This is a genomic window from Pseudomonas tumuqii, assembly GCF_013184545.1.
Classification (GTDB): domain Bacteria; phylum Pseudomonadota; class Gammaproteobacteria; order Pseudomonadales; family Pseudomonadaceae; genus Aquipseudomonas; species Aquipseudomonas tumuqii.
In genome coordinates, this window is sequence record NZ_JAAOJA010000018.1 from 1 (window position 1) to 53,931 (window position 53,931).

A 53,931-nucleotide genomic window follows, 5' to 3' on the forward strand; every position below is an offset into this window, starting at 1 on the left:
ACCTTCGGCAAGCCGATCATCGAGCACCAGGCAGTGGCCTTTCGTCTGGCCGACATGGCCACCCAGATCGCCGTGGCGCGGCAGATGGTTCATCACGCCGCCAGCCTGCGCGAAGCCGGTATGGCCTGCCTGACCGAGGCCTCGATGGCCAAGCTGTTCGCCTCGGAGATGGCCGAGCGGGTCTGTTCGGCGGCGCTGCAGACCCTGGGTGGCTACGGCTACCTCAAGGACTTTCCGCTGGAGCGGATCTACCGCGACGTGCGCGTGTGCCAGATCTACGAAGGCACCAGCGATGTGCAGCGGTTGGTGATTGCGCGCAGCATGTAAGTTGTATTCATTTCTCGAATGTACTTTCGTTCTTCCCGGCTAGGCGCAAGAGACCGTTATAAGCACGCATTTAAATTGCGTTCAGGGTCAAAATCCTTGCCTACGTTGGTGCTGACTGAAAGCTAACCCAGGGCGTATTGGCAGAAGTCGAAGATCGTTTCGCATCTGTTGGTGCGCCTCCAGCGGCCCAACACTGCGGGGTCCCGATCAAAGGAAACCTGCTCCCATGACACCTCTTTTTGGCCCACGCGTCAGCCCCGAGCTAAATGCCTAACTAAATAGTCTTAGTTGCCGCGCTGTGCATATCACACCGGCTCCAGCCCGGTAGGCATCCGACTAGGTGCATGTCAAAAATCCTCCTGATTAGCAATGATGCTCAGCCGTGCGAACCACCCGCAAGGGTTGTGGAGTGCAGGTAGTCGCGCATGCAACGTATTCAGGTCGAAGCGTCGGTTAAATCGGTACGCAAATGCGCCCAGATATCGGGCTGCATATTTACTGAAGTTGAATGCATGGTGACTCCCACTCAAGCTTGTTTTGAGGTTGCCGAGAACGGTATTGACCCACTTGAACTTGGGTCATTCTTTAGGTTTTCGTCCGGCGACCACGGTTCGGTGGGCTCGATGTATTGGCCAACAACGCGGGCGTGGGGACGTTCTGCGATGTTGAGCAGATGACGCTGGCGCAGTGGCACCACACGCTTGCCTGCAACCTGGACAGTGTATTCCTGGGCACACAGTTGGCCATCGAGCGGATGAAGGGCGAGGTCGCGTGCCCTCTTGCGATGTCCAACCGGCAACTCGCCCAGCAGGCGGAGGTGGCGCTGCGACACGTGCAGCAACGCTTGACCGAACTCGAGCAGATGAATGCGCTAGGTGTGTTCGAACAGCACCGCCTCGAAATGAGCAACGTCGGCTTGCAATCCCTTCACCGACTCGCGCAGGAACGCTTCGATCGGCTGGAGTCCTGCATCGATGAAGGCTTCTGGGAAATATCGATGTCTGAGGGTCATCTGCCGGATATGAATAGCGAACTGGTTCTCTCGTCCAGGTTGCGGGCCTTGTTCGGGCACTACGCGCCAGCCCGGTTGGACGGCTGGTTCGAGCGCCTGCATCCGGATGACCGGCAGACCCTGCGACAGGGAATGTTCGCCTATGTGAAGGGCGGCACGGGAACGGGTTGCTATCAGCTGGAGCATCGCCTGGAAGTGGCTTCCGGCGAGTATCGCTGGTTTTTGGCGCGCTACGGGATCACCCGTGATGGGCGTGGCAGGCCCAGTCATTTGCTGTGTGCACTGCGGGATATCGAGGTTGGCAGACAGCAGTCCGCCATGCTGGATACCAGCATGCTCCGTTTTCAGCTCACCCTCGAAACTATCCACGATGCGCTCTGGGATATGGAAGTCGTCGCCGGTGACCCGGTCCACCCACACAACAAGGTGTGGTGGTCTCCTCAATTTCTGCGCGTACTGGGCTTCGATGGCGGCGAGGACTTCCCGAGGGAGCTGAGCAGTTGGGCATCGCGTCTGCACCCCAGTGACCAGCCGCGTACTGTGAGCGCTTTCGCCGCCTATATGACCGATCACAAGGCTGATGCCCCCCTCGAACTGACCTACAGGTTCCAGCTCAAGAACGGGAATTACCACTGGTTTCGCGCTCGCGGGCTGGCGCAGCGGGACGCTGACGGCACGCCCTTGCGTGTGATGGGCTCGCTGGTCGACATAGAGGGCGAGCACGAGGAAAGCGAGTTGCGGCGAGCGCAGGTCCTTCAGCATGAGGCGCTGCAGGATAGCCTGAAGAAGCTCGGGGCGATCGTGACCTCGATTCAGGGGATCGCGACGCAGACCAACCTGCTTGCGCTCAACGCCGCCATCGAAGCCGCACGGGCGGAAGAACGGGGCCGGGGTTTCGCCGTAGTGGCGGACGAAGTGCGCACCCTGGCCATCCGCACCACCGAAGCGACCCGGCAGGCCAAGGAAATGATGAACGGAGGCGCATAGTCGAGGTCCCAGGGACTCCCCGCCTATTACCTGCCCTGGGGGGATGTTCAGGCGCCATCGGGGCGCCATGATGGCTACTACGTTCCCGATGCTTGGCCATCGGGCCTTGCCTGCCCAATCGCGCTGACCGTCTTGGTGAGAGGGCGGGTGTCGGAGGCGTCGATGCCAACACTTTGAAAGAGTATTGCTCTTAACCAATTCTGAGCCATTGCAACTCGCCATGAATTGAGACTCGTCATGTCGCACATTGGCCAATGCGTGACGCGATAGATGGTTGAGGTCAGCAAGAGTCAACAGAAACGTTAAGGAAGGAGACAACATTGAAGGTTGACGAGATCAATGTGCAGGGTGGCATCAACGGACGCAAGCTGCGCCTGGTCGCGGAAGGCAATGGCATTGTCAAGGCACACGCATGAAGGCGCCACAGCGCATGCTCGATGCTGCGTCCAGGCGCCACGTGACCGGTGGCGAGGTCATCGGCACGCGCGAGCCGGGTGACATCCACGCTTGGCGAGGTATTCCCTATGCCAGGGCGCCCATCGGAAACCTGCGTTGGCGTGCGCCGCGTCCTGCCATGCCGTGGAGTGGTGTATTCGAGGCCAGCACCCATGGGGCGCTGGCGCCGCAATATGCCGATCTGCTCGCTGGTGCGTCGGCGCGGGAACGAGGTCGGATCGTGGGTGACGAGAACTGCCTCACTCTCAACATTTTCTCGCCTGCGTTCGAGCCACGCGCTGTGCCGGGGGCCGGCCAGCGCCGCCCGGTAATGGTATGGGCCCACGGTGGCGGCAACAGCGTGGGCACGTCGGCCACCTACGACGCGGCGCGCAATTACGCGAGTCACGATGGCCTGATCGTCGTCACAGTCAACTACCGGCTCGGCGTGCTGGGCTGGTTCACCCACCCGGCCTTGCTTGAGGACGACGATGCTACACCCGAGGAACGCTCGGGGAACTTCGGCACCCTCGACCTGATTGCCGCATTGCGCTGGGTGCGAGACAACATCGCTGCTTTTGGTGGTGACCCCAACTGCGTGACGATTTTCGGAGAATCCGCTGGCGGGCAAAATGTGTTGACCCTGTTGGCGAGCCCGTTGGCCCAAGGCCTGTTCCATCGCGCGATCGCGCAGTCGCCGGTGACCGAGACCTTCAGCGTCGAGGAGGCGGTGAATTGGCGCGACGCCCCGCAACCCGGCCATCGCGACAGTGCCCTCGAAGTCACGGCGCGGCTGTGCGTCGCAGAGGGCTTGGCCAGCGATCGCGAAGCCGCGAAGAAGCATCTCGCCACTCTGTCAGCGGCAGACGTTGCGGCCTTTCTGCGCTCGCTCAGTCCGGCCCGGCTGCTGAGCGTCTTCACCCCCGGCAGTGTGGGTATCTACTTGGCACCGCGCCCAGTGCGTGACGGTGTGGTAATACCGCGCAAACCGCTGACCGAGGTCTTCGCCTCTGGCCACTGGAACCGCGTGCCGGTCATCCTGGGTAGCAACCGCGATGAGTACAAAGCTTTCATAGCTGACAAGCCTGAGCACTCGCGCATGCTGCTGGGCAAGCTGCCGATGCTGCGGGACCGGCGCGCCTACCTTGTCGAGGCGGAGTACATGTCAAATGCTTGGAGGGCGCTGCATATCGACGCCCCGGCCGACGCGATGCTGGCAGGCGGACACGTCGACGTATGGATCTACCGTTTCGATTGGGACGAAGCCCCTGCCATACCCTTTATTCGCCCTGACCTGCTGCTCGGCGCCGCGCACGGCATGGAGATGGCCTTCGTCTTCCGCGACACAGTGGGCGAGCTCGACATCTTCGGCGTCAATACGCCATTCAACCGGTCCGGCCGAGTCGCGTTGTCTCAGGCGATGGGAGATGCTTGGACATCCTTCGCACGCGACGGCGTACCGACGCTGCCAGGCCACGGGTGGTTGCGTCGTCGTCTCGAGTCGGAACAATCCGACTGTCTGCTTTTCGACACACCATGTCCCAGACCACTAATCGCGCGCCCAAGTGGCGTAGATGTCCATGAACAGCGAACGATCCTTGCCGGCCTGAGCCAGGTCGACCTGCGCACCGGAGCGACTGACACCATCGCGCAGGAAGCTCCATACGGCATCCTGTTCATCCACATCCACGCAACCATCAAACACCGAGAAAGTACGCGCCTTGTCGTCGTGATAGAGCTTCTCAAACCCAGCGGCGAGCACAATATCGTAGAGCCCGTGAGTCACCATGGTGCAAGCCTGCTGGAAGGCAGTGGAAGCCGTCGCGCAGGCGTTCTCCACGTTGACAACTGGAATTCGCCCGACACCCAGCCCACGCAGTACCGATTGCCCGGCGATACACACCTGACCGGTAATGACCGGTGCAGCACCAGTGCCCATCCAAGCGGCGTTAAGCTGTCCAGCCTCGATACCAGCATCGTCCAATGCCTGCTTGATCGCCTCGCGCGCCAGACTGTTCAGGCTGCGACCCAAGTGTTTGCCGAAGCGGGTCATACCTACACCAATTACATAGGCATTCTGTCGAGCGTTGCGGATCAATTGCTGATCCAGCTCCTCATTAATGTTCCCACTCATCACAACCACTCCGGGTTAATCAGGCTGTAGCCGCCTTTGATCGCAAGTACCTGGTTACAGCCGTCCTCAATCATCGAGGCACGGGCATCGCGGAAGATCTTCTCCACCGGGTACTCGCAGGTCAGGCCATTGCCGCCAAACATCTGGATAGCATCACTGGCGACCTCAAAGGCATGCTCGGTAGCAGTGACCTTGGCCATCATGGCCGCCTGCAACGCGGGCACCGGCTCGAACGCATTTCCGGCGCGTCCTTCAGATTGAAGGACGACCAGCCCCTGACATAACCGCCCAGACTGAAACCAAACTCGTCATTGCCATAGTCCATTGCCTGCCCCAGGGAAGGCAGTAGACCCAGCGGTAGCAAAGCAAAGGCCCAGGACGACTTGCAGGCCTGTCTTTTCGATTGCATCGTTAACACCTCTCATTGTTCTTATTGATGGCAGGTAAGATGTGCGCCTCATCGACAGCCAGGGTTTGAGCGCTGGCCAACTGCACAGCCAAGGCCGTGTCAGTTTGTTTTTTGTCCAAGTGGCTGAGTAGCCCATGGGATGCCACTTCCATGCTAAAGCCACAGTTGGCTCGCTCACGTTCCCAGCTGGGCGCAACCAAGGGCGGGCATACCAACAGCATTGAGCCTTTGTGTGAGCGCGCCGATGACCAATTGCGGTCATGTACCGCACGCAGCAGGTGAGCCCCCATACGGGTTTTACCTGAGCCAGTGGCATCAGCTACCAACACGCCACCAACGGTCTCCAACAAATACAGCGCCTGGCCAATACCTTTCTTTTGCGAGGGCCACAGGCTCACACCTTGATAGGCTTCCAAGCTCCGCAGATAGCTAGCCGCCCATTCGCCTTCCAACAACTCGGCGCAGGCCCGGGCTAGCGCCTCATCCCAATCGACAAACTTGAGCAGCTGCTCCAGCAAAGCCACAAGCTCGGCATTAGCGTCGACTCCGCTAGCCCAGAAGTGTTCAGCGACCGTCCAGACTTCACGAACGCGCGCTTTCTCGCCAACGTGAAAACGAGCATTTGCCTCATCCTGATAGTTCAAGCCGGGGTCAGTGAAATTGCTTGAGCCAAGCGTTACAGCCCCTTCGGTGCAATACATCTTGGCATGTACCCGGTGCCGGCCCGCGGGGTAGCGCACCTGTACGTAGCCACCACGAATTAACTCAGCACAGCGGATCAATTGGGCGCTGAGGCGCACCGAGATCCCGCGCGCCAGCCAATAGGAGCGGACCTCCGCATCGAAATTCTGTTGTTTCAGCAAGTAGCCTTGCTGCCGACTCTGACTGGGCTCCGAGCCGAGCAAGAGGCGCAACAGGCCTTTGTCCTCCCCGCGCTGGTTGATCAACTGGATGAGCTGATCAAGCCCGCTATACCCGGTGACTATCAAGGCGTCACCGGTTTCACAAAGGTCCTTGAACAGCATATTGCGGACTTTGCGCCCGGCAATATTGAGCGGCATGCGCGCTTCAACAGGTAGGTCGCCGGGCGTAGTGCTATGCATTGCCATCTGTTGTTCTCACGCGATAGCACTCCTGCTGGCCTCAAGGGCAGAAGTGCGGAATGAATAATTGGGTTGGCGACTCAGGGTTTTCTGCGCAAAGCCGAGCGCTAGCTAGGCACCGTCATAAGCGAGAATTCTGAGTTTTATTGCCTGCGGAAGTCGCATTCTGACTGACGCGAGTGTTTGGGAACGGATGGGAGGAGACCCGACAGATACAGGACGGATTTGTAGCGTCACTGTAGCTTTTTGATAGTGCGCAGATACCTGACGGATCTGTGCTTAGGTATCGCAAATAGCCCTGAGGCGTTTGCTAAACCCATTCGGCAAGGCAAATGGGTGAACGTAGAGTGCCTGTTCGGCGATCCCTTAGAATCCAATAAAATCCTATGAGATGAATTTTTTTACCAGACTTAGACCTAGCATTGCAACTGCTAAGTAAAAATTACCTTGAGCGGCTGGTCTCTGACGAAGCTTTGAATTTGAGTGAGTCTAGGTAGTTTGCCCAAACCTGCATCATTTCGCGTCGTTCCACCAAGTAGCTAGTTCGGTCGTATGCCCGGCCCAGCGGACTCTTTACGGTATGAGCCAGCTGATGTTCGAGTAGCTCGATGCGAAACCCCAGAATCTCGGCGCCAATGGTTCTTGCTGTTGCGCGAAAGCCGTGCCCGGTCATCTCGTCGCCGCTGATGTCCATTCGGCGTAAGGCGCTGAGGACGGCATTGTTGGACATCGGTCGGTCACCTCCTCGGGCCGATGGGAAGACATACCGGTGCCTGCCAGTCAGTGGTTTTAGATCGCGCAGAATGGCGACGGCTTGCCGGCTGAGCGGAACCAGGTGATCTGGCCGATCCTGTTTGGTGGTAGTAAGCCCTTTCATTTTGTGGCCAGGAATCAACCACTCGCCTGCATCAAGGTCGACCTCCAGCCACTCCATGTGTCGAAGATCTCCGGGCCTGCAGAACAGCAAAGGGGCCAGTTTCAACGCGCAACAAACAGGCAGGGTTCCGGTGTAGCTATCCAGTGCGTTCAACAGTGCGCCAAGTTTTTCAGGATCGGTCACGGCAGCAAAATGTTTCACCCGCTTGGCTGGGAGCGTGCGCGACAAATTCCCAATCTGGTTGGAAGGCGTAATGCCGGCAGCCTCGGCGAACTCGAAAATTTGCTTGTAGATCTGAGCAACACGACGCGCTGTCTCGCGGGCACCGCGCTTGATGATGCGTTGCAGATTTTCGACCAGCATGGGCGTGCTAATGCTGCTGATGGGTAGCTTTCCCAACCAGGGGTAGGCATTGAGCTCAAGGCGCTGGCGAACAGTTCGGGTGTACTCCGGGTCCCAGGAGGACTCGCGAATACTGAGCCATTGCGTGGCAACCGATTCAAAGGTGTGTTGGTGATCGAGCTGGCTGACCACTCTGGCCATGCGCCTTTGCAGCGAAGGGTCTTGGCCGCCCGCAAGCTGAGCACGAGCGTCATCACGTTTGCGGCGGGCTTCCTGCAAGCCGACTTCTGGGTAAACACCAAGAGCCAGGCGTTTTTCCTTTCCCAGAAAGCGGTACTTCAAACGCCAGTAACGGCCACCGCTGGACTGCACTTCCAGGTACAAACCCTGTTCGTCGTACAGGCGGTATGGCTTGTCTTGGGGCTTGGCGTTGCGGCAGTTGGTGTCTTTCAGGGGCATTGGGGGCACATCCTCTCCGAGCGAGCTGATGAGCGTTTTATGCCCCCATATATGCCCCCGTCAAGCGTGGGATGCCCTGGGATCAGGTGGGAAGACGTGGGCAATAAAAAAGCCGTAAAGCTTTGATTTCTCTAGGCTTTACGGCTTTCCTGGGTCTTCCTGGGAAGACTAAATGGTGGAGCCGGGGGGATCCGACCTAACTTGTCGAATCGAGCAGCGTCCATCAAGGGGTTCAAGCCGACACTAGGCGCAGGCCTCATGCTGTCTGGCTATCTCAGTGCTCAAACATAGACGCATTTTTTTGAGCGTCAAGAGCGTAACAAAAAAGATCGCTGTTTTTGAGGTAATCGTGTTGCGGTGGAGTGGGGCTATACACGCTTTGGTATCAGTTCAACTCCTGATAGGGGAGTTGAACTGGCTGGATAGGTCAAGGAGTAAGTGGCTCAGGTGCCTGGCCACAAGCCGCCTTCGTTGGCGAACATTCTTTGAGACGGAGGGCTCCGGTGATCGGGCGGTTGACGTATCCAAGCCGCGGCTACGCGATCAGCAAAACGCTTAAAGATATCGTCGTTTGCACCAAAAGGATTACGGAGGGGCTGGCCCCCAGTGGCTCATCACCTGCGGAACCTAGCCCCTATTAATCGTCGCTTTCGGTTCGTCTATGCAGAGCATTCAAGCGGGAGTCGCGCAGCAGGCGTGGCTGCCTGTTGGGGCAGTGGCGCTTTTGCCACTCAAGTGGAGTGATCTGAAACCAGCGGTTGAATGCTCGACAGAATCCACTCTGGTTTGAGTACCCCAGTAGCCCTGACATTTGCGTCATGCTGATGAACGGGTCTTCGAGGTAGCCGCAGGCCATGTCCTGGCGTGTTTCATCGAGCAGTTGCTGGAAGGAAGTGCCTTCCTGGGTCAGGCGGCGCTGCAAGGTGCGGGTATTAAGGGCCATGCAGTCAGCGACTTTCTCGACGGTAGCGCGGCCGCTGGGCAGCAGATGGCGGAGTAGTTGCCTGACGTAGCTGGGCAGGTCGTCAGCCGACAGGCGCTCCATTTTCTTCATGTGCTCGACGATCAGTTGGTGCAGCCTGATATCGGCGGCGCTGAGCGGCAACGAGAGTGCAGCGGTCGCAAATTGAAGGCCACTGCAGTGCGCCGAAAAGGTGGGCAGAAAACCGAGCGCTTGCCGATAGCTCGCCTCGTCCTGCAGAGCGGGGTGCCGTAGCAGGATAGCCCCGGGCTGCCAACCATCGCCCAGCAGGGCACGCAACAACTGCACACCGACACCGCAAGCCAGTTCCTCGGCCTGCGGCAGGCCGAGCATGTCGAGGTCGTTCACCCGGTAGCTGAGGGTGGTGGTGTCGCCGTCGATGTCGAAGCCTATGTCTGCCGCACCGTTGTACAGGGCGTAGTTGGCCCGAAGCTCGTCAAGGGCGTCGCCGACTGTTCGCGCATTTCGAATCAGATAGAGCAGTTCGCCGAAGGCATTGACGCCCTGAAAGAGCCCTAGCTGCAAGCCAAATAAGGCGTTGCCCGACTGTTGTTGGCAGATATCCAGCAGCGCGCAGTAGCGCCGGAAGGCAATGATGCCGTCAGGCCGCTTCAGGCTCTCCTGGGGCAGCGCTGCACGACGCAGCATGTCCGCCGGATTGAGCCCTTGCTGGATGGCGAACTCGGCAAAGCCGATGAGGCTGAGGGCGCGGACGAAAGGGTTGAAGGACATGGTTGGGTACTCGTCGAGGCGGCCTGGCACCGCTCAAGCGGATGGGCCGGCGGCTGGGCGTGCCGGCGAGCGCGGGGCGGTCGGTGCGGACAGCTGGTGGCGCTTCCACTGCTGTGGGCTGATGCCGTTCCAGCGCCTGAAGGCTCGGGAGAACGTGCTGAGATCGGCGTAGCCCAGGAGTCCGGCAAGCCGCGTCAGACTGAGGGACGAGTCGCGTAGGTAGCGCGCGGCCAGCGCCTGTCGCGTGTCGTCCAGCAACGTCTGAAAACTGGTGTTTTCCGCCCGGAGATAGCGTTGAAGGGAGCGGGGGCTGAGCTTCATGTGTTCGGCAACCTGCTCGATGGTCACCTGGCCACTGGGAAGCCAGGTGCGCAGCAGCTTCTGCACATAGCTGGGCAGCTCCTGCAGAGTGATCCTGGCCAGTTCTTCGAGATGGCTCTGAGCCAGTTGGCAGAGCCTCTTGTCCGCGGCACTAAGCGGGATATCCAGCAGCGTCTCGTCGAATACCCAGGCATTGACCGGGCTGTCGAAGCTGGGCGTGATTCCCAGCAGGCGGCGGTAGGTGCCGGGCTCTGCGCCGGGCGAATGCCTGAGCAGTAATCCACGCGGTTTCCAGGCGTGCTGCAGCAGACTTTGCATCAGATGGGCGCTTATCCCCATGGCCAGCTCCACGGTCTGACTGACCGAGTGGGCTTCCCCGTCCGTCACCTCGTAAAGGAGCCTTGCGTATCCGCCGTGACGCTCGAGCTGGAGCTGCGCGCCATTGCTGTGGACATGGAGGTACTGCATCAGGGCCTGCAGTGCTTCGCCCACCGAGCCGGCATTCTGGATCGCGTACCACAGGTTGCCCAAGGCCTGCGCGCCCTGTTGCAGGCCAAACTGCAGGCCAAACAGAGGGTTGGCCGAGCGCCGCGCGCACAGCTCCAGCAGGGCGTTGAATTGTACGCCGGAGATCACGCCATCCTGGGCGTCGCCGGGTAAGCCGATCTCGGCCAGGGTGGCGTGTGGATCCAGCCCTTGGGCGAGCGCGAAGTCTTCAAAGCCCAGCAGGGCGATTCCATGGACGAAGGACGCCATCGCGAATATCCTCACGATTGATAGGGTGAAGCACAGGGCCGCTGAACGCGCATTGTCGTGATCCTACAGCAAGGCCCTTGACCGGCTGCGCGGCATTGACATGATTTGAATATTTTATGGCGTGATCTGCAAAGCGCCAACCCTGGGGTCTGGTCAAAATTTCGCCATCTAACAATAAAAGACACTGCGTTTGGCTGCGGCCGAACGACGGAGGTTCGCCATGCGTCGAGTCTTCTTCGCCTGTCTGAGCGTGGCCCTGCTGGCGGGTGCCATCTACTCCTGTGAGTTCCCGGCCAGGATGAGCGCCGCCAAGCCCCAGCCGGCGTATCCGATTGCCAGCTTCGGCGACCTGTTCCGACATTTTTGACGACGCAGGTGCCGCCATGGTGTCCGGCTTGTTCGGCTCTCATGCCTTGAGCATGTGATCGACTGTTTTTTTGCCATGCAACCTGCCAGGCGCGATAGCCGGGCGCGCTATCCAAGGATCTCGAATGAGCGACCTGATTCACTACCGTCTCGACGACGGCCTGGCCCTGATCGGCCTTGACCGTGCACCGGTCAACGCCCTGGACCAGTCGATGCGAGCGGCCATTTCCGAGGCCTGCGAGCGTGCTGCAGCTGACTCCAGGGTACAGGCGATCATACTTTACGGTGTGCACGGCCTGTTTAGCGCCGGTGCCGATATTACCGAGCTCGGCACTGACATCTCCCTCGCCGAGCCGGATCTGCCCAGCACGCTGGTACGCCTGACCGAGATCCACAAGCCATTGGTGGCCGCCATCGGCCAACTGGCCCTTGGTGGCGGCCTGGAGCTGGCCCTGGCCTGCGGATATCGGATTGCTGAGCCGGGCACCCGCATTGGTTTGTCGGAAATCCACTTGGGTCTGCTGCCCGGTGCCGGTGGCACCCAGCGCCTACCAAGGCTGATTGGTGCCGAGTCGGCGCTGAATCTGATTCTTTCGGGTGAGCAGATAGGTGCTGAACGCGCTCGCATACTGGGTATTCTCGACCGCATAGCCAGTGGTGCCGACCAGTTATTGGATGAGGCGCGCGCCTACGCTTATGAGCTGATCAGTTGCTCCGCCCCGGCGCGGCCGGCAGAGGTCTGGCCCGAGCCGGCCGAGGGGCTGCCTGATGATTTCATCACGCGCTACCGTGCCGAGCATGAGTCTCGCTGGAAGAGCCGTCTGGCACCCCGCTTGGTGGTCTCCGCGCTCGAGTCTGCCTGCCTGTTACCGCTGGAGGAGGGGCTGGCGCGCGAGCTGGCGTTGTTCAAGCAGGCCGAGGCCTCCCGTCAGTCCAAGGCGCTGCGCCACGTGTTCTTCGCCGAGCGCGAGGCGGCGTGCATCCCGGGCATCGAGTCGGATCTGCCGTTGCGCAAGATCGAGAAGGTCGCGGTGATCGGTGCCGGCACCATGGGCGGCGGCATCGCCATGAGCTTTGCCAGCGCCGGTATTCCCGTGGTTCTGCTCGAACTCAGTGGAGCGGCGCTGGATCATGGCTTGATGCAGATCCGCAAGAACTATGAGGCCAGCGTCAAGCGCAGAACGCTGACCGCCCAACAACTGGAACAGCGCATGGAGCTGCTGTTCGGTACCCTCGACTACGGCGACCTGTCGGATGCTGATCTGGTCATCGAGGCCGTGGTCGAGAAGATGGAGATCAAGCAGCAGGTGTTCCGCTCCCTGGACGAGGTCTGCAAACCGGGTGTCATCCTGGCCACCAACACCTCGTCGCTGGACGTCGACGCGATCGCGGCGGCCGTCTCGCGCCCGCAGGACGTGATCGGTCTGCACTTCTTCAGTCCGGCGAACGTCATGCGCCTGTTGGAAGTCGTGCGTGGTTGCGCTACCGCGCCAGAGGTCGTGGCGACCACCATGAAGATCGCCAAGCGTATCGGCAAGCTGCCGGTACTGTCTGGCGTCTGCTTCGGCTTCATCGGCAATCGCATGCTCGAACCCTATGCCCGCGAGGCTCACCGCCTGGTGCTGGAGGGGGCAACGCCGACGCAGGTAGATGGCGTGCTGACCGGCCTGGACCTGAACATGGGTGTGTTCAGCATGCTGGATCTGGCCGGAATTGACGTGAGCTTCCTGATTCGCGACTCGAATCGCACCGCCACCGCGCACGACGACAGCTACTGCCGTCTTGGGGACGAGCTGTATGCCATGGGTCGCTATGGGCAGAAGTCGGGGAGGGGTTTTTACCTCTACGAGGGGCGTAACCGGCAAGAGGATGGTGAAGTGGTCGCGCTGTCCGAGCGCCTGGCCGCAGATCTGAATGTGAGTCGACGCAGCATTAGCGACCAGGAGATCCATGATCGTTGCCTGTTCATGCTGATCAACGAGGGCATCCAGTTGCTGGACGAGGGTATCGCCCTGCGCGCCAGCGATATCGATCTGGTGTGGATCAACGGCTATGGCTTCCCCGCCCACCTCGGCGGGCCCATGCACTACGCCGAGCATCTGGGCCTGGACAAGATCCTGAGCGGCATCCAGCACCATCGCCGTGCGCTTGGCGAGTACGGGGAGATATGGTTCCGCCCGGCGTCACTGCTGGAGCGTCTGGTGGCCGCCGGGCGCAACCGAATCGAACGGCTGTGAGTCGCGCGACCAGGGCAGACATGCAGTTTCCTGGGCGATTTCGCTAAGCGCCATTTTCTCAATGACCGGCATCCGGCACCTCATGGTGGCCGTGCCGCTCTCTATCACGTCAATCCGCCGAGCCCGGCCAGCCAGTCGATACGCCGGCTGCCGGCGCAAGACGCTTTGCATACTGTCCGAGGTCTACCGATGAGTCACGATTACGCCCAGAACTTCTCCCTCGCCAATCGCGTGGTGCTGATTACCGGTGCCTCTAGCGGCATCGGTGCGCACCTAGCGCGGCTGGCGGCTCGTACCGGTGCCTGCGTGGTACTGGCGGCGCGGCGCATCGAGCGGCTCGCACAGCTCGCTGCCGAGATCGAAGCGCAGGGCGGTCAGGCGCTGTCGGTGGTTCTCGATGTCACCGACCGGGCCAGTGTGGAGGCAGCCTTCGACGCCGCCGAGGCGCACTTCGGCGTGGTCGAGGTAGTGCTCAACAACGCCGGCATCGGCAATGGCCAGCGCCCGCTGGAGATCAGCGAAGAGGACTGGCGCGCCATGTTGTCGACCAACCTCGATGGCGTCTGGCGCGTGGCCCAGGTTGCCGCACAGCGCCTTGCTCAGGCCGGGCGCGGCGGCAGCATCGTCAACGTCGCCTCGATCCTCGGCCTGCGCGTTGGTACCGGCTACAGCCACTACTGCGCGGCCAAGGCCGGCGTGGTGCAACTGACCAAGTCGCTGGCACTGGAGCTGGCGCGCTTCGGCATCCGGGTCAACGCCATCGCCCCGGGCTATTTCAAGACCGAGATGAACGAAGCCTTCTTCGCGGGCGACGAGGGCGATGGCTACATCCGCGCCATGGTGCCCATGCGCCGGCTGGGCGAGCTGGAGGAGCTGGAAGGGCCGTTCTTGCTCCTGGCCAGTGAGGCCGGCGCGTTCATGACCGGCAGCATCCTGGCGGTCGATGGCGGTCATTTGCTCAGCAGCCTGTGAGTAGGACCAGGCCAAGGCGGCCTAAGAGGCAGCACCGCCGACCAGGAACCAGCGTTGAATTTGGGATATGCAGAGTTGTGGGAGAGACATACATGAAACGAATCTATCGGCTGATAGGGGCGGCGGCGCTTTCGATGATTGCTCTGGCGCTCGCCGGCTGTGGTGAGCAGGAGCAGGAAGCGGTCAAACCTGTCTCTCGACCGGTAAAGCTGCTTACGCTGGGTGAAACCGGGATCGGGCGAACGCTGCGTTTTCCCGGTAGCGTTTCGGCGGTCAAGCAATCGGATATGGCCTTCGAGGTCTCCGGTCGGATCATCGATATTCCGGTCACCGAGGGGCAGCGAGTCGAGGCCGGTACCGTGCTGGCACGACTCGACCCCAGAGACTACGAGGCGGAGCGGGACCGAGCGCGAGCGGAACGCAACGCCGCGCAGGTGGAGCTCAACCGTTACGAGGCGGCGTTCAAGGCAAGGGCCGTGGCGGCGCAGGAGCTGGATCGTGCCCGGCGCAACCTGGCGGTGGCCGAAGCGAACCTGCGCCAGGCCAACAAGGCCATCGAGGACACGGTGCTGCGCGCGCCCTTTGTCGGACGGGTCGCGCGCAAGCTGGTGGAAGACTTCGCCAACGTGCAGGCCAAGCAGCCGGTACTGATAGTGCAAAGCGACGATGCCATGGAGATGCGTGTCCAGGTTCCCGAAGCGCTCTGGGTTCGTTCGCAGCGGGTCGACTCGGCTGCGGATATCGAGGAGATCAACTCACAGATCCGCGTGGTGCTGAGCTCGCTGCCCGATCAACCGATTGTGGCGCGGATCACCGCTTTCGCCAGCATGGCCGACCCGGTGACCCGCACGTTTCGCGTCACCGTCGGCTTCGAACCGCCGCCCGGCAGCAGCGTCAGCCCCGGGATGACCGGGCACGTAGCCTACGACCTGCCGGCGGAGATCGCAGCGGAAGGCTTGCACATTCCCGCCGATGCGGTCGTCGCCGCGCCCGACAATACACCCTTCGTCTGGCTCTTCGATGCGCAGAGCGGCACGGTGAAGCAACACCCCGTGACGCTGGGAGCGCTTAGCGGCGACAGCGTCCTGGTGACTTCAGGGCTGAAAGTTGGCGACCGTATCGCGGTTTCGGGGGTGCACACGCTCAGCGACGGCTTCCCCGTGCACGCATTGGAGGATTGAGCCGATGGATATCGCCGCCGTCGCCATCAGGAAACGCGTAGTCACCCTGGTACTCACCGGGGCGATGCTCGTCGCCGGCCTATTGACCTATGACGGCATGAGCCGCCTCGAAGACCCGGAATTCACCATCAAGGAGGCGCTGGTCATCACGCCCTACGCGGGTGCTTCGGCCCTGGAGGTGGAGCAGGAGGTCAGCGACCGACTGGAGAAAGCCGTGCAGCAGCTCGGGCAGCTGGAGCGCGTACGCTCGAAGTCCGAGCGTGGGCTTTCGACGCTGACCGTTACCGTGAAGGACAACTACGACCGCGAGAGCTTGCCCCAGGTTTGGGATGAGCTGCGGCGCAAGATCGGCGATGTGCAGCGCGAATTGCCGCCTGGTGCCGGGCCGTCGATCGTGCTCGATGACTACGGCGACGTCTACAGCGTGTTCCTGGCGGTCACCGGCGACGGCTACAGCTATGCCGAGCTCAAGGACTACGTCGATGGGCTACGGCGCGAGCTGCTGCTGGTGCAGGATGTCGGCAAGATCACCACCTTCGGCGAGCGCCGCGAGGCCATCTTCGTCGAGTTCAACAGCGATCGTCTGTCGCAGCTGGGTCTTGCGCCTGCCGCCATCGTCGAGGAATTGCGGCAGAAAGGTGTGACGGCGGATGCCGGTCGAGCGCGAGTGGGCTCGGCCTTCGTCACCCTGGCACCATCCGGTGGGCTCAGTTCGGTCGGAGATTTCGAAGCGCTGCTGATCCATGGCGGTGACGGCCGGCAGTTCCATCTGCGTGACCTCGCCAGCGTCCGCCGCGGCTATGTGGAGCCAAGCGCCGCCGAGATCCGCTTCGACGGTCGGACCGGTATCGGCCTCGGCATTTCCACGGTCTCCGGCGGCAACGTGGTGACCATGGGCGAGGCGCTTCAGACACGCATGGCGGAGCTCGAGGGGCAGCGCCCGGTCGGTATGGAGTTTGGCATCGTGTCTCTGCAGTCGGAGGCCGTCACCACCGCCATCTCGGGTTTCGTCGAGAGCTTGCTGGAGGCGGTTGCCATCGTCGTTGCGGTACTGCTGCTGTTCATGGGCCTGCGTAGCGGGCTGCTGATCGGCTTCGTGCTGCTGTTGACCATCGCCGGTTCATTCCTGTTTCTCGAACCGATGGGCGTTGCGCTCGAGCGTATCTCGCTGGGCGCGTTGATCATCGCGTTGGGCATGCTGGTCGACAATGCCATCGTGGTGGTCGACGGCGTGCTCATCCGCATGCAGAAGGGTGAGAGTGCCGAACGGGCGGCTTCCACCGTCGTCAAGCAATCGGCCTGGCCGCTGCTCGGTGCCACCCTGATCGCGATCCTGGCCTTTGCCGCGATCGGTACCTCGAACGACGCCACCGGCGAGTTCTGTCGCTCGCTGTTCCAGGTGGTGACGGTCTCGTTGCTGCTGAGTTGGGTGACGGCGGTCACGGTGACGCCGCTGCTCTGCGTCATGTTCCTGAAAGCGCCGACGACCGATCAGGTGGATGCGGATCCCTACAGCGGCGGTTTCTACCGTCGTTACAAGGACTTGCTGCGTGCCTGTATCAGGCACCGCTATCTGAGCACGGCAAGCGTGGCCGGCCTGTTCGCCGTCTCCCTGTGGGGCTTTACCTTGGTCGAGCAGAGCTTCTTCCCCAGCTCGACACGCCCCCAGTTCATGGTGGATTACTGGCTTCCCCAGGGCTCGCATATAGACGCCACGCGCGCCGAAGCCGAGCGGGTCGAGCGCTTGCTGCTCGAGCAGGACGGGGTCACGCACGTGACCACCACCCTGGGCGAGGGCGCGCTGCGCTTCCTGCTCACCTACCAGCCGGAACAGCCCAACCCGGCTTACGCGCAGTTTCTGGTCAGCGTGGACGATCACCGCGTCATCGCCGACCTCATGGCGAAAGTCGAGACCGAACTCGCCTCCCGCTTCCCGGATGCGCTGGCCTATGCCTCGCCGTTCGAACTCGGCACGGGGGTGAGCGGCAAGATTCAGGCGCGGCTCAGCGGCCCCGACCCGGATGAGCTGCGTCGGCTCGGCGACCAGGTGCAGCAGATCTTTCGGCAAGATCCCGACGCCAAGGCGGTGCGCACCGATTGGCGGCAGCGGGTGAAACTGGTGCGAGCGAATCTGGCCGAGGAACAGGCCAACGTCAACGGCATCACCCGTGCCATGGTGGCGGCGGCGATCCGGGAAGGTTTCCAGGGCGTGACCGCGGGCGTCCATCGCGAGGCGGACTTGCTGCTGCCGATCATAGTGCGCGTCGACGAAGCGTCGCGTAACGACATCGATGGCCTGGCGAATCTGCAGATCTGGAGCCCGGTGGCGCAGAAGATGATCCCCTTGCAGCAGGTGGTGCGATCGTTCGAAACCACCTTCGAGGACGAGTTGATCCATCGGCGCGACCGCAAGCGCACGCTCACCGTCTACGCCGACCCGAGGCAAGGCAATGCGAACGACCTGTTCTCGCGGCTGCGCCCGCAGGTCGAAGCCTTGCCGCTGCCGTCCGGCTACAGCCTGGAGTGGGGCGGGGAGTACGAGGACGCCGGCAAGGCCCAGGCCGGTCTTGCCGCGACCATCCCGGTGTTTATCGCGGTCATGGTGCTGATCACCATCATGATGTTCAACACGCTGCGCCAGCCCCTGGTGATCTGGCTGTGCGTCCCGCTGGCCCTGATCGGCGTGACCGCCGGCCTTCTGCTCACCGGGCAGCCCTTCGGTTTCATGGCCTTGCTCGGTTTCCTCAGCCTGATCGGCATGCTGATCAAGAACGCCATCGTGTTGATCGAACAGATCGATCTGGAGTGCGACGAAGGCAAGGAGCTGTTGCCGGCGATCATCGATGCCGGGGCGAGCCGCCTGCGCCCGGTGGCGATGGCCGCGCTGACGACGGCGCTCGGCATGATTCCCTTGGTTTTCGATGCCTTCTTCGTATCCATGGCCATTACCATCATCGGCGGATTGTTGTTTGCGACCGTCCTCACCATGGTGGTGCTGCCGGTGTTCTATGCGCTGATCTATCGAGCGCCATGAGTCCTCCGTCTCGGCGGCCGGTAGGCCGCCGCATCGATTCGAGAGGTCATCCAGTTCAACAACCCGCAACAGATGAGACGAGCATGACGCTGACAGACCAAAGCATTGGTATCCGCACGGGCGAAGAACTCGACGCCGCCGTCATCGACGCCTACCTCAAGGCCCACATCCCCGGCCTTAGCGGCGAAGCCAGGATCAGCCAGTTCCCCGGCGGTGCCTCGAACCTGACCTATCTGCTCGAATACCCCGAGCAGGAGTTCGTCCTGCGCCGCCCGCCGTTCGGCCACAAGGCCAAGTCGGCGCATGACATGGGCCGCGAGTACCGCATCCTCAATCAGCTCAACATCGGTTTTCCGTACTGCCCCAAGGCCTATGTGCACTGCACCGACGAGTCGGTGATCGGTGCCGAGTTCTACGTGATGGAGCGGGTCAAGGGCATCATCCTGCGCTCGGACATGCCGACCGAGCTGAACTTCAGCCCCGAGCAGACCCGCACGCTGTGCAAGAGCTTTATCGACAAGCTTGTGGAGTTGCACAGCGTCGATTACCGGGCCTGCGGTCTCGGTGACCTGGGCAAGCCGGAGGGCTACGTGGAGCGTCAGATCGGCGGTTGGATCAGCCGTTACGAGAAGGCCCTGACGCCTGACGCGCCGACCTGGGAGCCGGCCAAGGCCTGGCTGCGCGACAAGATGCCGGCCGACCATCACAAGCCGGGCATCGTGCATAACGACTACCGCTTCGACAACGTGATCCTCGACCCCAGCAACCCGATGCAGATCATCGGCGTGCTGGACTGGGAACTGACCACCATCGGCGACCCGCTGATGGACCTGGGCAATACCCTGGCCTACTGGATCGAGGCGGGCGACTCGCAGCCCATGCAGTCGATCCGCCGCCAGCCGAGCAACGCCCCGGGCATGCTGAGCCGCCAGGCGTTTGCCGACTACTACGCCGAGCGCGCCGGGCTGCCTGCGATCGACAACCTGGACTATTACTACACCTACGGCCTGTTCCGCCTGGCCGGCATCGTCCAGCAGATCTACTACCGCTTTTACCATGGCCAGACGCGGGACCCGCGCTTCGCCGAGTTCATCCAGATGAACCGGCTGCTGGAGCAGGCGGCCCTGCAGGTCATATCTCGGTCGCGCTTGTAAGGCGTATTGCGCTGCCACTCGGGGGCTGCAAACCCCCGGCCGAATCGGCCGAACCGGGCGGTAAGGGCGTCGGCGCAGCGATCAGCGATCAGCGGTTCGCCACGAACAGCTTCAGCGCCTGGCAGGCCGTCTCGGTTTCGCTCTTGAGCCGCGCCGAGTCCCTATGAGCGGCCCAGGCGATGATCAGTCCGTCGACCAGTTGAATGAGCAGGCGGCTGGTCGATTGCAGGAACGCTGGGTCGAGTTGGCTGCCGATGGCCCGTTCGAGCTCGCGCTCGATGGCCTCGGAGGCAACCGCGAAGATCTTGCTCGCCATCTCGGGATTGTTACGCAGCGTCCAGTAGAAGAGCTCGGTTTGCGCCTTGGCCAGTTCAGGATGCGCGGTAAACCAGGTAATCAGATGGCGCAGCATCTCCGCCGCGCTATCGGCTGCGGTTGAACCGGCTGCCACATGCTCCAGTGCCTGATGGGGCAGGGTGAACAGCGACTCGTAGACCGCATAGAACAGCTCGTCCTTAGTGCGGAACACGTAGTGCAGCGTTGCCAGAGGACAATCCGCGGCCGCCGCGATGCGCCGAGTCGTGGCATTGGCAACGCCATGCTCGGCAATCACCTTGACGGCCGCCTCTACGAAGTCCTGTCTGCGCAATTCAGCGCCCATTCTGGCCATAGCTATCTGATCTCCTTTGACTACCTGCTTAACTGTCTTCATGGGGCTCGACGTCAACGCTGGCGGATGCTACCGCATCGGCATCCGCGAGTAATGGGTCGAGGCGTATCAATTTTTGCGCTCGTCCTCCCGGCTGGTATGCGTGCAGGTCGGAAAGACGCGAGTACCGCCTGAATAAACATAACGTTTGTTTCGTAAATACACAGATTGGTGCGCCTTGCTGACTAGGATGGTGCGTACTGGGTATTTGAGTATCGCCATCGAAGCCGCTTAAATATCATAAGTCATTGAAATTAAAGGATTCATAATAGATTTTAGGGGTGGCATGTGTTTTGCTTTGATCAATTGACTTGGTCAAGTGATCAAGTCAATTGACTAAAAGTGTGGCACAGCCCGATTCTCCCCGCCAGGAAGCTCGGGTCGCCGGTTAAAGCCCCATGAGGACTTTCCAATGAATGAAGTAATTGAGCGCTCGCTCCTCGGTATCTCCACCTTCAGTGGCGCAAGGCATCTGGTTGTGGCATTGGCGGCGTCTGCCGCCATTTGTACGGTTCAAGCTGCAGAGCAGGATCCTGCTCTGCTAGGTACCGAGCTGACTCCGTTGGGCGGCGAGGTTGCGGCAAGCACCGATGGGGCAATTCCGGCCTGGACTCCACCCGGCCCGCAGGGTGGGGACTGGACCTACGGTGAGGTGCGTGGCCAGCACTGGAAGTTCAAGGACGACAAGCCGCTCTACAGCATCGATGCCAGCAATGTCTCGCAGTATGCGAGCAAGCTGTCGCCCGCCCAGCTGGAACTGTTCAACAAGCTGCCGGGCTTCCGCATGGACGTTTACCCCACCCGCCGCAGCTGTGGCGTGCCGGATTTCGTCGCCGAGAACACCAAGAAGAATGTTGGCTTCGCCACCCTGGACGGCGATGGCCTGGCCCTGCAGGACGCTCATGTACCGGGAATTCCCTTCCCCATGCCCACTACCGGTGCGCAGGTGATGTGGAACATGAAGATGCATTACCGCGGCGTCGGCTTCGTCATGGCCAAGACGATCTCTGGCATCTCGCCGCGCAAGGCCGGTGGTGACTGGCTGCGTACCTCGCTGGACTGGAACATGTACACGCCGTGGGGGGAGAAGGGCAGCGCGCTGTTCTCGTCCTATGACCGGCTGGAAACCGCCACCTACTTCAGCTACTACGAACCGGTGTCCCTGGCTGGACAGGCCGGTGTGCTGAACACCAAAGCCGGTGAGGAGACCTCCACCTTCTATTACTTCCCCGGTCAGCGTCGTGTACGTCGTATGCCCGCCTACTCCTACGACGCGCCACAGATCGGTCTCGACAACCAGTACACCATCGATGAGTCGAACATCTTCTATGGTCCCCTGGATCGCTTCGACTGGAAACTGATCGGCAAGCAGGAGCTGATCGTGCCCTACAACGCCTTCGGGGCCTATGACACCTCGGCCAAGATCGAGGATGTGGCTCAGCCTGATTACTTCGCGCCCGAATACCGTCGCTACGAGCAACATCGTGTCTGGGTCGTCGAGGCCACGGTGCGTCAGGGCATGCGTCACCAGGCACCGAAGCGGGTCTTCTACATCGATGAAGACAGCTGGAATGGTCTGCTGGCCGTCGACTACGACAAGCAAGGGCAGATCTGGAAGGTGCGTGAAGGTTACCTGATCCCGACCTACGAGACCGGCGGTTGTGATGTCGCGGCCCAGGTCCAGTACAACCTCGTCGATGGGCGCTACCTGTACGACATGACCTCCATCGGCGTGGGCAAGAAGGATCATCGCTGGTTAACCGAGAGTGAGGGAAGCCCGCGTATGAAGCGCGACTTCTACACCTCCGACAACCTGCGGACCATCAGCGAACGCTAATTGCGAACTTCGGGAGCCGACATGAAAAGAATAATTTCTAAAGCATCAGGTCTGGTCATTGCGTGCACAGCACCGCTGGCCATGGGCTTCACCTTCGAGACGGAGAATATCCGCGGTTCGTTCGATTCCACCATTGGCTGGGGCATGGGGGTGCGCACCCAGTCTGCCGGGTGCGATCTGATCAATGCCGGTGCGACCGGGCACGGCGCTCCTGGTGGATGTCTCGATCCGACCGTCTCCGGTATCGGCGATCAGGGCAACCTGAACTATGACAAGGGTGACCTGTTCACCAACTACCTCAAGGGCGTTCACGAGCTGGTGTTGAAGTTCCCCAAGGACTTCACCTTCATGGCACGCGGCACCTGGAAGCGTGACTTCGCCGCCACCCACACCACGGGGGCGCTGGGTGCCGAAACGCAATTCTGGCAATCCATGGGCTCGGATATCGGTAGCGACGGGCTGACCGATGATGCGCGTGACGAACTGAAGTTCAAGGCGCGCCTGCTCGATCTGTGGGTGAGCAAGAGCTTCGATGTGGCGGATCATCGGGTGCGGGCGCGCCTGGGTAACCAGGTGATCAACTGGGGCGAGAGTCTGTTCGCCATTGGTGGCGTCAATGCCACCAACGCCTATGACTTCCAGGCGCTCTCGAGCCCGGGGGTGCAGCTCAAGGAAGCCGTGCTGCCGGCCCCGATGCTCAGCGTCGCCACGGGGCTCGGTTACGGCGTGAACGTCGAGGCCTACTACCAGTTCGCCTGGAACAAGAGCGAACTGCCACCGGTGGGCAGCTACTGGTCGACCTACAACGTGATCGGCGAGGGTATGGAAGCCTACGGCTATGACGACAAGGATGCCCGTGACAGCGGTCAATGGGGGCTCTCGGTGCGTTGGCAGCCGGAAGATAGCGACGTCAACTACGGCTTCTACGTGATGCGCTATCACGACAAGCTGCCGCAAGCGCGCTACAACCAGGCTACCTTCGCGCCCACCTGGGTCTACCCGGAAGACCGCATGCTCTACGGCATCAGTGCCAACCTGCCGGTTGGCGACTGGGCCGTGGGTACCGAGCTGTCCTATCGACCCAAGGAGGCGGTACCACTCAACCCCTTGCCCGGCCTCGCATTTGGCCCTGCGCCTTGTTCGGGACGGGGAGGGGAGTGCTGGAAGGACACCAAGAAATTCCAGTGGCACCTGACCGGTATCTACAGCCTGACCAACGCCAACTCCGCGGACTTCCTCGACTTCACCGGGGCCAGCACCGGTACCTTCCTGTCGGAACTGGTGCTGGTGAAGTATCCGGGGCTGCACGACAGCTACGACGGCGAGCTGGTCGCCCCGGGGGCCAACACCTGGACCGAGGATATGTCGAAGTTCCCACCCAAGGGCCACGGCGACGCGACCTCCTCGGGGATTCATCTCGACTTCAGCCTGAGCTATGACAGCACCCTGATCCCGGGCTGGACGGTGACGCCGGGTATCTACTACCAGCGCTCCCTGGGCAACGGTCGCACGCCGTCGATTTACTCGACCTATGGTCGGGATGCCAGCGCGATGAATCTGTATCTGAATCTCGTGCGCAACCCGGGCACCTGGCAAGTCACCCTGAACTACGCGAAGTTCAACGATGGCGATACCCCTTACGATCAGTTGCTGCATGATCGTGACTATGTCGGCCTGGCGATTTCGCACTCTCTGTGAGGCATGTTGTGAATACTCCTGTAGTAGATAAGTCCGACAAGGGGGGGCGTGGCGTGCTGCCACGCCTGGAGGGCTGGCTGTTCCGCCAGCGCCGGCTAGTGCTGGTGCTGCTCGCCCTCTTCACCCTGGGCATGGCCTGGTTTGCCGTGCAACTGCGCATGGACGCCGGCTTCGAGAAACAGTTGCCGATAGGCCACGAATACGTCGATACCTTCCAGACCTACCGCAACGATCTGATCGGGGCGAATCGCCTGACTATTGTGGTCAAGGCCCGAGAGGGCTCGATCTGGAACGTGGCCGGGCTCAAGCGGCTGTACGACGTGACCCAGGCCGTGACCTTCCTGCCGGGGGTCTCGCGCAGCAGTGTGCAGTCGTTGTGGACGCCCAATTCTTTCGTCAACGAGATTACCGAGGAGGGCTTTCGCGCCGATCCGTTGATCCCCGGCACCGTGACGCCCGAGCGTCTCGACCAGGCGATCATCGACAAGATCGCCAACTCCACGGCCCAGGGCGGCTTCGTCGGCACCCTGGTCGCGCGCGATCAAAGCAGTGCGATGATCACCGCCGAGCTCAACGAGCTCGACGCCAGTGGCGGGCAGCTGGACTACGTGGCCTACAACCAGGTCCTGGAGCAGCAGATTAGGGCGCAGTTCGAGGACGACGCGTTCGAGATCCAGATCATCGGTTTCGCCAAGCAGATCGGCGACATCGCCGATGGCGCGTCGGCCGTGCTGGAGTTCTGCCTGCTGGCGCTGCTGCTGACCGCCGCGGCGGTCTACTGGTACTGCCATTCTGTGCGCTTCACCCTGCTGGCGCTCGGCTGCTCGCTGACCTCGCTGGTCTGGCAGTTCGGCAGCCTGCGCCTGCTCGGCTACGGCCTCGACCCGCTCGCCGTGCTGGTACCCTTCCTGGTGTTCGCCATTGGCGTGTCCCATGGTGTGCAGCAGATCAACTACATCGTGCGGGAAATCGCCTGCGGCAAGAGCGCCGAGGAGGCGGCGCGCTCCAGTTTCAGCGGCCTGCTGATTCCGGGCACCCTGGCGTTGGTAACGGCCTTCGTATCCTTCGTGACCTTGCTGCTGATCCCGATCCCGATGGTGCGTGAACTGGCCATTACCGCATCGCTTGGCGTGGCCTACAAGATTGTCACCAACCTGGTGATGCTGCCGCTGGTGGCGTCGATGCTGAGCATTGACGCTAGCTATGCCAAGGCCGAGGAGGTCTCCCGCGAGCGCCGTGCACGCTGGCTGCATGGGCTGGCGCGGCTCGCCGAGTGGCGCAATGCCCTGCTGGTGCTCGGCGTCGCCCTGCTGGTGTTTGTCGCGGCGATCTGGCAGAGCCATGACCGGGTCGTCGGTACGCTGCAGGCCGGTGCGCCAGAACTGCGCGAGGACGCTCGCTTCAACCGTGATGCGGTGTCCATCGCCGCTAGCTACGACATCGGTCTGGACTGGCTCAGCGTGGTCTTCGAGATCGCACCGGATGAGTCCGGTGAGGTCACCGGTGCCTGCGAGAACGTGGCCCTGGGGCAGTACCAGGATCGTTTCGTCTGGGCCATGCAGGGCGTTCCCGGGGTGCTGTCGGTCTCCTCCTTCTCCAGCGGCATGCGCCAGTTCAACGAGGGTTACAACGAGGGGAATCCGAAGATGAGCGCGGTCCCCATCGATACTATGAACTACTCCTCGCTGGCCACCGAGGTTGCGCGTATCTCGGGCATCATGCGCGCCGACTGCAGCATGACTGCCGTGCACCTGTACCTGGCGGACCACAAGGCGACCACCATCAACCGCGTGCTCGAGGCGGCCAAGGCGTTTCGCGCCGAGTTCCCCATGCCGGGCGTCTCGGTGCGTCTGGCATCGGGCAATGCCGGCGTGCTGGCGGCCATCAACGAGGAGGTGGAAAAGAGCGAGACGCCGATGCTGCTGTACGTCTACGCCGCCATCGCGCTGCTGGTGTTCGCCGTCTACCGTGATCTGCGCGCCGTGCTGGTGTGCTGCCTGCCGCTGACCATCGGCACCTTCATCGGCTACTGGTTCATGAAGGAACTGCAGATCGGCCTGACCATCGCGACGCTGCCGGTGATGGTGCTGGCAGTGGGTATCGGTGTCGATTACGCCTTCTACATCTACAACCGCCTGCAATTTCACCAAGCCAATGGTCAGCCGATCGTCAAGGCCGTAGAGCATGCGCTGCTCGAGGTAGGCGTGGCGACCATCTTCACCGCCATCACCCTGGCCATCGGGGTGGCTACCTGGGCGTTCTCCGAGCTCAAGTTCCAGGCCGACATGGGCAAGCTGTTGGCCTTCATGTTCATGGTCAACATGGTCATGGCCATGACCGTGCTGCCGGCCTTCGCCGTCTGGCTGGAGCGGGTGTTCCCGCGCAAGCGCCCGGTGCGCATGATCGGCGCCCTGGCGCATTGAGGAGAGACTAGATGCGATACGCGATTTTCTTGATGGGCGCGCTGCTCGCGGCGGCACTGCCATTAGCCGCTCTGCAGGCAGAACCGCTGCGGGCCGAGCGCGCTGTCATGGCGAGCCATGCCAGCGCGGCGGCCATGCTCGATGCCGCATGGGCGGGGGAGCGTCTGGTGGCCGTGGGCGACCATGGCGTGGTGTTGCTGTCCGACGACCAGGGCAAGAGCTTTCGTCAGGCCCGCTCGGTGCCGGTTTCCACGCCGCTGACCGGCGTCAGTTTCGCCGACGCGCAGCATGGCTGGGCGGTCGGTCACTGGGGGGCGATCCTGGCCAGCAGTGACGGCGGCGACTCCTGGCAGATCCAGCGGCTGTCCAGCGAAGAAGACCGCCCGTTGTTTGCCGTGCACTTCTTCAATGCCCAGCGGGGCGTTGCCGTAGGCCTCTGGTCGTTGCTGCTGACCACCGATGATGGCGGAAAGACCTGGCGCGAGCAGGCGCTGGACGCTCCGCCAGGCTATGGCCGGGCCGACCTCAATCTGATGGGGTTGTTCGCCGACGCCAAGGGCGGCCTGTATGCCACCGCCGAACGCGGCCAGGTGCTGCATTCCGGCGACTTCGGCAGGAGCTGGCGTTACCTGGACACCGGCTATGAGGGCACCCTGTGGTCGGGCGCGGCGCTGGCTGATGGCTCGCTGCTGGTCGGTGGCCAGCGCGGCACGCTGCTGCACGGCTCGGCAGACGGGCGCAGTTGGCAGCGTGTGCCGCTGCAGAGCAAGAGCTCGGTCACCGCCATAGTCGCCGCGGGGCGTCAGGTGCTGGTCGCCGGCCTCGATGGCTTGCTGGTACATAGCCGCGATGGGGGCCGCTCATTCCAGCGCCAAGACACCGTGGATGGGGTCTCGCTGACCGCCGCTCTGCTCGCTGACGGTGCTCGGCCCGTCTTGTTCTCCCGTCGCGGCGTGATAGCTGCATCGGGCCAGTGACGGGCTAGCTACCGCTGTTGCCGGCGACGGCCGCGCCGCGACCCGCCAGCCTATTGTTGAACCCTTTTCAGGGGCCTTGCCGTCATTCGACGCTCGGCTCCTTTTTTGTGGCCCGCCATCCCTGGCGACCACCCTTCGGGCCGTTGCGAGGCGACGTCAAAAACTTCTCCCGGAAGTTTTTTGCGACTGTGTACAGAGAGGAAGGCTTATGTTTGCCGGAAGAAAACTGAAGCGATTGGCTGAGGAAGTCAGCCTGAAAATATCGTCATTGTTGAACGGCCAGTCGGACCAGGCGTCATACCGGTGCGACCTGATCGGTCGCTATCCCGAGCTGCTCGATAGCTTCGCTAACCTGGAGCGCTGGTTTGGTCGTCAGGCCGAGGCCGCTGCAGTGACGACTCCACTCGATGAGGAGAGTGCCCTGGTCCGTGAGTTGCACGAGTGTCTGCAGAGCGCCCGAGACGAGTTGGGGCACCTGCGGGGTGAAATCGAAGACGGCCGGCACAAGCGGCTTGCCTTGGATGAACGACTGGCCGCGTGCACAGAGCGGGAAGAGGTCTGGGAGGTGACCCGGAACCTGCTGACGGAGGTTTGCTGGGAACTGGTCATCGTCGATGGGGACCCGGCTCACCCGGACAACCAGCTGCGCTGGTCGCAGCAGTTTCGCGATCTGCTGGGCTACTCGGAGCGGGACTTCCAGAACGACCTGGAAGGCTATTACTCGATCGTCAATCCGGATGATCTGAACCGGGTTGTGGCGGCGTTTACCAAGTACTTGCAGGCCGGCGATATTTCTTCGCCCTATACGGTCGAGTACCGGATGAAACACAAGAGCCGGGGCGAGCTGTGGTTCCGCGAGCGCGGCCAGGGTGTCCTCGACCGCGATGGCAAGCTCTGCCGGATTATCGGTGCCGTGCGTGACATCTCGGACGAGCGGCTCGCGGCGACCATTCGCGCACGCGAACTGGCAGGCATGCAGACTTCCTACGAGCAGATTTCGCAGGTGGTGAGTGTTATCAAGGGTATCGCCGACCAGACCAACCTGCTCGCGCTCAATGCGGCGATCGAGGCGGCCCGCGCCGGCGAACAGGGCCGTGGCTTCGCCGTGGTGGCCGACGAGGTGAAGAAGCTCGCCGGCAGGACCCGCGAGGCCACCCAGAAGATTCAGGAAATGTTGACCGCCAGAACGGTCTAGGGGGCAGGCTCAGGCAAAGGCGCGACTCCAGGACTGGAAGTCGCGTCCCGAGATCGGCTTGCTGATGCAGTAGCCTTGGGCCTCCTCGCAGCCCCAGCCGGAAAGCATGTCCATGGCCTCGGTCGACTCCACCCCTTCGGCGACCACCTCGATACTCAGACTATGGGCCAGTTCGATGATCGACTTGACTATGGCAGCCGACTCCTTGTCCCTGCCCAGGCCACTGACGAAGGATTGATCGATCTTGATGTAGTCCACCGGCAGTTTTCTCAGATAGGACAGGGAGGAGTAGCCCGTACCGAAGTCATCGATGAATATCTTGAAGCCTGCCTCGCGCAACTGCACGAGGACCTGCCGGGCGGCCGCCAGGTCTTCCATGATGCAGCTCTCGGTCAGCTCGAACTGAATCCAGTCCGGGGTGCCTCCCCAGGTTTGCAGTGCACGCGAGATCTGCTCAATGAGCTGCGGGTCGCGGATGTCGTGGGGGGACAGATTGATCGCAATAGGAACGGCCCGACCCGCGTCATGCCACAGGTGGCTTTCCCGGACCGCGGCGGCCAATACCCAGTACGTCAGCCTGGTGATCAGACCCGCGCCCTCCGCGAAGGTGATGAACTGGCTGGGGCTGATCAGGCCTCGTTCGGGATGTTCCCAGCGCACCAGGGCTTCCACGCCGCTGACCCGCTTCGAGCTCATGCGCAGCTTGGGTTGAAACAGCAGGCGCAGTTCGTCTCGCTCGATGGCGCGCCGCAGATCGGTCATCAGGGCCAGCCGCTGGGCGTTTTCGCTATCCAGCGAGCCGGCGTATATCGCCACTTTTTCCGCTCCGCGCTTGGTGCCGTAGCGTGCGATATTCGCCCGGCGCATCAGGGCATCGGGGTCGTTGCCATGTCCGGGGAACAGCGTGATGCCGATGCTGCAGTCGCTGTGGACCAGCAGATCGTCCAGGGCCAGGGGGGCAGTGAGCGTCTGCGCTACGTTGTGCGCTATTTGCATCGCGTGACTGGCATCCTTACCCGGCAGCAGCAGGGCAAAGGAAGATTCGGCGATCCGGGCCAGCGTTTCCATCGGCTCGCCTCGCTCTCGCAGCCTGTCCGCGAGCGCTTGCAGGAGCCGGTCGCCTTCGCGGTAGCCGAGGGTTTCGTTGACTTCCCTGAAGTTGTCGACCTCCACATGCAATAGGGCCAGCGGGGCGTGTGAGTCGCCCGATCGGGCAATGGCGGCGCTCAGGGCCTCGCGCATGGAGAGTCGATTGGGCAGGCCCGTAAGTTCGTCGAAGTAGGCCATTTTCCATATGCGCTCTTCGGCGCACTTGAGCTCGCTGATGTCGGAGATAAAGCCTTCCAGGGCCAGCACTTTCCCATCTGCGGAGTAGACGCCGCATCCTTTGTCCCAGACCCATTTGGTCTGGCCTGCTGGCGTCTGGATTCTGTAGGTAGACTGGTAGGGTTGTCGTTTCTTCAAGGCCCGGGTGACCCCACGGCGGAGCGCGGGAAGGTCGCCTGGGTGAATGATGTCCGCCATCTTGACCCGCCCTTCGATCAGATCGCTGGCGGCATATCCGGTGAGCTGCAGGCAGCCTTCGCTGACCATTTCGAGGTGCCAGGAAAGATCGCTGCGACAGCGATACGCCACACCAGGGAGATTGCCTATCAGGGTCTGCAGGGTGCGCTGACTCTCGCGCAGGTCATCAATCTCGGCCAATTCCTGGGCGAGCCGGTCCGCCAGCTCACGCCGACCGGTCCACTGCTCAATCGAGCCGGCGATTTGCCGGGCCAGCAAGTCGAGGGCCTCGAGCTGCGAGGCGTCGAGGGCCTTGGGGAGGGTGTCAGCGACCGCCAGTACGCCGATTACGTCGCCTCCCGCCGGTGCAATGGGAACGCCGGCGAAGCACTTGATGTAAGGCGGCCCGGCCACCAGGTCGCAGTGGCGCAGGGGCTCGCTGGTCGAGGCATCCGCGACCTGAACCCGTTCGTTGGCGGCGTCTACGATGACGCTCAACGAACCTTTCCAGGGTATCTCGCCATTGCCCATGCCCAGCATCGCGCCGCACCAGTCACCGTCTTTGCTTGGAAAAGTCAGCATGACCATTGGCACCTGGCAGGCGATCGCCGCCAGCTTGATGCAGCTGTCGAGTTCCGCGGCGGGCAAGGGCGCGCGGATAGCACGAAGCTGAACAGCTGCCATCATCGGCTCCTCCATCGGACAAGTATCGGCGCGCTAGTGGGAGGTTCCTGCCGTACTGCTGCCAGGCAGCCAGTGCGCGCAGGGAGGGCTAACCAGGCTCTGCTATTAGTGTAGCCGTGGAGTCGGGACGGCATGTCGGCGATTACTCGGCATGGCACCTTGTCTTCCGGGTGGATGAATAAAAAAAGGCCGAGAGCCATATTTAACGTCGCTTGCGACGGCCCGAAGGATGGCCGCCAGAGATGGCAGGCCATAAAAAAGCGCGGCTTACGCCGCGCGAACGCTCAACGTGGTCGCGGGGCAGGGTGAGCCGGCCCCGTTGGAGAGGGGGCTAGAACTGATCCGCAGTCAGTTCGTAGAGGTTGTCAGCGCCGCCGCGCATGCAAGCGATCAAGCCTTCGATACGCGGAAGAATGCGCTTGAAGAAGAAGCGTGCGGTGGCCTGTTTCGCCGAGTAGAAGCTCGGGTCTGAGGCATGTTTGGCCTTTGCCGCGCTGGCCATTCGCGACCAGACGTAGGCATAGGCGACGTAACCGAACAGGTGCAGGTACTCCACCGAGGCGGCACCCACCAGGCGAGAGTCCTGCTCGGCTTGGTCTCGTACCCAGTCGCTGGACTCCTCGAGCTGTTGCACGGCATCCAGCAGCGCATCGCGATGCTCAACGCCGGGCTCATCGGCGTAGAGACGGACTTCCGTGAGGAACTCGTCCAGCGCCTTGCCGCCATCGGCGAGAACCTTGCGTCCCAGTAGGTCCAACGCCTGAATGCCGTTGGTGCCTTCGTAGATCTGGGTGATGCGGCAGTCGCGGATCAGCTGCTCCTGGCCCCACTCGCGGATATAGCCGTGGCCGCCGAAGATCTGCTGGCCGTGCACGGTGGTTTCCAGGCCCATGTCGGTGAGGAAGGCCTTGGCCACCGGGGTGAGCAGGGCGACCAGCTTCTCGGCGCGCTTGGCGACGGCGGCGTCTTCGCTGTACTTGGCGATGTCGAGCTGCATGGCGACGTAGCTGGAGAAGGCGCGGCCGCCCTCGTTCAGTGCCTTCATGGTCAGCAGCATGCGGCGCACGTCCGGGTGGACGATGATCGGGTCGGCCGCCTTGTCCTGGGCCACGGGACCGTTCGGGGCGCGGCCCTGGATCCGCTCGCGGGCGTATTCGACGGCGCTCTGGTAGCTGCGTTCGCCCAGGGCCAGACCCTGGATGCCGACGCCCAGGCGCTCGTAGTTCATCATGGTGAACATGGCCGCCAGGCCTTTGTTCACTTCGCCGACTAGGTAGCCGGTGGCTCCGTCGAAGTTCATCACGCAGGTGGCCGAGGCCTTGATGCCCATCTTGTGCTCGATGGAACCACAGGAAACCGCATTGCGTTCGCCCAGCGAGCCGTCGGCATTGACCATCACCTTGGGCACGATAAACAGCGAGATGCCCTTGGGCCCGGCCGGCGCGTCCGGCAGCTTGGCCAGCACCAGGTGGATGATGTTCTCGGTCAGGTCGTGCTCGCCGCCAGTGATAAAGATCTTGGTGCCGCTGACCTTGTAGCTGCCGTCGGTCTGGGGTTCGGCCTTGGTGCGGATGATGCCCAGATCGGTGCCGGCGTGCGGCTCGGTCAGGCACATGGACCCGGCCCAGATGCCTTCGTACATGTTCGGCAGGTACTGCGTCTTCAGCGCTTCGCTGGCGTGGTTGAGGATCGACAGGCAGGCACCGGCGGTCAGCATCGGGTACAGGCCGAAGGACAGGTTGGCCGAGTTGACCATTTCCTCGACCTGGGCACCGATCACCTTGGGCATGCCCATGCCACCGAACTCCGGCGAGCCGCCCACGCCGACCCAGCCACCCTCGGCGTAGGTCCGGTAGGCCTCGGGGAAACCGGCCGGGGTCGTGACCACGCCGTCGCTCCAGGCGCAGCCTTGCTCGTCGCCGCTGCGGTTGAGCGGTGCGACGATCCCAGCGGTGACCTTACCGGCTTCCTCGAGGATGGCTTGGGCGGTGTCCATGTCCAGGCTGTTGGCGAGCCCTGGCAGGGCAGCCCATTGGGTGCCGACGTCGAAAACCTCAGTGAGGAGGAAGTGGATATCGCGCAGCGGTGCCTGGTAGTTACTCATGGTCGGATCTCCAAAGTCGACAAGGGGGTGGTGGCCGTCAGCAGGCGCACCAGGGTCTCGCAGCGCTGCCGTTCGCTCAGCGGGTAGCGCGAGAGCCACAGTGGCAAGTGCTCGAGCAGCTCCAAGGCCGCAACGTTGGTCTGCCCTGAGCTGATGCAGCCGGCGCTACTGAGCAGCGCATGGAGCTTGTGCTGCACCTGCTGGCGCAGCCGATCGATGTACTGCCGTTGGCTCGGCTTGAGGCAGCCAGCGTCGCGGACTGCCAGCTGGAAGTGCAGGGGGTGGGATTCATGGAGCGCTATCAGTCGCTGGATCACCGCCTGCAGGGTCGCACCGGCCGACTCGCGCTGGTGTCGACGGTCGAACAGCGACAGCAGCGCCATGTAGTGCTCCTCGATGAACTCCTGGAGCAGCTCCTCCTTGCTGGAACAGTGGTTATAGAGCGAGCCGGCGGTCAGTTCGAGGTGGCTGGCCAGTTCCCGCAGGCTGACCTGGGCGAAGCCGCGTTGGGCAAACAGTTCCAGGGCCCTGGGGCGGTTGCGCTCGAAGCGCGAGCCGGTACTGCCGGTGCGCGAGATGGGTGCCAGGCACGTGGCTGTGTTCATGTTGCAACCCCTCAAAGGCAGTGTTCGGGACCGGAGTGTCGCGACGGTGCTGACAAGGCGCGCCGAAGAGGGCGGTCGGGTGCGCAGAACCCTTGTCGTGGGTTGGGTTCTGGCGTTTCCCGACCGCTACCTCTCAGACGCGTTCGAAGATGACGGCGATGCCCTGGCCGCCACCGATGCACATGGTGGCCAGCGCATAGCGGCCCTTGATCCGGTGCAGTTCATGGATCGCCTTGGTGGCGATGATGGCACCGGAGGCCCCCACCGGGTGGCCCAGGGAAATTCCCGAGCCGTTGGGGTTGACCTTTTCCGGGTCGAAGCCGAGCTCGCGGGAGACCGCGCAGGCCTGGGCGGCGAAGGCTTCGTTGGACTCGATCACGTCGAGGTCGGCCACGCTCAGGCCGGCGCGTTGCAGCGCCAGACGCGTCGCGGGGATGGGGCCGAGACCCATCAGGGTGGGTTCGACACCCGCGTGGGCGTATGCCACCAGGCGGGCCATGGGCTGCAGGTGCTGTTCCCGTACCGCCTCGCCGCTGGCCAGTAGCAGGGCGCTGGCACCGTCGTTGAGGCCCGAGGCGTTGCCAGCCGTGACGCTGCCGCCTTCGCTGAAGGCCGGTTTCATCTTCGCCAGCTGTTCCAGGGTCACGTCGCCGCGCACGTGCTCGTCGACCTCGAACCGGGTGACGCCTTTGCGGGTCTGGATTTCCACCGGCACGATCTGCCCGGCGAAGCGCCCCTCGGTGATGGCGCGGACCGCGCGCTGCTGGCTTTGCAGGGCCAGAGCATCCTGATCCTCGCGGCTGATGCCATGCAGCTTGGCGATGTTCTCCGCGGTGATCCCCATGTGGATGCCGTGCAGTGGGTCCTGCAGGGCACCGAGCATGTAGTCGAGCATCTTGCTATCGCCCATGCGCGCACCCCAGCGAGCACTGGGCACCAGGTAGCCGCCCTGACTCATGCATTCGGCACCACCAGCGAGGGCAATACGCGAATCGCCGAGCAGCAGGCCCTGGGCGGCACTGACGATGGCCTGCAGGCCCGAGCCGCACAAGCGGTTGACCGTGAATGCCGGTGCTTCCTTGGGAATGCCAGCTTGCAGGGCTGCCACTCGACTGATGTAGGCGTCTTTGGGCGTGGTCGGAATGACGTGGCCGAATACGACGTGTTCGACCAGCTGCGGATCGCAGTTCGCCCGCTCGAGGGCGGCGCGACTGACCTGCGTGGCGAGTTGTGCCGGTGGGGTGTCCTTGAGGGTGCCACCGTAGGTGCCGATGGCGGTGCGTACCGCGCTGACTACGAAAACTTCGGGTATGTTCATCCGAGACGCTCCTGGTTCGATAGCTCAATGGCCGGGAGTCTAGGGCGTGAGGGGGCCGCCTCCTATGCCAGAATTGCGCAGGCGCGGCTGACGGATTTGGACATATCATGTGTTATGGAAACTGCTAATACGGGCCGCTCTGACGAGCGAGCCATCCGCAAAGGGGACTCGGTGGCCGCCTATTTCGTCAAGGCGGCCATGCACCGATTGGCGCATGCACCGCAGCGCGCCGAGGCTCTGCTGCGCCAGGCCGGCATCGAGCCGGCCTGGCTCGACGAGCCGTCGCAGCGGGTACCGGCCGAGGCAGTCACGCGACTGTGGCTGCTGCTTACCGAGGAACTGGGGGACGAGTTCTTCGCCTTCGATTCGGGGGGGATGCCCCGCGGTACCTTCGCCATCATCTGCCGCAGCCTGTTGCACGAACCGGATCTGGGGCGAGCGCTGCGCCAGTGCCTGTCCGGCTTCAATCTGTTCCTGCGCGATATCCGTGCGCACCTGGAGCTGCGTGGCAATCGTGCTGCCATCGTGCTGCAGACCCGCATCACGGATCAGGCCATACGAAGCGTCGCCGAAGAGATCTACCTGAGCATGGTGATCGGCGTGGCCTGCTGGCTGGTGGGACGCCGGATCAATCTGGATCACACTCAGTTCGGCCATCCGCAGCCGCCTCATGGTGCCGACCCGCTGCTTTGGGGGCCCTGGATCGAGTTCGATGCACCACGCACCGAAGTGGAGTTCAGCTCCGCCCAGCTGTCCCTGCCGACGGTGCGCAACTTCGCCAGCCTCAAGCAGTTCCTGCGCCATGCGCCGGAAGGGGTGGTGGTGCGTTTTCGCAACCGCTCAGGACTCTCCGCCGATGTCTATCGCCGCCTGAAGGCCTCCCCCGAGCTGGACTGGCCGTCACAGACCCAGATGGCGCTGGACGTGGCCATGAGCGAGTCGGCGTTTCGCCGGCAACTGGAGCGCGAGGGCTTCTCCTATCAGGCGCTCAAGCACGAGGTGCGCAAGGCACTGGCCTTCGACTACCTCAACGAAGAAAGCTTGAGCATCTCCGAGATTGCCATTCGCTGCGGCTTTCAGGAGCCCAGCGCGTTTCACCGGGCCTTCCGCCAATGGACCGGCATGAGTCCCGGCCGCTACCGCGCCGCGCGGACGGCGAGCCAGGATTGAGCATGGCTATCGCCGGCGACTGAGGCCGCGCGCCCTCGGCAGATCCCTGCACCTGTGTGCCTGTCCGCTGATCCCCCCCAACAAACTATCGACGCCAGTCGCTCCGCGCGGCTAGCGCTGCACGCTGTCGTCCCGCTCGCGCACCTGGCCGCGAGCAGCCAAACCCTGCCGGCGTCCGCCGGACCGGGCATCTGCTGACCACGCGGAACCTTCGCCGCATAAAGGGTTACATCCAGAGCAATTAACATAACAAAAGATTTGCATAACAAGTGTTGCGTAAATTTGAGGGCATGGTTAGAGTGTGACGAAACAACAAAACGCCTCTAGGAGGTGCGTCAGATGATTACCCTCAAGCCCACCCTGACTCTGCCGGCTGCCGGGCTGTCCGGCTTCGAAACACCGCTGACTGAAGAGGAGGCGGCCATTCAGGCCTCGGTACACCGCTTCGCCAAGGAAGTGTTGCGCCCGCTGGGGCGCGAACTGGATCGGATGAGCGCCGAGCAGGTCGCCGCGCCGGGATCGCCGTACTACTCGCTGTTCGCTGAGTTCGCCAAGCTGGGGTTGGACCCGGCACTGTTGGCGGAGCTACCGCCGGAGATGGCGGTGCGCATCGAATCCATGATCGGCGAGGAGCTGGGCTGGGGCGATTCAGGTCTCGCCGTGTCGCTCGGTTGCGCCGGCTTCCCGCTGCAGATGGCGGTGGCCGCCGGCAACGCCGAACTGATTGAGCTGTGCCAGGGCCGTATCGGTTGCTGGATGGCGACCCAGCCCGATCGCGGCAGCGACAACCAGCTGCTCGATATCGCCCGCGACTGGCCTGCGGGCACGCCGGCCAATATCGGCAACCTGACTGCCAAGGTGGTCGGTGACGAGATCATCATCAACGGCCAGAGTTCGGCCTGGGTGTCCAATGGCGCGGTGGCGCAGGTGGCCTTCGGTCTGATGTGCGCCGACTACGGTGACGGCTTCTACGCCAAAGACGGCCTGCCCAACGGTATCGCGGTGATAGTGCCGCTGGATATCAAGGGGGTCTCCAAGGGCAAGCCGCTGGAGAAGATCGGCCAGCGTTCGCTGCCCCAGGGCGAAATCTACTTCGACGACGTGCGCGTGCCGCGGCGCTTCGCCATCGCCGAGAAGGACGGCTACTACGGTGCCGTCAGCTCCTCCTGGTCCTATGCCGGTACCCACATGAGCCAGGTCTTCACCGGCGTCGCCCGTGCCGCCTTCGAGCTGGCACTGCAGTACTGCCATGAGCGCCGGCAGGGCGGCCGCATGCTGATCGACCACCAGATGACCCGCCTGCGCCTGGGCGAAATGCTGCGCCGCGTCGAAACTGCCCGCGCCGTCGCCCGCCGCTCGCTGAGCTTCGCTCGGCTGTCGCCGCAGACCCATCCGTACGCCACCGCCTCGGCCAAGGTCACGGTTACCGAGGAGGCGCTGGCCGTGGTCCAGGAAGCCTTCCGCCTGTTCGGTGGCAACGGCACCACCCTCGAATACCCGATCGAGAAGCTGCTGCGCGACACCCAGTCCGCCCTGATCGAGGACGGCGAGAACCGCATCCTGACCATGCGTCTTGGGCTGTTGGCCCAGCAGCTCTTCGCCGAAGGCTGGTCGCAGAACTGATCCACCCACTCCACCAGACACCATCCAAGAACAAAACGAGGTACTCGAAATGGCCAAATATCCTGTCGTTGTCTATGGCGCCAGTGGCTACACCGGCATGCTGATCATGGATTGGCTGATCGACCAGGGCATTCCCTTCACTGCCGTGGCGCGCAATGCGGCTCGCGCCAAAGAGATGATGGCGCAACGCGTCGTGAATCTGGAGTCGGCCACCTATGAACTGGTCGAGTGCCCGCACGAGGTTGAAGCCCTGATCAAGGTGTTCAAGGGTGCCCGCGTTGTCTGCAGCACGGTCGGCCCGTTCGCCAACTTTGGCCTGGTTACTGTCGAGGCAGCGCTGAAAGCCGGCTGCCACTACCTGGATCCGGCCGGCGAGCAGCAGCATATCCGTGCCCTGCGCGATCAGTTCGGTGAGCAGTTCCGTCAGGCCGGTCTGTTGCTGTCGTCTTCTGTGGCCTACATGTACACCTTCGCCGAGATCGCGGCCGAGCTGGCTCTGGAAACTCAGGGCATCGATGCCCTGGAAACCGCCACCCTGACCCGCGGCCCCCGTGGTGGAGCGGGTGTATCCGTGGGGTCTGCGGCGACCATTTTCGAAACCTATCGCCAGGAGTCCAATTACCTGTGGGAGAACAGCCTGGTTCCGCACGACCCGCGTGCCAGCTTCAATGTCGTGTCGCCTGACTTCCTGCAATCGGTGTTCTGTCTGCCCTGGGGCGGTACCTCGCTGCCTGTCTACTTCGAGAATGATGCGCGTGTGCGTAGCTGCATCTCTTGCGTGGGTTTCTACGACAACAATGTGATGCAAACCGTGCATGGGCTGGGCGAGAAGTGGGAGGCCGAGTACAAGCACCTGCCGAGGGAACAGCAGGATGCGGTGATCCAGAGTCTGGTGGATTCCACCACCCCGGTCATGCCTCCGCGTGAGCGCGGCAACCTCCAACGCAGTGTCGACTTTGCCATCGGCCGCGGCCGACTGGCAGCTGTGCGTGCCACCGTACATGGCATCACGCCTTACATTGCCACCGGTGCCCTGCACGCTGCTGCAGTGGTCAAGCTGTTGGACAACGACGTCGCCAAAGTCGGCTTCGCCTCGTCGTCCAAGGCCTTCGGCCACCGCTACATGCTCGGCTTCCTCGAGCAGCGTGGCCTGGCCCGCGCAACCATCACCCAACTGTGAAGTGACCAAGATGGCAATCATTGATTTCTTCGACCGCGGCTGGCGGATCAATCCGCGCGGTGCCGCCTATATTCAGGACGGTGCGGTCACCAGCTTTACCGAGGCGGGGGAAATGTCCTGCCGCATCGCCAACGCATTGCTGGCGAAGGGATTCGCGTCCGGGACCAAGGGTGCAGTCTGGGCGGCCAACGATGTGACTGCCTGGCTCTGTGCGTTGGGCCTGTGGCGCGCAAACCTGTGCTGGATCCCGGTGGGCGCGCGCAACGCGCCCGAGGAAAACCGCTATGTGCTGGACACCTTCGACTGCGAGGTACTGTTCTTCCAGCGCGAGTTTGCCGAGGTGCTTGCCGCCCTGCGCCCGCAATTACCGAAGATCCGCCAATGGGTCTGCATCGACGGCGAGGTGGAGGGTGCAGAGTCGCTGCAAGGCTTCGTTGCCGGGCTGCCGGTTACCGATCCACGGGTGATCGTCGATCCGGACGACGTGATCTGGCTCGGTCCCACCGGCGGCACCACGGGCCTGCCCAAGGGCGTGATGAATACCCACCGCAGCGTGCAGACCAGCTTCGCGCACGTCATGATCAACATGGTGTATCCGGCGGGCGTCAAGCCGGTCAACCTGGCCGCGGCACCGATGACCCATACCGCCGGCCTGCTGTCCATGCCCTGCACGGCCAGGGGCGGCACCGTGGTGGTGATCACCAAGCCGGAGCCGCAGCTGCTGCTGGCCGCCATTCCCACCTACAGGGTGACGGAGTTTTTCCTGCCGCCGACCGTTATCTATCGGCTGCTGGACATTCCTGATCTGAACAAGAAGGTCGACTTCTCCTCGCTGCGCTACTTCCTCTACGGTGCCGCGCCAATGTCGGTGGAGAAGCTGCGTCAGGCGATCGAGGTGTTCGGGCCGATCATGATGGAAGGCTATGGGCAAACCGAGGCACCTGGGGCCATCGCCCATCTAACGCCGGGAGAGCACTTCATCGACGGTGAAGTGGCCAGTGATGAGCGGCTGTCCTCCGTCGGCCGGCCCAACCCGCTGATCCGGGTCGAGATCATGAACGACGACAACCAGGTTCTCGCCCAGGGTGAAACCGGCGAGATCTGCGTGCGCGGCGACCTGATCATGAAGGGCTACTACAAGGACCCGCAGAAGACTGCCGAGACCATCATCGACGGTTATCTGCACACCGGCGACATCGGTCACCTCGATGCCGATGGCTACCTGCATATCACCGACCGCAAGAAGGACATGATCATCTCGGGCGGCTTCAACGTCTATCCGAGCGAGGTCGAGCAAGTGCTCTGGGGCCATCCCGCGGTGCGCGACTGCGCGGTGATCGGCGTGCCGGACGAGAAGTGGGGCGAGGCGGTCAAGGCGGTCATCGAGCTGAACGAGGGCCAGAGCATCGACGTCGAGGTGCTGATTGCCCTGTGCAAGGACACGCTGGGCTCGGTGAAGGCACCGAAATCGATCGACGTCGTCGAGTCCCTGCCCCGTAGCCCTGTGGGCAAGGTGCTGAAGAAGGACCTGCGTGCCCGCTACTGGCAAGGTGCCAGCCGGCAAATCTGAAGTCGAGGAGTATTCTGATGGAATCCATCTATATTGCCGGCATTGCGATGACCGAGTTCGGTCGTCATCCGGATCGCAGCCTCCAGGATCTGGCCCTGGAGGCGCTCAACGGCGCGCTGGCGGATGCCGGTGCCCAGCGCGCCGATATCGGCGCGGTTTTCTATGCCGGCATCACCAACGGCGCGCTGCAGGGCCAGCTGTCCATTCCGGGGCAGGTGATCATGAGCAAGATCGGCATCGAAGGGGTGCCGGCCTACAACGTCGAGAACGCCTGCGCCTCGGGTAGCACCGCGGTGCACCTGGCGGTGCAGAGCCTGCGCGCCGGTGCCACCGATGTCGCACTGGCCCTGGGCTGCGAAAAGATGGTGGTAGCCGACAAGGCGAAGTCCTTTGCCCTGTTCGAGGCCGGTTGGGACGTCGCCCGCGCCGAGGAAAACTTCGCCACCCTGTCGAAGATGGGCGATGGCATCGTTGCGCCGCCCGGCTCGGAGTCTGATCGTCCGTACAGTCGTTTCATGTCCATCTACGCAGGCTTCTGCCGCTGGCACATGAAGACCTACGGCACCACCCAGCGGCAGATCGCGGCGGTGTGCGCGAAGAACCACAACCACTCGGTGCACAACCCCTATTCGCAGTTCCGCAAGCCTTTCACCATCGAAGAAGTGCTGGCGGCACCGCCGATCACCTATCCGATCACCCTGCCGATGTGCGCCCCCATGACCGACGGTGCCGCCGCGGCGATCATCTGCACCGAGGCGGGCCTCAAGCGCATCGGTGCCGATCCCAAGCGCTGCGTGCGCATCGCCGCCAGCGTGATTCGCAGCTTCACCCTGCGCAGCATGGATGAGACGGACAAGCACGTCAGCCATCTGGCCGCGCTGCAGGCCTACGAGATAGCCGGCCTCGGCCCGCAGGACATGCATGTCGCCGAGGTCCACGACGCCTCGGCCATGGGCGAGATCATCCAGGCGGAAAACCTCGGCCTGGCACCGATGGGGTTGGGCGGTGTGTGCGCCGAGCGCGGTGATTTCACCGTGGGCGGGCGGATTCCGATCAACCCTTCCGGCGGCCTGGAATCCAAGGGCCACCCACTCGGTGCGACCGGTATCGGCCAGCTCTTCGAGCTGACCACCCAGTTGCGCGGCGAAGCCGGGGCCCGCCAGGTCGAGGGCGCGCGCCATGCGATCCAGGAGAATGGTGGTGGTCTGATCGGCGTCGAGGAAGGTGCCGTGGCCGTTCACATTCTGAGCCGATAGGAGCACTTGCCATGCCAGCATTCCGTCGCGGCACGAAGAACAGGACCAGCAGTGAAGTCGGGCAATTTCGTCGCCACGGCGGCTGGCTGGATAAGCCGGCTGACCTGCAGCCGGAGCTGGAGAGCGATGTCAGCGCCGATGTGATAGTGGTCGGTGCCGGCTTCGCCGGCTTGTCCACCGCGTTGGAGCTGACGGCTCTCGGTGCCAAGGTGATAGTGCTCGAGCAGGAATTTGCCGGGTTCGGTGCCAGTGGGCGCAATGCCGGCTACCTCGGTGGCAGCCTGGGAATCGAATTCGAGTTCTTCCTCAAGCGTGTCGGCATCGAACAGGCGAGGAAGATCGTCAGCTTCTACGACGAGGGCGTCAGCTACGTGGAGCGTAGGCTCGACGAGCTCGGCATCGACTGCGACTACAACCGCTCGGGCAACATCCGCGTGGCTGTGCATCCCTCGCAGGAGAAGAAAATCCGCAAGGCCATGCAGCTCGGCCTCGAGCTTGGCTCCCAGACGCAGTTCCTGGACCCTGCCGAGATGCGCGCGCGCGGAATACCGCCGGCGTTTCTGTTCGGTTATGCCCAGCAGCATGGCGGCACCCTGGACCCTGGCAAGTATGTGCTGGGACTGCGTCGCGCGGCGCTCCAGGCCGGCGTGAAGCTGTACGAGAACACGCCGCTGATGTCGTACAGCGAAGGACAGACCATCCGCTGCATGACCCGGCGGGGCTTTGCCAGCGCGCCATTTCTGGTGCTCGCCACCAACGCCTATACCCCGCAGCTCGGCCTGCTCAAGGACAAGGTTGTGCCGCTGCGCGTCTCGGCGATCGAGACCGAGCCGCTTTCCCCGGCTCAGCTGGCGACGCTGGGGTGGCCGGGAAGGGAAGGCCTGATCACCGCGCACTGGACGATGGAGAGCCATCGCCTGACGGCCCGCAACTCGCTGGTGATCACGACCAAACGACTCGACTATGCCTATGGCGCGCAGACGCCGAATAAGCCGGACCAGGCCGCTTATCGCGCCCTGGCCACGGCGCTGGACGAGCGCTTTCCAACCCTGCGCGGGCTGGGTATCCGCTCGACCTGGAGTGGCTACGTCAGCATGGCCTACGACGCTTTGCCGGTGGTTGGCGAGACCGGCACCCACAACAACGTGCTGTATACCGCCGGCTGTTCGGGGCATGGCGTCGCCAGCCAATCGCTGATGGGGCAGCTACTCGCCGAGCGGATTGGCGGCATCGAGCATCCGCTGCTGGCCGCGTTGCGCCACAAGACGCCGTCCACGCTGCCCGAACCCCTGCAGTGGTGCGCCGTCAAGCTCGCCCTCGGGGCGGCAAACCGGATGGACGGATGGACGAACAGTAGGGTGCGTCGCGCCGCGGATTGAGCGACAGGTGCCGTCCAACTTCGATCATTTCTTTGGAACCTGAATATATGAATGCCAACTCGAAAGAGGTCGTGCAGCTCACGGCCTGGGCCGCAATCCTGGGTGGGATCTTCGCCTATCTAAATGTCGCCTTTATGTTGCTGGTCACCCAGGGCGATATGAATCTGTCCCTGCAAGGTGCCTACATGTTGACCGCGTCGGCGCAGGTGCGTGAGTTCTTCCGCTGGTCGATGCTGGCGGACGTCCTCGGCTTCTATCTGCCGCTGCTGATCATCGGCGGTTACTTCTGGGCCAGTTTCCGCGACAGGGCAGGAGCCCTGGGGGACATGGCGGTCCTGGCCATCGTTGTCTACGTCATCCTGGGGGTTGCCGGTGCCAGCCTGCAGTTGGCGGTGCTCAACCCGCTCGCCAGCCTGCATGCCGAAGGGGGTGACGCCGCAAAGGCCGCCGCCGAAGCCGCCTGGACCAGCATCGCCACCGGCAGTCAGAAGGGCCTGTGGTGGTGCGAGGGACCCGTCGTGCTGTTCTGGGGCCTGATCGTTGGCAAGCAGCTCAAGGAAGCAGGCTGGGGCAAATCCATCCTGTGGCCGTTGAGCATCGTCGGCTGGTGTTTCGGGCTGTTCTTCGTCTCCGGCTTTTTTCAGAGCCTGGCGGTGCTGACCAATCTGCTGCTGGTCGTGGTCGTCCTGATATTTCCCCTGTGGCTGATGATGTTCGGCGCGCAACTGCTGCGTGGGCCGAAATTCCTGCTGGCCAACCAACTTCCCTAACAACTACGAGAGGCGCTCAGCATGTCCAAGAAGCCCAGCGTTGAAACCAGCCTTGATTCGAGGCGCAGGCAATTGTTGAAACTCGCAGGTGCCACTGTGGCTGTTGGCGGCCTCGGCCTGAAAGTGGGGCTGGCCAATGCCAGTGAAGACCCCGACCAGGCGAGCGGCGTTGTCGATGTGGCCATCATCGGCGGTGGTCTGGCCGGCCTGACCGCCGCCCGGGATCTGCAGTTGGCTGGTAACCAGTCCTTCGTGGTCTTGGAGGCCAGGGACAGGGTCGGCGGGCGAACCCTCAACTACGAGCTGGGAGACGGAAATGTTTCGGAGGTCGGAGGGCAATGGATCGGGCCGGGCCAGACTGCCGTGGAGGATCTCGCGCGGCAGCTGGAAGTAGGCACCTTCCCGCAATTCCACGAAGGGCGCACGGTCATCATGGGCGGGGAGGGACGGCTGGAGATCGATCTCGAGGGCACCTTCGGCACTGACATGAGCGTCGCGCACAAGCTGAGCGAGATGTCCCGTGATGTGCCTTCGGGGGCACCCTGGAAATCGCCGAAGGCTGCAGAGTGGGACAAGCTCTCGGTCGGCGACTGGCTGGCCACGCAAAACATCAAACCCGAGGAACGATCGGGCTGGGATGCCGCCCTGACACTTACCGGTGGGGCAAGCCCGGCCAAAATGGGGCTGCTGCATTATCTGTCCATGATCAATTCGGCGAACTGCGACTACGAGAAGCTCGATTCGATCAAGGACAGCGCCCAAGGCACTCGCTTCGTCGGCGGCTCGCAGGTTCTTAGCAGCAAGATGGCCGAGCAACTGGCTGACAAGCTGCGCTTGCAGTGCCCGGTGCGCAAAATTTCCGGCTGGGATGGCGAGATCGTCACGCTGCACACGGACCAGGGACTGGTGCGTGCGCGTCAGGTCATCGTGGCCATCCATCCCGCGCTGTGCAACCAGGTGCAGTTCGAGCCGGCTCTGCCAGCGGCCCGTGCCGCGCTACAACGTGCCTGGCCCGCACACTCGCCGGCGCGCAAGACGGCCATGGTATATGCCCGCCCGTTCTGGCGGGAAAAAGGACTTAACGGGCACATCTTTCAAATGAACGGCCCGGTTATCTGGGCCTGGGACAACTCGCCGCCCAATGGCGAGGTGGGCATCATCAATGCCTTTATCTCCAACGCCAACCTGTCCTCCGATCCCGCAACGGCGAAGCAGAGGCTCATGGAGCTCTACGCGCGCGCCTGGGGCGACCAAGCGCTGCAGCCGGTGGCCTACCACGACCAGGACTGGGGGCGCGACGATCCCTGGTCGCTCACCTGCGTCTCGGCTATCCCCCCGGGATTCTGGACCACCCATGGCGAGGCCCTGCGGCCCCCCTGCGGCAAGCTGATCTGGTCCGGTACCGAAACCGCCGACATCTGGGCTGGCTACATGGACGGTGCCGTGCGCTCGGGGCACCAGAGTGCTCTGCAGGCGCTCAACGCCCTGCGTCGGGCATAGGAGGCGAGAAGATGAAGAAATTGATAGTACTGGGTGTCGTTACCGTCGTTGCGGTGCTGCTGGCGGTTTACGGCCGCGATGGTCTCGATCTCTATCGCCTGATGGGCCATATCGAGACCTCCAGCGAGGCCAAGCAGACCGATGGCGGGCCGTGGCCACGCCTGAGCGACGCCTGTATCGGTTGCCATGGTGCCCAAGGGCACTCGCAACACCAGGGTTATCCGACCCTGGCGGGCCAGCCGGCGTCTTACCTGGCGGCTCAGCTCAAGCGCTTCGCCAGTGGCGAACGGGCCAACCCGAACATGGGCCCCCTTGCGATGAGTCTGTCCGAGGCCGAGATCGAGCAGCTGTCGGAGTATTTCGCCAAGCAATCTGCCACGGAAAACCGCTCCTTCAAGCCTGATCCCGCGCTGCGGGAAAAGGGCGAGAAGCTGGCGGCGAACGGCGGCTGCGCCGCCTGTCATGGCGAAGGCTTGCTGGGTCATGACCAGTTCCCGCGTCTGGCGGGGCAGGGGCACGACTACCTGCTGGCGCAGCTGGATGCCTTTGCCCAGGGGCGACGCCAGGACCCGACCGGCGCTATGGCGGCGATCAGCGCGAGCTTATCCGAGGGCGATCGGCAGGCACTGGCCCACTACCTCGCAGCGCTTCCCCCGGTGGTGAAGTGATCCATCGATTCAGTATTTGATAGAGGCTATTGCTATGGAAATTAAGGAAGTTCTTGCGTTGCTTTCCAGCGTCTTCTTGATCGTTTGCGGCGTGGTGTACGGACTCAAATATGTGCGGGTGCGGAAGAACTATTTGCTCGGTTTTGAGTGGCTGATCGTCGCCTTCTCCGCTGCGAATCTTCTGTTCTTCCTGCTGACGGGGTTTGAGCCTAGCTACAGCATCTCCTTCTTCCTCGATGCTTTTTCCCGTGCTTTCGGGGTGCCAATCGTGGCCGTGCTTGGCCTGATGGCGGTCACCCATAATTATAAGCCGTCGGTTGCCAAGGACATCGTGATATTCGCCGTCACCTTTGCTGCCACCTTCGTGCTGGTGCTGGCCGACTTCGTTAAGGGGCCGCTGCCGTATTTCTACCTGTTCATGTGGTGCTGCTACACGGTCTTTCTCGTCTATTTCAGCTGGCGACTGCTGCGTGCCGGCGAACACCTGCATGCCCTGCTCAATACCCTGGTGGCGGCGGCGGCTTTGGGTATCGCGGTGGTCTATGACTTCTTCCCGATCCCGGGGGACGACGACCAGATGGTGTTCATGATCTTCGCCCTGACCGTCTGGGGTATCCAGATCGTTCAGCAGTACTACGCCTATGGCGCGCTGGAGCGTGCAGGGGCGAGGGCGTCCGGGTCCCTTGCGCTGGCCCGCTGATCGAATTGCGCATCTGCAGGGAGTGAGCCGTCGCTGCCTGACGGCGCACTCCGTAAGTCCAGCGCCAGCGATGCTGAACAAAGCAGCCGTGCTGCACAGGCCAGGTATTCGCTGACGACTACTCCATAGTGGGTCACAAGCCCGCTCCATTTTCCGCCCTTCGGGGCGGTTTTTTTTGCGCTCGGTTCTTGTTCATGGAGAGCGTTGGATCTGTTGTGCGTCGCAAGGACAGGCCACGGCAGATACGCGCCGTAGAGCGTCTTTCTGGGGCAGGGGCACGGCATTTTGACGGGCTGGAGTCGATCCACAGCTGCCGGCCACGACGGGCAACAACCAGCCAAATGCGGATAGTCTAATTCGAAAATTCTTCTACCACCTTCACCCTGATTCGCTTTTGTCTGCTAGACATACTGAAGGCAAATTGCCACTTTCAGGTATGTTCATAGGTGTGGTGGGTGGTACTACGCCAAGGAGGAGGTAGGTGACGATTATTCAGGAAATCCACGCGTGGTCTAAGGGACTCCCTGCTTGGCAGCAAGATACAATTGCTCGCCTCTTCCAAGATCGTATGCTCAGTGCCGCCGATCTTGACGACCTATATGCATTAGCCAAGGCTGAAACGGGGATACCAGACCCAGAGGGCCGAATTCCCAAGAAGCTTGAGGACGCACTGATAGCTCAGCCTGCCGATCCAGCACGGCTTGTGCAGTTGGCTGCGGTTAAGCAACTTGTGAACGTAAATGCCTTGGCTAACGGGGGAAATGTCCCCATCTCTTTGACAGGCCTGACCGTGATTTATGGCGAGAACGGCGCAGGCAAGTCCGGTTACTCCAGGGTATTCAAACATGCGTGCCGCGCGCGCGATCGGCGTGAGCCGATTCTTCCGAACGCCAACCTTGACCCCAAGGCTGCCGGCGTCGCCCAAGCCGTGTTCGAAACTGTAATCGACGGCGTGGCTATCGATCTTCCCTGGCAATACGGTGCCGTTGCACCCGAGCCGCTTTCGGACATTGCCATCTTCGATACCCATTGCGCTCGTGCCTACATTGATAACCATGGGGACTTCGCTTACGCGCCATACGGGTTGGATATCTTGGAGGGGTTAGCCGGCGCATGTAACAAGCTTAAGGCACGTGCTACCCAAGAGAAGGCGGCGAATGCCCCTAGTGACGTAGCGTATGCGGCCCTTACGAAAGATCAAACGCAGGTCGCCGACGCATTACTCGGCATCCCGACCACGACCACCCCTGAGCAAATAGACGCTTTGGCCACGCTCAGCCAAGCCGAACTGGATCAACTGATCCTGTTGACTCAAACCCTCGCCGAGGCGGATCCGAAGCAAAAAGCACAAGCGTTACGCCAAAAGGCAACACGCTTCTCGGGGCTGAAGGCTCGCTTGGCTGCATCGATTGCATTGATCGACGATCAGGCAGTCGATCAGCTCAGACAGCTTATTGAAAACTCGAAAACGGCTAAAGCCGCAGCAGAGTTGGCTGCTACAGAGTTCAAACAAACCCCAGGTCAACTTGCTGGCACGGGAGGTGAAGAATGGAAGGCGCTGTTTGACGCGGCCAGGGTTTTCGCCCAAGTGAGTCATCCTGGTCATGAGTTTCCAGAAGTTCCTGAAGACTCTGCATGCCCTCTCTGCCAGAACCGCCTTGGCCAGGAAGGTGCTGCGCGCCTAGTTCGCTTTGATACGTTTATCAAGCAGGCTGCCGAAAAGGCCGCGAAGGATGCTCGTGACACTGCAGCCACGGCCTACAGGGCAGTTCAAAAGGCTGCCCTAGATGTAATGTTTCGTGATGGCCTGGTGGAAGAGTTGACCGAGCTCATTCCAGAGCTCGCTGCAGACTGTTCGTCGATGCAGAAATGTCTGAACACCCGCCAGACTTCGATTCTGCAGGCCGCTGCGGGTGAGCTTAAGTGGGAAGAAATATTGGCATTACCGGCCGACCCATGCCCCGGTTTGACCAGTGTGATCGAAGGCTTACTGAATCAGGCCAAAGCGCTGGATGCTACAGCCGACGAGAAGGTCCGGGCCCAAATGACGGCGGAGAAGCGAGAGCTTGATGCACGGATACGTCTGGGCGAGAGCAAGGCCGCTGTTTTGGAGGCGATTGCCAAGCATGAGGCCAGTCGCAAGCTTCAACTGTGCATGGATGGTTTTGACACTCGAGCCATTTCCAGAAAATCCACAGACCTTTCGCGGACAACAGCCAGCCAGGAACTGGCGGACGCTCTCAACGACGAACTCAAACGCCTAAAGGTGCATCAGCTTCAGATTGTGATGAAGCCAGAGTCTCCAGGGGGTAAGACCCAATTTAAGCTGGTCTTGCAATTGCCCGGCGGAGGTACTCCTGCTGCCATTCTCAGTGAAGGGGAGCAGCGTGCTATTGCCATCGCATCCTTCCTTGCGGAGATAAAGCTTGGCAAAGGGCGTGGTGGAATAGTCTTGGATGATCCAGTGTCATCGCTAGATCACCGACGCCGCTGGGAGGTAGCAGAGCGCTTGGCTTTGGAAGCGCTCACCCGGCAGGTGATTGTCTTTACTCACGACATCTACTTCCTTTGCATTTTGGAGCAGAAGGTCGAGGAGCTTGGGGCCCAGCTGACCAAGAACTATATACGCCGTACCGCACAGGGATATGGTGTGCACTCGCAGGATCTGCCATTCGACGTCATGGGTACCAAGGACCGGCTGGCAAGACTCCGACAAGAGCTGGTGGAGGTTCGCAGAATGCACAAGAGTGGGGATGAAGATGAGCATCGACGCTTGACTGCAGCTTGCTACGGTCGTTTACGCCTTGCTTGGGAGAGGTGTGTTGAGGAGGTGCTGTTGAACGGAGCGGTCCAGCGGTTCGGCGAGGGAGTATCGACACAGCGCCTGAAGTTGGTCGTTGTCACCGACGATGATTATCGGGAGGTAGACAGCGGTATGTCCAAAAGCTCCAAGTTCGAGCATGACGCGGCAACGCCCGTTGGAAGGCTTCCTATTCCAGAACCTGACGAATTAGAGGCGGATATCGAGAGGCTGGCGGCATGGAGGAGTGCTTTAGATAAGCGCTCGAAAGAAACAGCCAAAGCTAGGGGCTAAATCCTGTTCTAGTTCAACGGTGCAGAACCTGTGGCGCATGGCCGATACTCGACTCCAGAGCGAGATGAATTTATGTCAGAAGACGTTGAAGTCGATGATATGGAAGATATGGTGTCGATAGCTCTCGCGATGGCAGCGGCCGGCTCGTGTGTTCACGTTGGCAATATTGCCCAGAATTGCAACAGACTGGTACGCGATATCCGTAGATTCCATCCGGTCAAGCTAGCCGCATCGTTTGGCGGGCTCCTAACGCAACCGTCTCTTCAGACTAGCTGCCTAAGACTCGAAGTTCTGGTTCACCTCAGCATTGCGTTTGGAAATGGGCCGCGAGCGGGCACAGGCGAAATACTCACGCAAGGTTTTGCGGTAGTGGGTAATTCTTATGGGAACCTTGAGGATCCACCCGAGGACATCTTCGTTGGAAACATAGCGTCTAAGAGGGGAAACTACCTCGTTTTGGAGGGTGTCTGGGAAGGAAGTACCTTTTACCTTCAGCGGTTTGTGAACCTTGTTGACACTCTGCCCGAAGGCCCTTTTTTTAGCGATATTGCTGATTCAGTTCACTCGTTACTAAAACTGTCTGATCTCGTGTGCCGGCGCGCCGGTTTAAAGCGCAACGCTCTTGGAGGCGAGTCGCGCTCCAAAGTGCTTCCTAACGCCCTAGCACGGCGTGCTAGCGAGCTTAGAGGTCTTGTCCAGTTCAGCTTGACAGAGCTTGCGGACGCTGGTGTCGACGTTGACAGCTTGGCACCATTTGTCTTTGACGGTGCCAGTCGCTCGTCGCTTCTCTCTCAGTCGATCAGTCACACAGACCTAGAGCGTCGTCCTCTTGCTTTTCTTGAGCAGAAGCTATTCGTAGTCCTTCCGACTGCGGTTTCGCCAGCTATCCGTCGTTACTTTATCGAGCGACTAGGCTCTGGTAAGAATCGCCAACCTCTACTGCACCACCTGGGGCGCGAGTACTCGCTGCAGCTGCAGCACAATCCAATGCTCGGCCACAGTCCTGAGCCATACCCATTCTTCCATGCACCTTGGGGGTCAATGTGCTGTACCTCTATGCGAGTCGATGAGGGGCGTTACCTGATCCTGGCTTTTGTTCTCGACTCGCTTGAGGGCTTTGAAGAAGACAGCTTCGGTGGTTTTTCCATGAGCACCCAGGACATCCAACATGAGATCTCTCGCACAGTGACAGCGATGCAGAACGATTGCGCTGTACACGACGACTTTCGCGATGGAGTAGCGTTGGTGGTTGTTTGCGGGGTGGGCCGGGGCGCTGCCTTGATACCCCTACCTAAGCGAGACCGCTGGGAAACCGCACACATCAGTATTGCCGATTTTTGTACCCTGAGCTGGTCCAAAGACATGAAGCCGCTGCAGTTGTGGCGGCTCTTCAAAATGCAAAAGCAGCTATGCGATATGGGGGTGTGGCTGCAAAACATGAACGGCCTACTCAATCTTGTTGCTTGGACTAACTCACTAGATGGACATCTTGTTCCTCACGGTGATATCCCAGCAGAGGCGGTCGAACAGCCACTACACCTTGCCATCCAGCAGAATGCCTTACTGGATCTGCGTCATGAAGTACTCACTACATGGGACTTTCATGTGGCTCAGTACATTGACAGCACATGGCTCACTGTCCAAACAGAGGGGCGAACCTTATTCGAGGAGGACAAGCAGCAACCTGTCTACGGTTGTCTGGATGACCATGGTCGATCTGGGATCTTAGGGGCCTGCACGACAGAGGCACGCACGTGGTGGTTCGAGATTACCTCGCCAGTGGGCGACGCTTCGACTAGCAGCTTTGATCGATGGCGGATGTTGGGCACATGGTGCGCGCGCGCTGTGCCGCATTTCGAAGTGGCATTCGGGAAGCTTCTAGGGGATGGGCCGATCCTGTGGCGATGTGTCTTTGTTGAGCCTCCAAGCGAACTTGATCCGAGCCAGCCTGGGGGAACTGCCAGTGATGCCGAGGGAGCGATTAGCTTGGCTGTCAATACCGAAGCTCGAATTGTTGAGCTCACCATTGGCCCTAAGTTTGACTTGGCCATCTTCAATCCAGACAACGTCGCGGAGGCCGCGCTCGTCTTATCTTTCATTCGAGGGGTAGCGCAGCTTGCAAAACAGAGTTCTATCGACCACGAACAATTGCTCCACAGTATCGTCCTTAACGCTCAAGCACGTCAGTCGCATGCATTCGCTGCACGGGAGTTCCGAGACTTCATCCCAGAGTTCAGAAATAAGGAACCCATTGTCATTGGCAGCTATGAGGACGGGGCGACCAAGCTCGGTCTCGGCTGGAAGGTTCGTGATCGTGCTTTAGGTGGACTCATCGAAGGCAAAGAGCAGTGCATCATCTTCCTCAACAGCCTTGTGCGGTGCTTGGAGGATGAGCTCTGCGAACAGTTGCGAGCCTTTAATCGGGAAAGCGTTCTATCAACCTTACTAATTAACCATGAAGTTGCAGGCGCATCCAGAGATCATTGGCATAGAACCTCTGCGGCAGTGCTGGCGCTGCGAAAAGATCCCGTAGCTGCACTCGGTCCAATGCGAGATCACGAGATGAAGTTAAATGCAGTCTTTCAATGCAGTCGGACACTCCTCGAGATGGCCATCTGTGAGTGCTCAGCGGAGGAAGGCCTGGCTTTAGGTGAATTGGATCTCACCCTGTTTATGGCAAAGGCTTCTCAGATTTACCACTTCGGTGGCTGGTCTGACCTCGCACACTGGGGATTTCTTGAGCCTCGATTGATCGTTCAGCCACTGGGAGATGTTCACGCGAATCACGATTTCATCGACACAGTACTGGATGGTTTTAGCAGTGCATCAAGTGAGGTTCGTTTCATGGCGTCAGCCCGCCGGTACGAGAGAAACCTACAGATGCCAAACGTCAACTCCAAAGCACAAGACCAACTGGAAGCGAAATTCGTCAATGCTTGGTACGAGGATTTTGGTGTAGAGCTAGACGCCATCAGGCGCTTTCTCGATGCTGTGGAGGACTGGGCTATCGAACTCAAACAACCAATTATTACCGTCCGCCGCAGTGCCCTAGAGGCTATGGCTGATGATGTTGTCATTGGGGCCAAGATCGTAGCCGCGTTCAGCTTACTTCCTCGCTCTTCATGGAGAGATTTGCCCGAAGGCTACGATGAAAAGGACATCGCAGCATGGCGTTTTCGCCGTCGGTTGAGTGCGTTGCGTCGTCCCCTATTGCAACTGTCCTCCGACGAGGATCCCGACATTTTGATAGCTCCGGGCCTATTGCGCGAAGGTTTTGCCTATACCGTTGGGAACTACTTCTACGGCTCATATCCCGATCGTCATCTCGGACCTGCCATGCGCAAATATGCTGGGCACGCTCGCCAGCGTGAAGGCATGGGATTCAACTTAGAGGTTGCTCAAAAAATGGGGGGGCTCGGCTGGGAAACTCAAACAGAGGTCACCCTCACCAAGATCCTACGTAAAGCGCTCGATCGAAACTATGGCGACGTCGATGTGCTCGCTTGGGATCCTGTAACCCATCGGATTCTAGTGATGGAGTGCAAGGACTTGCAGTTTCGCAAGACTCACGGCGAGATAGCAGAGCAACTCACGGACTTCGCAGGAGAGGTTAAGCCTAACGGTAAGCCTGATCTGCTTCGCAAGCACTTAGACCGTGTCGAAGTGCTTAGGGCTCATCAAGTCGAAGTTTGCAATTTTCTTGGTGTAGATAGCAGCAGTAGAATTGAGAGTCATCTGGTTTTCAGGAACCCGGTTCCGATGCAGCATGTAGCAGGTCGACACAAAGATGAATGTACTCTCCTCACTTTTGCAGACCTTGAATCGTTGAGGGTGAATTAGTGATGAGAGTGCGGGCTAGAACTATACCGAGTAAGACCGCTTTTGGCCGTTCTCTGTCCGTTACCACCTGCAGCAATGGTGCGAACTCTCTATCTATAGTGTCTGGATATCCGAAGCTCAACTCGGGGCACGCACTGGTTGATTACACTGCCATCGGTCAATCAGTAGGCGGATGCAATCGAGCATTAGGGATCCTCTGAAGTAGCCATGCATTTCTGGCTGACTTCAGCTGCTGCTGATTTTAAAAGCGGCAAATCGACCAAAAACGCTCAGATCACCCGCTCATTTCTGTGTTTTTAGCCGCCGCG

Annotated in this window: 34 protein-coding genes and 6 pseudogenes; 28 read left to right on the plus strand and 12 right to left on the minus strand. The window is 61.5% G+C overall.

What is annotated here, in order from left to right; translation table 11 throughout:
• On the plus strand, positions 1-327 hold a 327-nt coding region (locus tag G9C89_RS22350), incomplete at its 5' end, for an acyl-CoA dehydrogenase family protein (RefSeq protein ID WP_256674362.1).
• Between the two features lie 363 nt (positions 328-690).
• Here G9C89_RS22350 and G9C89_RS22355 read toward each other — a convergent pair.
• A pseudogene (locus tag G9C89_RS22355) lies at positions 691-938 on the minus strand (transposase); the annotation flags it as partial.
• 35 nt (positions 939-973) lie between these two features.
• Here G9C89_RS22355 and G9C89_RS22360 point away from each other — a divergent pair.
• From G9C89_RS22360 to G9C89_RS22365, 3 pseudogenes are all read left to right on the plus strand, one after another.
• Positions 974-2,023 (plus strand): annotated as a pseudogene (locus tag G9C89_RS22360) (PAS domain-containing protein); the annotation flags it as partial.
• A 75-nt stretch (positions 2,024-2,098) separates the two neighbouring features.
• Positions 2,099-2,311: pseudogene (locus tag G9C89_RS25645) on the plus strand (methyl-accepting chemotaxis protein); the annotation flags it as partial.
• A gap of 445 nt (positions 2,312-2,756) precedes the next feature.
• Positions 2,757-3,842, plus strand: a pseudogene (locus G9C89_RS22365) (carboxylesterase family protein); the annotation flags it as partial.
• A gap of 468 nt (positions 3,843-4,310) precedes the next feature.
• Here the strand turns inward: G9C89_RS22365 and G9C89_RS22370 are convergent.
• The 6 genes from G9C89_RS22370 to qhpR all read right to left on the minus strand — a co-directional run bounded on the left by G9C89_RS22370 (position 4,311) and on the right by qhpR (position 10,876).
• On the minus strand, positions 4,311-4,895 hold the full coding sequence (locus G9C89_RS22370; RefSeq protein ID WP_172152452.1) for a thiolase family protein: 585 nt from the start codon (positions 4,893-4,895) through the stop codon (positions 4,311-4,313).
• Positions 4,895-5,119 carry an acyl-CoA dehydrogenase family protein gene (locus G9C89_RS22375; RefSeq protein WP_390623859.1) on the minus strand — a complete coding sequence of 75 codons (225 nt, stop codon included), beginning with the start codon at positions 5,117-5,119 and terminating at the stop codon, positions 4,895-4,897. Before G9C89_RS22375 ends, G9C89_RS22370 begins: the two co-directional genes overlap by 1 nt.
• A gap of 187 nt (positions 5,120-5,306) precedes the next feature.
• Positions 5,307-6,365 (minus strand): phospholipase D-like domain-containing protein, encoded by a 1,059-nt coding sequence (locus G9C89_RS22380; protein ID WP_256674364.1) that lies wholly within the window; start codon positions 6,363-6,365, stop codon positions 5,307-5,309.
• 484 nt (positions 6,366-6,849) lie between these two features.
• Positions 6,850-8,085 carry a tyrosine-type recombinase/integrase gene (locus G9C89_RS22385; protein WP_172152400.1) on the minus strand — a complete coding sequence of 412 codons (1,236 nt, stop codon included), beginning with the start codon at positions 8,083-8,085 and terminating at the stop codon, positions 6,850-6,852.
• Between the two features lie 637 nt (positions 8,086-8,722).
• Positions 8,723-9,829, minus strand: a complete 1,107-nt coding sequence (locus G9C89_RS22390; protein WP_315852839.1) for an AraC family transcriptional regulator — start codon at positions 9,827-9,829, stop codon at positions 8,723-8,725.
• A gap of 3 nt (positions 9,830-9,832) precedes the next feature.
• Positions 9,833-10,876 carry an AraC-like transcriptional regulator QhpR gene (qhpR, locus tag G9C89_RS22395; RefSeq protein WP_172152402.1) on the minus strand — a complete coding sequence of 348 codons (1,044 nt, stop codon included), beginning with the start codon at positions 10,874-10,876 and terminating at the stop codon, positions 9,833-9,835.
• A gap of 220 nt (positions 10,877-11,096) precedes the next feature.
• Between qhpR and G9C89_RS22400 the strand changes: the two genes are divergently transcribed.
• From G9C89_RS22400 to G9C89_RS22425, 6 genes are all read left to right on the plus strand, one after another.
• Positions 11,097-11,243 carry a hypothetical protein gene (locus tag G9C89_RS22400; RefSeq protein WP_172152404.1) on the plus strand — a complete coding sequence of 49 codons (147 nt, stop codon included), beginning with the start codon at positions 11,097-11,099 and terminating at the stop codon, positions 11,241-11,243.
• 124 nt (positions 11,244-11,367) lie between these two features.
• A complete protein-coding gene (locus G9C89_RS22405; RefSeq protein WP_172152406.1) occupies positions 11,368-13,479 on the plus strand; it encodes a 3-hydroxyacyl-CoA dehydrogenase NAD-binding domain-containing protein in 2,112 nt (703 codons plus the stop codon).
• A 189-nt stretch (positions 13,480-13,668) separates the two neighbouring features.
• Positions 13,669-14,451, plus strand: coding sequence for an SDR family NAD(P)-dependent oxidoreductase (locus G9C89_RS22410; protein ID WP_172152408.1), 783 nt, complete (start codon positions 13,669-13,671; stop codon positions 14,449-14,451).
• A 92-nt stretch (positions 14,452-14,543) separates the two neighbouring features.
• Positions 14,544-15,632, plus strand: coding sequence for an efflux RND transporter periplasmic adaptor subunit (locus G9C89_RS22415; protein WP_172152410.1), 1,089 nt, complete (start codon positions 14,544-14,546; stop codon positions 15,630-15,632).
• 4 nt (positions 15,633-15,636) lie between these two features.
• A complete protein-coding gene (locus G9C89_RS22420) occupies positions 15,637-18,666 on the plus strand; it encodes an efflux RND transporter permease subunit (protein ID WP_172152412.1) in 3,030 nt (1,009 codons plus the stop codon).
• Positions 18,667-18,749: 83 nt separating this feature from the next.
• On the plus strand, positions 18,750-19,820 hold the full coding sequence (locus G9C89_RS22425) for a phosphotransferase family protein (protein WP_172152414.1): 1,071 nt from the start codon (positions 18,750-18,752) through the stop codon (positions 19,818-19,820).
• 88 nt (positions 19,821-19,908) lie between these two features.
• On the opposite strand, the gene G9C89_RS22430 is transcribed toward G9C89_RS22425, so the two are convergent.
• Positions 19,909-20,490, minus strand: coding sequence for a TetR/AcrR family transcriptional regulator (locus G9C89_RS22430; RefSeq protein ID WP_172152456.1), 582 nt, complete (start codon positions 20,488-20,490; stop codon positions 19,909-19,911).
• 451 nt (positions 20,491-20,941) lie between these two features.
• Here G9C89_RS22430 and G9C89_RS22435 point away from each other — a divergent pair, with 451 nt between their 5' ends.
• The 6 genes and pseudogenes from G9C89_RS22435 to G9C89_RS25650 all read left to right on the plus strand — a co-directional run.
• The gene (locus G9C89_RS22435) at positions 20,942-22,366 is read left to right on the plus strand and encodes a DUF1329 domain-containing protein (protein ID WP_172152416.1); all 1,425 of its coding nucleotides are present in this window, start codon (positions 20,942-20,944) and stop codon (positions 22,364-22,366) included.
• Positions 22,367-22,387: 21 nt separating this feature from the next.
• Positions 22,388-24,064, plus strand: coding sequence for a DUF1302 domain-containing protein (locus G9C89_RS22440; protein ID WP_315852840.1), 1,677 nt, complete (start codon positions 22,388-22,390; stop codon positions 24,062-24,064).
• Between the two features lie 8 nt (positions 24,065-24,072).
• Entirely contained in the window at positions 24,073-26,487 is a 2,415-nt protein-coding gene (locus G9C89_RS22445; RefSeq protein ID WP_315852841.1) for an efflux RND transporter permease subunit, read from the plus strand.
• 11 nt (positions 26,488-26,498) lie between these two features.
• Complete coding sequence (locus G9C89_RS22450) at positions 26,499-27,464, plus strand: WD40/YVTN/BNR-like repeat-containing protein (RefSeq protein WP_172152418.1); 966 nt, start codon at positions 26,499-26,501, stop codon at positions 27,462-27,464.
• 208 nt (positions 27,465-27,672) lie between these two features.
• Positions 27,673-28,389 (plus strand): annotated as a pseudogene (locus G9C89_RS22455) (PAS domain-containing protein); the annotation flags it as partial.
• Positions 28,378-28,641, plus strand: a pseudogene (locus tag G9C89_RS25650) (methyl-accepting chemotaxis protein); the annotation flags it as partial. The pseudogenes G9C89_RS22455 and G9C89_RS25650, both read left to right, overlap by 12 nt.
• A gap of 27 nt (positions 28,642-28,668) precedes the next feature.
• On the opposite strand, the gene G9C89_RS22460 reads toward G9C89_RS25650, so the two are convergent.
• The 4 genes from G9C89_RS22460 to G9C89_RS22475 form a co-directional block, all read right to left on the minus strand.
• On the minus strand, positions 28,669-30,849 hold the full coding sequence (locus G9C89_RS22460) for a putative bifunctional diguanylate cyclase/phosphodiesterase (protein ID WP_172152422.1): 2,181 nt from the start codon (positions 30,847-30,849) through the stop codon (positions 28,669-28,671).
• 328 nt (positions 30,850-31,177) lie between these two features.
• Entirely contained in the window at positions 31,178-32,950 is a 1,773-nt protein-coding gene (locus G9C89_RS22465; protein WP_172152424.1) for an acyl-CoA dehydrogenase C-terminal domain-containing protein, read from the minus strand.
• Positions 32,947-33,555 (minus strand): TetR/AcrR family transcriptional regulator, encoded by a 609-nt coding sequence (locus G9C89_RS22470; protein ID WP_172152426.1) that lies wholly within the window; start codon positions 33,553-33,555, stop codon positions 32,947-32,949. Before G9C89_RS22470 ends, G9C89_RS22465 begins: the two co-directional genes overlap by 4 nt.
• 133 nt (positions 33,556-33,688) lie before the next feature.
• Positions 33,689-34,873: an acetyl-CoA C-acyltransferase family protein gene (locus G9C89_RS22475; RefSeq protein ID WP_172152428.1), complete on the minus strand. Its 1,185-nt coding sequence runs from the start codon at positions 34,871-34,873 to the stop codon at positions 33,689-33,691.
• Positions 34,874-35,026: 153 nt separating this feature from the next.
• Between G9C89_RS22475 and G9C89_RS22480 the strand changes: the two genes are divergently transcribed.
• The 12 genes from G9C89_RS22480 to G9C89_RS22535 all read left to right on the plus strand — a co-directional run bounded on the left by G9C89_RS22480 (position 35,027) and on the right by G9C89_RS22535 (position 53,623).
• Entirely contained in the window at positions 35,027-36,043 is a 1,017-nt protein-coding gene (locus G9C89_RS22480) for an AraC family transcriptional regulator (RefSeq protein ID WP_172152462.1), read from the plus strand.
• Positions 36,044-36,382: 339 nt separating this feature from the next.
• A complete protein-coding gene (locus tag G9C89_RS22485) occupies positions 36,383-37,666 on the plus strand; it encodes an acyl-CoA dehydrogenase family protein (protein WP_172152430.1) in 1,284 nt (427 codons plus the stop codon).
• A 49-nt stretch (positions 37,667-37,715) separates the two neighbouring features.
• A complete protein-coding gene (locus G9C89_RS22490) occupies positions 37,716-38,846 on the plus strand; it encodes a saccharopine dehydrogenase family protein (protein ID WP_172152432.1) in 1,131 nt (376 codons plus the stop codon).
• 10 nt (positions 38,847-38,856) lie between these two features.
• Entirely contained in the window at positions 38,857-40,416 is a 1,560-nt protein-coding gene (locus G9C89_RS22495; protein WP_172152434.1) for an AMP-binding protein, read from the plus strand.
• Between the two features lie 17 nt (positions 40,417-40,433).
• Complete coding sequence (locus G9C89_RS22500) at positions 40,434-41,672, plus strand: thiolase family protein (protein WP_172152436.1); 1,239 nt, start codon at positions 40,434-40,436, stop codon at positions 41,670-41,672.
• 11 nt (positions 41,673-41,683) lie between these two features.
• The gene (locus G9C89_RS22505; RefSeq protein WP_172152438.1) at positions 41,684-43,051 is read left to right on the plus strand and encodes an NAD(P)/FAD-dependent oxidoreductase; all 1,368 of its coding nucleotides are present in this window, start codon (positions 41,684-41,686) and stop codon (positions 43,049-43,051) included.
• A 47-nt stretch (positions 43,052-43,098) separates the two neighbouring features.
• A complete protein-coding gene (locus G9C89_RS22510; RefSeq protein ID WP_172152440.1) occupies positions 43,099-43,821 on the plus strand; it encodes a hypothetical protein in 723 nt (240 codons plus the stop codon).
• A gap of 21 nt (positions 43,822-43,842) precedes the next feature.
• Entirely contained in the window at positions 43,843-45,321 is a 1,479-nt protein-coding gene (locus G9C89_RS22515) for a flavin monoamine oxidase family protein (protein WP_172152442.1), read from the plus strand.
• An 11-nt stretch (positions 45,322-45,332) separates the two neighbouring features.
• Positions 45,333-45,989, plus strand: a complete 657-nt coding sequence (locus G9C89_RS22520) for a c-type cytochrome (protein ID WP_172152444.1) — start codon at positions 45,333-45,335, stop codon at positions 45,987-45,989.
• 34 nt (positions 45,990-46,023) lie between these two features.
• Positions 46,024-46,689, plus strand: coding sequence for a hypothetical protein (locus G9C89_RS22525; protein WP_172152446.1), 666 nt, complete (start codon positions 46,024-46,026; stop codon positions 46,687-46,689).
• 481 nt (positions 46,690-47,170) lie between these two features.
• Positions 47,171-49,783 carry an AAA family ATPase gene (locus tag G9C89_RS22530; RefSeq protein WP_172152448.1) on the plus strand — a complete coding sequence of 871 codons (2,613 nt, stop codon included), beginning with the start codon at positions 47,171-47,173 and terminating at the stop codon, positions 49,781-49,783.
• 72 nt (positions 49,784-49,855) lie between these two features.
• Positions 49,856-53,623 (plus strand): zinc chelation protein SecC, encoded by a 3,768-nt coding sequence (locus tag G9C89_RS22535; protein WP_172152450.1) that lies wholly within the window; start codon positions 49,856-49,858, stop codon positions 53,621-53,623.
• Positions 53,624-53,931 lie beyond the last annotated feature (308 nt).

Excerpts from the sequence above, each read along its gene's own strand:
- G9C89_RS22490 (WP_172152432.1), top strand. The coding sequence starts at position 37,716 with ATGGCCAAATATCCTGTCGTTGTCTATGGCGCCAGTGGCTACACCGGC.
- G9C89_RS22450 (WP_172152418.1), top strand. The coding sequence starts at position 26,499 with ATGCGATACGCGATTTTCTTGATGGGCGCGCTGCTCGCGGCGGCACTG.
- G9C89_RS22410 (WP_172152408.1), top strand. The coding sequence starts at position 13,669 with ATGAGTCACGATTACGCCCAGAACTTCTCCCTCGCCAATCGCGTGGTG.
- G9C89_RS22425 (WP_172152414.1), top strand. The coding sequence starts at position 18,750 with ATGACGCTGACAGACCAAAGCATTGGTATCCGCACGGGCGAAGAACTC.
- G9C89_RS22495 (WP_172152434.1), top strand. The coding sequence starts at position 38,857 with ATGGCAATCATTGATTTCTTCGACCGCGGCTGGCGGATCAATCCGCGC.
- G9C89_RS22440 (WP_315852840.1), top strand. The coding sequence starts at position 22,388 with ATGAAAAGAATAATTTCTAAAGCATCAGGTCTGGTCATTGCGTGCACA.
- G9C89_RS22485 (WP_172152430.1), top strand. The coding sequence starts at position 36,383 with ATGATTACCCTCAAGCCCACCCTGACTCTGCCGGCTGCCGGGCTGTCC.
- G9C89_RS22430 (WP_172152456.1), bottom strand. The coding sequence starts at position 20,490 with ATGGCCAGAATGGGCGCTGAATTGCGCAGACAGGACTTCGTAGAGGCG.
- qhpR (WP_172152402.1), bottom strand. The coding sequence starts at position 10,876 with ATGGCGTCCTTCGTCCATGGAATCGCCCTGCTGGGCTTTGAAGACTTC.
- G9C89_RS22505 (WP_172152438.1), top strand. The coding sequence starts at position 41,684 with ATGCCAGCATTCCGTCGCGGCACGAAGAACAGGACCAGCAGTGAAGTC.
- G9C89_RS22400 (WP_172152404.1), top strand. The coding sequence starts at position 11,097 with ATGCGTCGAGTCTTCTTCGCCTGTCTGAGCGTGGCCCTGCTGGCGGGT.
- G9C89_RS22380 (WP_256674364.1), bottom strand. The coding sequence starts at position 6,365 with ATGCCGCTCAATATTGCCGGGCGCAAAGTCCGCAATATGCTGTTCAAG.
- G9C89_RS22525 (WP_172152446.1), top strand. The coding sequence starts at position 46,024 with ATGGAAATTAAGGAAGTTCTTGCGTTGCTTTCCAGCGTCTTCTTGATC.
- G9C89_RS22370 (WP_172152452.1), bottom strand. The coding sequence starts at position 4,895 with ATGAGTGGGAACATTAATGAGGAGCTGGATCAGCAATTGATCCGCAAC.
- G9C89_RS22475 (WP_172152428.1), bottom strand. The coding sequence starts at position 34,873 with ATGAACATACCCGAAGTTTTCGTAGTCAGCGCGGTACGCACCGCCATC.
- G9C89_RS22535 (WP_172152450.1), top strand. The coding sequence starts at position 49,856 with ATGTCAGAAGACGTTGAAGTCGATGATATGGAAGATATGGTGTCGATA.
- G9C89_RS22460 (WP_172152422.1), bottom strand. The coding sequence starts at position 30,849 with ATGATGGCAGCTGTTCAGCTTCGTGCTATCCGCGCGCCCTTGCCCGCC.
- G9C89_RS22500 (WP_172152436.1), top strand. The coding sequence starts at position 40,434 with ATGGAATCCATCTATATTGCCGGCATTGCGATGACCGAGTTCGGTCGT.
- G9C89_RS22415 (WP_172152410.1), top strand. The coding sequence starts at position 14,544 with ATGAAACGAATCTATCGGCTGATAGGGGCGGCGGCGCTTTCGATGATT.
- G9C89_RS22520 (WP_172152444.1), top strand. The coding sequence starts at position 45,333 with ATGAAGAAATTGATAGTACTGGGTGTCGTTACCGTCGTTGCGGTGCTG.
- G9C89_RS22465 (WP_172152424.1), bottom strand. The coding sequence starts at position 32,950 with ATGAGTAACTACCAGGCACCGCTGCGCGATATCCACTTCCTCCTCACT.
- G9C89_RS22420 (WP_172152412.1), top strand. The coding sequence starts at position 15,637 with ATGGATATCGCCGCCGTCGCCATCAGGAAACGCGTAGTCACCCTGGTA.
- G9C89_RS22405 (WP_172152406.1), top strand. The coding sequence starts at position 11,368 with ATGAGCGACCTGATTCACTACCGTCTCGACGACGGCCTGGCCCTGATC.
- G9C89_RS22510 (WP_172152440.1), top strand. The coding sequence starts at position 43,099 with ATGAATGCCAACTCGAAAGAGGTCGTGCAGCTCACGGCCTGGGCCGCA.
- G9C89_RS22470 (WP_172152426.1), bottom strand. The coding sequence starts at position 33,555 with ATGAACACAGCCACGTGCCTGGCACCCATCTCGCGCACCGGCAGTACC.
- G9C89_RS22435 (WP_172152416.1), top strand. The coding sequence starts at position 20,942 with ATGAATGAAGTAATTGAGCGCTCGCTCCTCGGTATCTCCACCTTCAGT.
- G9C89_RS22515 (WP_172152442.1), top strand. The coding sequence starts at position 43,843 with ATGTCCAAGAAGCCCAGCGTTGAAACCAGCCTTGATTCGAGGCGCAGG.
- G9C89_RS22385 (WP_172152400.1), bottom strand. The coding sequence starts at position 8,085 with ATGCCCCTGAAAGACACCAACTGCCGCAACGCCAAGCCCCAAGACAAG.